56 protein-coding genes and 3 tRNA genes (2 of these 59 only partly in view) are annotated in these 55,737 nt (G+C 70.2%); 44 read left to right on the forward strand and 15 right to left on the reverse strand.

What is annotated here, in order from left to right:
- On the reverse strand, positions 1-83 hold the beginning of the coding sequence (ppa, locus tag ACP15J_RS06045; protein WP_424936116.1) for an inorganic diphosphatase. 409 nt of this gene lie to the left of the window's left edge; 83 of the gene's 492 nt are visible here — the first part of the coding sequence; the start codon lies at positions 81-83; its stop codon lies off the left edge, out of view.
- A gap of 119 nt (positions 84-202) precedes the next feature.
- On the opposite strand from ppa, the gene tilS reads away from it, so the two are divergent.
- Positions 203-1,273 (forward strand): tRNA lysidine(34) synthetase TilS, encoded by a 1,071-nt coding sequence (gene tilS, locus ACP15J_RS06050; protein WP_424936117.1) that lies wholly within the window; start codon positions 203-205, stop codon positions 1,271-1,273.
- A gap of 60 nt (positions 1,274-1,333) precedes the next feature.
- On the opposite strand, the gene ACP15J_RS06055 is transcribed toward tilS, so the two are convergent.
- Positions 1,334-1,957 (reverse strand): DUF937 domain-containing protein, encoded by a 624-nt coding sequence (locus ACP15J_RS06055; RefSeq protein ID WP_424936118.1) that lies wholly within the window; start codon positions 1,955-1,957, stop codon positions 1,334-1,336.
- A gap of 151 nt (positions 1,958-2,108) precedes the next feature.
- On the opposite strand from ACP15J_RS06055, the gene hpt reads away from it, so the two are divergent.
- The 11 genes from hpt (at position 2,109) to lysS (ending at position 12,411) form a co-directional block, all read left to right on the forward strand.
- Positions 2,109-2,660: a hypoxanthine phosphoribosyltransferase gene (gene hpt / locus ACP15J_RS06060; RefSeq protein WP_424936119.1), complete on the forward strand. Its 552-nt coding sequence runs from the start codon at positions 2,109-2,111 to the stop codon at positions 2,658-2,660.
- 88 nt (positions 2,661-2,748) lie between these two features.
- Complete coding sequence (ftsH, locus tag ACP15J_RS06065; RefSeq protein ID WP_424936120.1) at positions 2,749-4,764, forward strand: ATP-dependent zinc metalloprotease FtsH; 2,016 nt, start codon at positions 2,749-2,751, stop codon at positions 4,762-4,764.
- Between the two features lies 1 nt (position 4,765).
- Complete coding sequence (gene folE / locus ACP15J_RS06070) at positions 4,766-5,413, forward strand: GTP cyclohydrolase I (protein ID WP_424936121.1); 648 nt, start codon at positions 4,766-4,768, stop codon at positions 5,411-5,413.
- Positions 5,410-6,201: a dihydropteroate synthase gene (gene folP, locus ACP15J_RS06075; protein ID WP_424936122.1), complete on the forward strand. Its 792-nt coding sequence runs from the start codon at positions 5,410-5,412 to the stop codon at positions 6,199-6,201. The genes folE and folP overlap by 4 nt, the downstream gene beginning before the upstream one ends.
- 81 nt (positions 6,202-6,282) lie before the next feature.
- Positions 6,283-6,663: a dihydroneopterin aldolase gene (gene folB, locus ACP15J_RS06080; RefSeq protein WP_424936123.1), complete on the forward strand. Its 381-nt coding sequence runs from the start codon at positions 6,283-6,285 to the stop codon at positions 6,661-6,663.
- Complete coding sequence (gene folK / locus ACP15J_RS06085; protein WP_424936124.1) at positions 6,660-7,232, forward strand: 2-amino-4-hydroxy-6-hydroxymethyldihydropteridine diphosphokinase; 573 nt, start codon at positions 6,660-6,662, stop codon at positions 7,230-7,232. Before folB ends, folK begins: the two co-directional genes overlap by 4 nt.
- A 7-nt stretch (positions 7,233-7,239) precedes the next feature.
- Complete coding sequence (locus ACP15J_RS06090; RefSeq protein ID WP_424936125.1) at positions 7,240-7,770, forward strand: DUF3180 domain-containing protein; 531 nt, start codon at positions 7,240-7,242, stop codon at positions 7,768-7,770.
- On the forward strand, positions 7,736-8,341 hold the full coding sequence (locus ACP15J_RS06095; protein WP_424936126.1) for a PH domain-containing protein: 606 nt from the start codon (positions 7,736-7,738) through the stop codon (positions 8,339-8,341). Before ACP15J_RS06090 ends, ACP15J_RS06095 begins: the two co-directional genes overlap by 35 nt.
- Complete coding sequence (locus ACP15J_RS06100) at positions 8,338-10,158, forward strand: PH domain-containing protein (RefSeq protein ID WP_424936127.1); 1,821 nt, start codon at positions 8,338-8,340, stop codon at positions 10,156-10,158. Before ACP15J_RS06095 ends, ACP15J_RS06100 begins: the two co-directional genes overlap by 4 nt.
- Positions 10,155-10,835 (forward strand): DUF2520 domain-containing protein, encoded by a 681-nt coding sequence (locus ACP15J_RS06105; protein ID WP_424936128.1) that lies wholly within the window; start codon positions 10,155-10,157, stop codon positions 10,833-10,835. Before ACP15J_RS06100 ends, ACP15J_RS06105 begins: the two co-directional genes overlap by 4 nt.
- A 46-nt stretch (positions 10,836-10,881) precedes the next feature.
- Entirely contained in the window at positions 10,882-12,411 is a 1,530-nt protein-coding gene (gene lysS, locus ACP15J_RS06110) for a lysine--tRNA ligase (protein ID WP_424936129.1), read from the forward strand.
- On the opposite strand, the gene ACP15J_RS06115 is transcribed toward lysS, so the two are convergent.
- On the reverse strand, positions 12,404-13,564 hold the full coding sequence (locus ACP15J_RS06115) for a DUF4192 family protein (RefSeq protein ID WP_424936130.1): 1,161 nt from the start codon (positions 13,562-13,564) through the stop codon (positions 12,404-12,406). The genes lysS and ACP15J_RS06115 overlap by 8 nt on opposite strands.
- Before the next feature lie 189 nt (positions 13,565-13,753).
- On the opposite strand from ACP15J_RS06115, the gene ACP15J_RS06120 reads away from it, so the two are divergent.
- The 3 genes from ACP15J_RS06120 (at position 13,754) to ACP15J_RS06130 (ending at position 16,267) form a co-directional block, all read left to right on the forward strand.
- Complete coding sequence (locus tag ACP15J_RS06120; protein ID WP_424936131.1) at positions 13,754-13,930, forward strand: hypothetical protein; 177 nt, start codon at positions 13,754-13,756, stop codon at positions 13,928-13,930.
- Positions 13,931-14,026: 96 nt separating this feature from the next.
- The gene (gene cls, locus ACP15J_RS06125; protein WP_424936132.1) at positions 14,027-15,487 is read left to right on the forward strand and encodes a cardiolipin synthase; all 1,461 of its coding nucleotides are present in this window, start codon (positions 14,027-14,029) and stop codon (positions 15,485-15,487) included.
- A 60-nt stretch (positions 15,488-15,547) separates the two neighbouring features.
- Entirely contained in the window at positions 15,548-16,267 is a 720-nt protein-coding gene (locus tag ACP15J_RS06130; RefSeq protein ID WP_424936133.1) for a hypothetical protein, read from the forward strand.
- A 43-nt stretch (positions 16,268-16,310) separates the two neighbouring features.
- Here the strand turns inward: ACP15J_RS06130 and ACP15J_RS06135 are convergent, their stop codons facing one another.
- On the reverse strand, positions 16,311-17,309 hold the full coding sequence (locus tag ACP15J_RS06135) for a diacylglycerol/lipid kinase family protein (RefSeq protein ID WP_424936134.1): 999 nt from the start codon (positions 17,307-17,309) through the stop codon (positions 16,311-16,313).
- Positions 17,310-17,428: 119 nt separating this feature from the next.
- On the opposite strand from ACP15J_RS06135, the gene serS reads away from it, so the two are divergent.
- The 4 genes from serS (at position 17,429) to ACP15J_RS06155 (ending at position 21,037) form a co-directional block, all read left to right on the forward strand.
- Entirely contained in the window at positions 17,429-18,730 is a 1,302-nt protein-coding gene (serS, locus tag ACP15J_RS06140) for a serine--tRNA ligase (protein ID WP_424936135.1), read from the forward strand.
- Complete coding sequence (locus ACP15J_RS06145; protein ID WP_424936136.1) at positions 18,727-19,542, forward strand: HAD family hydrolase; 816 nt, start codon at positions 18,727-18,729, stop codon at positions 19,540-19,542. The genes serS and ACP15J_RS06145 overlap by 4 nt, the downstream gene beginning before the upstream one ends.
- Before the next feature lie 120 nt (positions 19,543-19,662).
- Positions 19,663-19,747 (forward strand) — tRNA-Ser (locus tag ACP15J_RS06150).
- Positions 19,748-19,846: 99 nt separating this feature from the next.
- Positions 19,847-21,037, forward strand: coding sequence for an LCP family protein (locus ACP15J_RS06155; RefSeq protein WP_424936137.1), 1,191 nt, complete (start codon positions 19,847-19,849; stop codon positions 21,035-21,037).
- A gap of 191 nt (positions 21,038-21,228) precedes the next feature.
- Here ACP15J_RS06155 and ACP15J_RS06160 read toward each other — a convergent pair whose 3' ends face one another.
- A complete protein-coding gene (locus tag ACP15J_RS06160) occupies positions 21,229-22,101 on the reverse strand; it encodes a hypothetical protein (protein WP_424936138.1) in 873 nt (290 codons plus the stop codon).
- A gap of 65 nt (positions 22,102-22,166) precedes the next feature.
- The gene (locus ACP15J_RS06165; protein WP_424936139.1) at positions 22,167-22,832 is read right to left on the reverse strand and encodes a hypothetical protein; all 666 of its coding nucleotides are present in this window, start codon (positions 22,830-22,832) and stop codon (positions 22,167-22,169) included.
- A gap of 240 nt (positions 22,833-23,072) precedes the next feature.
- On the opposite strand from ACP15J_RS06165, the gene ACP15J_RS06170 reads away from it, so the two are divergent.
- Positions 23,073-23,164: transfer RNA gene (locus ACP15J_RS06170), tRNA-Ser, on the forward strand.
- A gap of 74 nt (positions 23,165-23,238) precedes the next feature.
- Here ACP15J_RS06170 and ACP15J_RS06175 read toward each other — a convergent pair.
- Complete coding sequence (locus tag ACP15J_RS06175) at positions 23,239-23,364, reverse strand: hypothetical protein (RefSeq protein WP_424936140.1); 126 nt, start codon at positions 23,362-23,364, stop codon at positions 23,239-23,241.
- A gap of 163 nt (positions 23,365-23,527) precedes the next feature.
- Between ACP15J_RS06175 and ACP15J_RS06180 the strand changes: the two genes are divergently transcribed.
- Positions 23,528-24,421 carry a hypothetical protein gene (locus ACP15J_RS06180; RefSeq protein WP_424936141.1) on the forward strand — a complete coding sequence of 298 codons (894 nt, stop codon included), beginning with the start codon at positions 23,528-23,530 and terminating at the stop codon, positions 24,419-24,421.
- A gap of 671 nt (positions 24,422-25,092) precedes the next feature.
- Here the strand turns inward: ACP15J_RS06180 and ACP15J_RS06185 are convergent.
- The gene (locus tag ACP15J_RS06185; RefSeq protein ID WP_424936142.1) at positions 25,093-25,416 is read right to left on the reverse strand and encodes a hypothetical protein; all 324 of its coding nucleotides are present in this window, start codon (positions 25,414-25,416) and stop codon (positions 25,093-25,095) included.
- Between the two features lie 222 nt (positions 25,417-25,638).
- Here ACP15J_RS06185 and ACP15J_RS06190 point away from each other — a divergent pair, with 222 nt between their 5' ends.
- The 10 genes from ACP15J_RS06190 (at position 25,639) to ACP15J_RS06235 (ending at position 38,875) form a co-directional block, all read left to right on the forward strand.
- The gene (locus ACP15J_RS06190; RefSeq protein WP_424936143.1) at positions 25,639-26,073 is read left to right on the forward strand and encodes an SIP domain-containing protein; all 435 of its coding nucleotides are present in this window, start codon (positions 25,639-25,641) and stop codon (positions 26,071-26,073) included.
- Positions 26,074-26,172: 99 nt separating this feature from the next.
- Positions 26,173-28,587, forward strand: a complete 2,415-nt coding sequence (locus ACP15J_RS06195; protein ID WP_424936144.1) for an HAD-IC family P-type ATPase — start codon at positions 26,173-26,175, stop codon at positions 28,585-28,587.
- 123 nt (positions 28,588-28,710) lie between these two features.
- Positions 28,711-31,398, forward strand: coding sequence for an ABC transporter ATP-binding protein/permease (locus ACP15J_RS06200; protein WP_424936145.1), 2,688 nt, complete (start codon positions 28,711-28,713; stop codon positions 31,396-31,398).
- Complete coding sequence (locus ACP15J_RS06205; protein ID WP_424936146.1) at positions 31,395-33,143, forward strand: ABC transporter ATP-binding protein; 1,749 nt, start codon at positions 31,395-31,397, stop codon at positions 33,141-33,143. The genes ACP15J_RS06200 and ACP15J_RS06205 overlap by 4 nt, the downstream gene beginning before the upstream one ends.
- An 88-nt stretch (positions 33,144-33,231) precedes the next feature.
- Positions 33,232-33,888, forward strand: a complete 657-nt coding sequence (locus ACP15J_RS06210) for a GntR family transcriptional regulator (protein ID WP_424936147.1) — start codon at positions 33,232-33,234, stop codon at positions 33,886-33,888.
- A 72-nt stretch (positions 33,889-33,960) separates the two neighbouring features.
- Positions 33,961-34,578 carry a hypothetical protein gene (locus ACP15J_RS06215; RefSeq protein ID WP_424936148.1) on the forward strand — a complete coding sequence of 206 codons (618 nt, stop codon included), beginning with the start codon at positions 33,961-33,963 and terminating at the stop codon, positions 34,576-34,578.
- Between the two features lie 105 nt (positions 34,579-34,683).
- A tRNA-Arg gene (locus tag ACP15J_RS06220) sits at positions 34,684-34,756 on the forward strand.
- Between the two features lie 220 nt (positions 34,757-34,976).
- Positions 34,977-36,347 (forward strand): SpaA isopeptide-forming pilin-related protein, encoded by a 1,371-nt coding sequence (locus ACP15J_RS06225; protein ID WP_424936149.1) that lies wholly within the window; start codon positions 34,977-34,979, stop codon positions 36,345-36,347.
- A gap of 82 nt (positions 36,348-36,429) precedes the next feature.
- Positions 36,430-37,314: a L,D-transpeptidase gene (locus tag ACP15J_RS06230; protein WP_424936150.1), complete on the forward strand. Its 885-nt coding sequence runs from the start codon at positions 36,430-36,432 to the stop codon at positions 37,312-37,314.
- Between the two features lie 76 nt (positions 37,315-37,390).
- Positions 37,391-38,875: an L-serine ammonia-lyase, iron-sulfur-dependent, subunit alpha gene (locus ACP15J_RS06235; protein ID WP_424936151.1), complete on the forward strand. Its 1,485-nt coding sequence runs from the start codon at positions 37,391-37,393 to the stop codon at positions 38,873-38,875.
- Between the two features lie 30 nt (positions 38,876-38,905).
- Here the strand turns inward: ACP15J_RS06235 and ACP15J_RS06240 are convergent, their stop codons facing one another.
- Positions 38,906-39,334, reverse strand: a complete 429-nt coding sequence (locus ACP15J_RS06240; protein ID WP_424936152.1) for a MarR family winged helix-turn-helix transcriptional regulator — start codon at positions 39,332-39,334, stop codon at positions 38,906-38,908.
- A gap of 528 nt (positions 39,335-39,862) precedes the next feature.
- On the opposite strand from ACP15J_RS06240, the gene ACP15J_RS06245 reads away from it, so the two are divergent.
- Complete coding sequence (locus ACP15J_RS06245; protein ID WP_424936153.1) at positions 39,863-40,513, forward strand: hypothetical protein; 651 nt, start codon at positions 39,863-39,865, stop codon at positions 40,511-40,513.
- Complete coding sequence (locus ACP15J_RS06250; protein ID WP_424936154.1) at positions 40,510-41,364, forward strand: hypothetical protein; 855 nt, start codon at positions 40,510-40,512, stop codon at positions 41,362-41,364. Before ACP15J_RS06245 ends, ACP15J_RS06250 begins: the two co-directional genes overlap by 4 nt.
- A 185-nt stretch (positions 41,365-41,549) precedes the next feature.
- Here the strand turns inward: ACP15J_RS06250 and ACP15J_RS06255 are convergent, their stop codons facing one another.
- The gene (locus ACP15J_RS06255) at positions 41,550-42,092 is read right to left on the reverse strand and encodes a hypothetical protein (RefSeq protein WP_424936155.1); all 543 of its coding nucleotides are present in this window, start codon (positions 42,090-42,092) and stop codon (positions 41,550-41,552) included.
- A gap of 336 nt (positions 42,093-42,428) precedes the next feature.
- Between ACP15J_RS06255 and ACP15J_RS06260 the strand changes: the two genes are divergently transcribed.
- Complete coding sequence (locus tag ACP15J_RS06260) at positions 42,429-43,295, forward strand: hypothetical protein (RefSeq protein ID WP_424936156.1); 867 nt, start codon at positions 42,429-42,431, stop codon at positions 43,293-43,295.
- Between the two features lie 2 nt (positions 43,296-43,297).
- Entirely contained in the window at positions 43,298-44,020 is a 723-nt protein-coding gene (locus ACP15J_RS06265) for a DUF998 domain-containing protein (protein ID WP_424936157.1), read from the forward strand.
- Here ACP15J_RS06265 and ACP15J_RS06270 read toward each other — a convergent pair.
- Both ACP15J_RS06270 and ACP15J_RS06275 read right to left on the reverse strand, forming a co-directional pair.
- Positions 44,002-44,640 (reverse strand): GntR family transcriptional regulator, encoded by a 639-nt coding sequence (locus ACP15J_RS06270; protein ID WP_424936158.1) that lies wholly within the window; start codon positions 44,638-44,640, stop codon positions 44,002-44,004. The genes ACP15J_RS06265 and ACP15J_RS06270 overlap by 19 nt on opposite strands.
- Before the next feature lie 73 nt (positions 44,641-44,713).
- Complete coding sequence (locus ACP15J_RS06275; protein ID WP_424936159.1) at positions 44,714-45,790, reverse strand: hypothetical protein; 1,077 nt, start codon at positions 45,788-45,790, stop codon at positions 44,714-44,716.
- A gap of 413 nt (positions 45,791-46,203) precedes the next feature.
- Here ACP15J_RS06275 and ACP15J_RS06280 point away from each other — a divergent pair, with 413 nt between their 5' ends.
- From ACP15J_RS06280 to ACP15J_RS06300, 5 genes are all read left to right on the forward strand, one after another.
- On the forward strand, positions 46,204-47,196 hold the full coding sequence (locus tag ACP15J_RS06280; RefSeq protein ID WP_424936160.1) for a hypothetical protein: 993 nt from the start codon (positions 46,204-46,206) through the stop codon (positions 47,194-47,196).
- Positions 47,197-47,270: 74 nt separating this feature from the next.
- A complete protein-coding gene (locus ACP15J_RS06285; protein ID WP_424936161.1) occupies positions 47,271-47,879 on the forward strand; it encodes a hypothetical protein in 609 nt (202 codons plus the stop codon).
- Positions 47,880-47,893: 14 nt separating this feature from the next.
- The gene (locus tag ACP15J_RS06290; protein WP_424936162.1) at positions 47,894-48,688 is read left to right on the forward strand and encodes an enterotoxin A family protein; all 795 of its coding nucleotides are present in this window, start codon (positions 47,894-47,896) and stop codon (positions 48,686-48,688) included.
- A 38-nt stretch (positions 48,689-48,726) separates the two neighbouring features.
- Complete coding sequence (locus tag ACP15J_RS06295) at positions 48,727-49,545, forward strand: hypothetical protein (RefSeq protein WP_424936163.1); 819 nt, start codon at positions 48,727-48,729, stop codon at positions 49,543-49,545.
- 237 nt (positions 49,546-49,782) lie between these two features.
- Entirely contained in the window at positions 49,783-50,844 is a 1,062-nt protein-coding gene (locus ACP15J_RS06300; RefSeq protein WP_424936164.1) for a hypothetical protein, read from the forward strand.
- Positions 50,845-51,003: 159 nt separating this feature from the next.
- Here ACP15J_RS06300 and ACP15J_RS06305 read toward each other — a convergent pair whose 3' ends face one another.
- Together ACP15J_RS06305 and ACP15J_RS06310 are read right to left on the reverse strand one after the other, a co-directional pair.
- Positions 51,004-51,513: a hypothetical protein gene (locus ACP15J_RS06305; RefSeq protein WP_424936165.1), complete on the reverse strand. Its 510-nt coding sequence runs from the start codon at positions 51,511-51,513 to the stop codon at positions 51,004-51,006.
- 132 nt (positions 51,514-51,645) lie between these two features.
- Positions 51,646-52,191, reverse strand: a complete 546-nt coding sequence (locus ACP15J_RS06310; protein WP_424936166.1) for a sigma-70 family RNA polymerase sigma factor — start codon at positions 52,189-52,191, stop codon at positions 51,646-51,648.
- Between the two features lie 82 nt (positions 52,192-52,273).
- Here ACP15J_RS06310 and ACP15J_RS06315 point away from each other — a divergent pair, with 82 nt between their 5' ends.
- Complete coding sequence (locus ACP15J_RS06315; protein WP_424936167.1) at positions 52,274-52,774, forward strand: DUF2231 domain-containing protein; 501 nt, start codon at positions 52,274-52,276, stop codon at positions 52,772-52,774.
- A 93-nt stretch (positions 52,775-52,867) separates the two neighbouring features.
- Here the strand turns inward: ACP15J_RS06315 and ACP15J_RS06320 are convergent, their stop codons facing one another.
- Positions 52,868-53,467: a Dabb family protein gene (locus tag ACP15J_RS06320; protein WP_424936168.1), complete on the reverse strand. Its 600-nt coding sequence runs from the start codon at positions 53,465-53,467 to the stop codon at positions 52,868-52,870.
- 388 nt (positions 53,468-53,855) lie between these two features.
- Between ACP15J_RS06320 and ACP15J_RS06325 the strand changes: the two genes are divergently transcribed.
- The 3 genes from ACP15J_RS06325 to ACP15J_RS06335 form a co-directional block, all read left to right on the forward strand.
- Positions 53,856-54,746 (forward strand): helix-turn-helix domain-containing protein, encoded by an 891-nt coding sequence (locus ACP15J_RS06325; RefSeq protein WP_424936169.1) that lies wholly within the window; start codon positions 53,856-53,858, stop codon positions 54,744-54,746.
- A gap of 216 nt (positions 54,747-54,962) precedes the next feature.
- A complete protein-coding gene (locus ACP15J_RS06330) occupies positions 54,963-55,457 on the forward strand; it encodes a hypothetical protein (RefSeq protein ID WP_424936170.1) in 495 nt (164 codons plus the stop codon).
- Between the two features lie 122 nt (positions 55,458-55,579).
- Positions 55,580-55,737 carry the 5' portion of an HtaA domain-containing protein gene (locus ACP15J_RS06335; protein WP_424936171.1) on the forward strand. Its footprint extends 880 nt past the window's final position, so the window shows 158 of its 1,038 coding nt (coding positions 1-158); its start codon is at positions 55,580-55,582; its stop codon lies beyond the right edge, outside the window.

Here is a 55,737-nt window from a genome sequence, read left to right on the forward strand (position 1 = left end):
TGGACCCGGCCGGTCTCGTGATCGACCTCGTACTTGACCCGGCTGCCGCGCGGGATCTCGATGACGGCGTCGTGTGCGCCCATACGTGTGCTCCTTGGATGACGGGTTGGATGCCGCGGACCAGCCTACCGGCGCGACCCGTCGCTTCGAGGACCGCGATCCGTCGCTTCGGAGGATGCGGCGGGGCGGATAGCGTGGAGTCGTGCCCGATGCCCCGCTCGACCCCGCCGTCGCCGACGTCCGCGTCGCCGTGCGCGCGGCTCTCTCGTCCCTCGCCTCGGCTGACCCGTCGCCGGTCACCGGCTCCCCACGCGATGCCCATCCGGCTCCCGGCCCCGTCACGGTCGCGCCGCGTCGCGTGGTGGTGGCCCTCTCCGGCGGGGCGGACTCGCTCGCCCTCGCGGCGGCGACCGCCTTCGAGGCGCGCGCGGAGGGGATCGAGGTGGTGAGCGTCACGATCGACCACGGGCTGCAGCCGGGCTCCGCAGACGCCGCCGCCAGGGCTGCGGCGTCTGCGGAGCGTCTCGGCATCCGTGCCCACGTGGAGACCGTCGAGGTCGGCCGCGGGTCGACGGGGGGCGGTCCCGAGGCCGCCGCCCGCGACGCACGCTACGCGACGCTGCGGGCGGTGGCGCTGCGAGAGTCGGCGCCCCTGCTGCTCGGCCACACCCTCGACGACCAGGCGGAGACGGTGCTGCTCGGACTCGCCCGCGGCTCGGGGGCCGCCAGCATGCAGGGGATGGCGGCGCTCCGTGAGGACGACGACGGCGTGCGCTGGCTGCGCCCGCTGCTGTCGGTGCGGCGTGCGACCACCCGGGCCGCGTGCGAGGCCGAGGGGATGACATGGTGGGACGACCCGCACAACCAGGACCCGCGGTTCGCCCGCGTACGGGCGCGGAATCGCGTGCTGCCCGTGCTGGAGGAGGAGCTCGGCCCGGGGATCGCGGAGGCGCTCGCGCGAACGGCCGAGCAGCTGCGTGAGGACGCGGAGGCGTTTGACGAGATGATCCGCGAGACGATCGAGGACATCGTCGAGCCGGCGGAGGCGGGGATCGCGGTGAGCGTCGCCGCGCTGCAGGCCAATCCGGCGGCTCTGCGGAACAGGATCATCCGTCTCGTCGTCGCCAGCGAGTTCGGAGTCAGCCTCACCCGCCGGCAGACCGTCGAGGTGGCGCGGCTCGTGACCGACTGGTCAGGGCAGGGGCCGATCGACCTTCCCTCCTGCACGGCGCGACGCCAGGCGGGCCGAGTCGTCTTCGCCGCCCGGGGCTGACACGGCGCGGCCTCCGACCCTGCTGATGCAGGACCAGGGGCCGTTCCGAGGTGGACGCCGCTACTTCTTGCCGCCGAGGAGGCCGCCGAGCAGCCCGCCGATGTCGATGCCGCCGGAGTTCCCGCCGGAGCCGCCGTTGTTGCCGCCGCCGAAGAGGCCGCCGAGCCCGCCGAGGACGTCGCCCAGGCCCCCGCCGCCGGAGCCGCCGGCCGCTCCGCCGTTGTTGCCGCCGCCGAGCAGCCCGCCGATGAGGTCGCCGATGCCGCCGCCGGCCGATGCACCGCCCGCGGGAGCCGCACCCTTGCCGGCGTTCGCGATGATGCCCATCACGATCGGGGCGAGGATCGGGAGGAGCTTGCTGAAGTCGATCCCCGCGGTCTTGGGCTCCTTGGTGAGCGTCTCGGCCACCTCCTTGGAACTGTCGCCGAACACGTGCGTGACGATCTTCTCGCCATCGGCCTGGTCGACCTCGTCGACCTTCGCCGCGCCCGAGAAGGCGTCATGCTTGCCCAGCGCCTGCGCGATCGCGGCCGAGCCCTCCGGGGTCTCGGCGTTCTTGGCGAGGCCTCCGAGGAGAGCGGCGCCGCCCTCCTGGACCGCCTGCCGGGCGACGTCCTCGCTCACGCCGAACTTCTCGGCGATGTCGGAGATCGGCACCTGCTTGAGGATCTCGTCGATGTCCATGGGTCCTCCCCTTTCCCAGCGCGCCGCGGGCGCGGCCGCGCTGACGTCTCATGGCTCAGAGTAGCGCCAGGAGGGCGAATGGCGGCAGGCCCACCGTCCCCGGTCGGCCGCGGGTTCGGAGGGTCGCCCGTCCGCCGCATAAAATCGATCCATGCGCGCAGCGGACATCCGGGACGACCTCGCTCAGATCCTCGTCACCGAGGAGCAGATCCACGCGAAGCTGGACGAGCTGGCCGCGCAGGTCGCCGTCGACTACGCCGGGAAGGACCTGCTGCTCGTGGGCGTCCTGAAGGGCGCGGTCATGGTCATGGCCGATTTCGCGCGGGCGCTTCCCGTCCATGCCCCGATGGACTGGATGGCCGTGTCGAGCTATGGTGCGAGCACCAAGTCCAGCGGCGTGGTGCAGATCCGGAAGGACCTCGACACCGATCTGCACGGCAAACACGTGCTCATCGTCGAGGACGTGATCGACTCCGGCCTCACCCTCAGCTGGCTGTTGGAGAACTTCGCCTCGCGCGGCGCCGAGTCGATCGAGGTGCTCGCGCTCCTGCGCAAGCCTGAGGCTGCGAAAGTGCACGTGGACTGCCGTTACGTCGGCTTCGACATCCCGCCCGACTTCGTCGTGGGCTACGGCCTGGACTACGACGAGCGTTACCGCAACCTCCGTGACGTCGCGGTGCTCGCGCCGCACGTCTACAGCTGACGCGGCCGACGGGACGGAGGCGCTGGGGATACGCCGCGGGCGAATCCCCAGCGATGGCAAAGCCGCGCCGCGATACGCTGATCCGATCATGGATGTCAAGAAGGTCACCCGGAATCCGCTGATCTACGTGCTGCTGATCGGTCTGCTGCTGATCGGCGGGTTCATGCTGATCTCCAGCCTCGGCGCCACGAAACAGGTCTCCACCAAGGAGGGTCTCGACCTGCTCAAGGGCGGCACGGTCACCGAGGTCGTGACGACCGATGGCGACCAGCGCGTCGACATGAAGCTGAGCAAGGCATACGAGGGTGCCGACGCCGTCCAGTTCTATTACAACTCCGCTCGCGCGGGCGAGGTCGTCAAGGCGATCGACGCCGCCGCGCCCAAGGACGGCTTCAACGACTCGGTGCCCAAGCCCAGCTGGTTCGACGGCTTCCTCTCCCTGCTGCTGCCGATGGTCCTCCTCGGCCTGCTGTTCTGGTGGCTGCTCTCGTCGGCGCAGGGCGGCGGCGGCAAGATCATGCAGTTCGGCAAGTCGCGCGCCAAGCTCGTGAGCAAGGAGACTCCCACGGTCACCTTCGCCGACGTCGCCGGCGCGGACGAGGCGATCGAAGAGCTCCACGAGATCAAGGAGTTCCTGCAGGACCCGGCGAAGTTCCAGGCCATCGGCGCCCGCATCCCCAAGGGTGTGCTGCTGTACGGCCCTCCGGGAACGGGTAAGACGCTCCTCGCGCGCGCCGTCGCGGGCGAGGCCGGCGCCCCGTTCTACTCGATCTCCGGATCGGACTTCGTCGAGATGTTCGTCGGCGTCGGCGCCTCGCGCGTGCGCGATCTCTTCACGCAGGCGAAGGAGAACTCGCCCGCGATCATCTTCATCGACGAGATCGACGCGGTCGGCCGTCATCGTGGCGCCGGGCTCGGCGGCGGGAACGACGAGCGCGAGCAGACGCTCAACCAGATGCTCGTCGAGATGGACGGCTTCGACCCCAACGCCAACGTGATCGTCATCGCGGCCACCAACCGCCCCGACATCCTCGACCCCGCGCTGCTGCGCCCCGGCCGCTTCGATCGTCAGATCGGCGTCGACGCCCCCGACCTCAAGGGCCGTCAGCGCATCCTCGAGGTGCACGCCAAAGGCAAGCCGCTCGCGAACGGCGTCGACCTCGAGGTCGTCGCCCGCAAGACGCCGGGCTTCACCGGTGCGGACCTCGCGAACGTCCTCAACGAGGCGGCCCTCCTCACCGCGCGCTCGAACGCGCAGCTCATCGACAACCGCGCGCTCGACGAGGCGATCGACCGCGTGATCGCGGGCCCGCAGCGACGCACGCGTGTGATGAAGGACAAGGAGAAGCTCATCACGGCGTACCACGAGGGCGGTCACGCGCTCGCGGCGGCGGCGATGAACTACTCCGACCCCGTCACCAAGATCACGATCCTGCCCCGCGGCAAGGCCCTCGGCTACACCATGGTGCTGCCGGTGGACGACAAGTTCTCCGTGACGCGCAACGAGCTGCAGGACCAGCTGACCTACGCCATGGGCGGGCGCGTCGCGGAGGAGATCGTCTTCCACGATCCCACCACCGGTGCGTCGAACGACATCGAGAAGGCGACCGACATCGCCCGCAAGATGGTCACCGAATACGGCATGACCACACAGGTCGGCCCGGTCAAGCTCGGTTCCGGGTCGGGTGAGATGTTCGTGGCACGCGACATGAACCGCGGTCGCGACTACTCCGAGTCGATCGCCGAGACGGTGGACGCCCAGGTGCGCGCCCTCATCGAGCAGGCCCACAACGAGGCCTACGAGGTGCTGAGCGCCAACCGTGACATCCTCGACCGGCTGGCCCGCGAGCTCCTGGAGAAGGAGACGCTGGACCACCACCAGATCGCCGAGATCTTCACCGACGTGCGCAAGCTCCCCGAGCGCCCGCAGTGGCTGAGCAGCGAGGACCGCCCGGTGTCGTTGCTCCCTCCGATCGAGATGCCGGTGCGCGGGGCGGAGACGGGTGCGGCCGCCACGGTCGTGACCGACTCGCCCTCGCCCGCAGAGCGCAAGCCAGGGCAGGCCGGCGCCGGCGGCGGGCACCCGCGCCCGGCGACGGCCTGACGTGGCCGTCGACCGGGAGCGCATCGCCGCGCTCACGCGGGAGCTGTTGGAGGCGATCGGGGAGAATCCGGACCGTCCGGGGCTGACCCAGACACCGGCGCGGATGGCCGACCTCTATGCGGAGTTCTTCTCCGGCGTGGGGGAGGATCCCGCCGCGGCGCTCGCCCACACGATCAGCGTCTCGCACGGCCCCGCTCCCGAGACGGTGCCTTCCGGGGCGGTCCTGCTGCGCGACATCCGTTTCCGCTCGGTGTGCGAGCATCACCTCCTCCCGTTCGCCGGACACGCGCACATCGCGTATCTCCCCGGCGAGCAGGTGGTGGGCCTCGGCGCGCTCGTCCGCGTCGTGGAGACGCTGGCGTCGCGGCCGCAGGTGCAGGAGCGTCTGGGCGAGCAGGTGGCAGACACGATCGCGACGCATCTGGACGCGCGCGGCGTGCTCGTGGTGCTGGACGCCCGTCACGGCTGCGTCACGCTGCGCGGCGGACGCCAGCCCGAGGCCTCTACGCTGACGATCGCGGCGCGGGGCGTCTATCTCGATCCGGCGGCTCGCGCCGAGCTCATCGCGCTGATCGGCGCAGGGGCGGCAGCGAGCGGCTCTGCGCCTGCGCACGAGCCGGTCACGATGGTGGAGGAGCCGGGCGCATGACTGCGGTCTGGGGGATCGTCAACGCCACCCCCGACTCGTTCAGCGACGGCGGCCGCTACGCCGAGCCGGGTGCGGCCCTCTCCCACGCGCGGCTGCTGCGCGCTCAGGGTGCGGCGGTCCTCGACGTCGGCGGCGAGTCCACGCGGCCGGGCGCCGAACGGGTCGACCCTGAGGAGGAGCGCAGACGCGTCCTGCCGGTGATCGAGCGGCTCGCCGCCGACGGCCTTCCGCTCAGCATCGACACGATGAACGCCTCGACGGCGGTCGCCGCGGTGCATGCGGGCGCGCGCATCGTGAACGACGTGTCGGGAGGGCTCGCCGATCCCGACATGCTCTCCGCGGTCGCCGAGAGCGGCGCCGACGTCGTGCTGGGACATTGGCGCGGTCCCTCCGCCGACATGTACGCGCAGGCCGAGTACTCCCGGATCGGCAGAGAGGTCGCGACCGAGCTCGGCGGGCGGATCGCCGCCGCCGCCGCGGCGGGCATCGCGCCGTCGCGGGTGATCGTCGACCCGGGGATCGGCTTCGCCAAGACCGCCGCGCAGAACTGGGATCTGCTGCGTGACCTGGAGGACGTCGTTGCGCTGGGCGTACGCGTGCTCGTGGGCACCTCCCGCAAGAGGTTCCTGACGGACGCTCTCGGCGAGGACGCGGGCGAGGATCGCAGGGACGCCGCGACCGCCGTGACCAGCGTGCTGGCAGCACGGGCCGGCGCCTGGGCGGTGCGCGTGCACGACGTCGCCGCCACGCGGGACGCCCTCGCCGTGCTCGCCGCCTGGGACGGATGACACGCGGGCGATGGCCGTTGCCGAGGAGAGGGCCGCGGAACGCGCCGCGCGGAGTCCGCACCCCCGCCGTACGCTAGGGACATGGCTGAGCAGACGAGCGATGAGATCGTGCTGACCGGGCTCACCGTGTTCGGACGCCACGGCGTCTACGATCACGAGCGGGCCGACGGCCAGGACTTCACGATCGATGTGCGGCTGCGGATCCCCCTGGCTCCTGCGGCCGCCTCCGACGACGTCGCCGACACCGTGCACTACGGCGAGCTCGCCGAGCGCATCGCCGAGATCGTCGGCGGCGAGCCGGTCGCCCTCATCGAGACCCTGGCCGAGCGGATCGCCCAGGCGGCCCTGGAGGACCCGCGGGTCCTGGAGACCGCCGTCACGGTGCACAAGCCGCACGCGCCCATCCCGCTGAGCTTCTCCGACGTCTCGGTCACGGTGCGTCGGGATCGGAGCATCCGATGATCGTCAGACCGCCGCAGCCGGGTCGCACCCTGCCGCCCCTTGATCCGCGCCCTGGGCACGAGCCGGTCCGGGCGGTGGTCGCGCTCGGGTCCAACCTCGGTGACCGCGCGGTCACGCTGGAGGAGGCCGTCGCCGCGATCCGGCGCCTCCCCCTCGTCGACGACGTGCGGGTCTCCGCGCCGTTCGAGACCGTGGCCGTCCGGGAAGACGGGCCCGATCCGGATGCGCCCGTCTTCGTCAACGCCGTGGCCCTGGTGACCACACGCCTCGCCCCGCAGGTGCTGCTCGGCATGCTCCACGCGATCGAGGAGGAGCACGGGCGGGTGCGCGCCGAGCGCTGGGGCGATCGCACGCTCGACCTCGACCTCATCGCGTACGGCGATCTCCGCAGCGATGACGAGCGCATGCTCCTCCCGCATCCGCGCGCCGCCGAGCGCCTGTTCGTGCTGGAGCCCTGGCTCGACGTCGATCCGGACGCCGTGCTCGCAGGGCAGGGGAGCGTCGCGGCGCTCGTCGCCCGGATCCGGGGCGCCGCGGCCAGCGACGACACCGTGCGGGACGAGAGCTGAGGGCCGGATGAGACGTACCTCCGTCGTCGTGCTGCTGCTCGTGGCGCTCGCCGCCGGGGCGGCGGGATTCCTGGTGGATCACGCCCTCACGGTCGCCGGCCGGGCCACCTTCACGCCGGTGCCAGCGCTGCCGGCCCTGCTCGTGCTCCTGGGAGCGGGCGTGCTCGTCCTCGCGTGGCCGGTGCGGCGCAGCATGAGGCGTAGAGGAGAGGGACGAGGCAGGGTCGATCCGTTCCGGGCCTTCCGGATCGCGATGCTCGCGCGGGCGTCGAGCCTGCTGGGCGCGATGGTGGCCGGCTTCTCCGCAGGCCTCGCGGCCTACCTCCTCACGCGCCCCGTCGGTCCGCCGCTAGGCTCGATCACGGCTGTCATCGCCGCCGTGGGCGGAGCAATCGTCCTCGTCGTTGCCGCGTTGATCGCCGAACACTTCTGCACGCTGCCCGAGGACGGCGGACCGCACGACACCGACGGGCCACACGGGTCCCTCGGGATGGAGGACGACGATGACGAACACCCCGCAGCTGCCGCCGGACGGTGACGGCCAGGCCGTGCCGTCGGTCACGCCCCCCGCGCGGGCGGCCGGAGCCCTCGACGAGGGCGTCTACACCACGCTGCGGGAGCCGCAAGGCGCCGGGGCGCTGGCCCTGGACGGCGTCTGGCACCAGATCTCCCCGAAGTACGTGGTGTCGCAGGTGCTGCAGAACGTGCTCTTCCTCGTCGCCCTGGCCATCGTGGTCCCGGTCCTCGTCTACGTTCTCCGCCAGCAGTGGGCGTGGATCCCCGGCGGCGTGCTCGCGCTGTTCACCGTCGTCACGCTCGTGATCCTGCCGCGGCAGGCGCGCGCGATCGGCTACATGCTGCGCGCGGACGACATCGTCTTCCGCAAGGGGATCCTCTGGCAGCGCATGATCGCCGTCCCCTACGGCCGCATGCAGCTCGTCGACATCACGCACGGACCGCTCGACCGCGCGTTCGGCGTGGCGAAGCTGAAGATGGTCACGGCCGCCGCGACCACGGGCGTGGAGATCCCGGGGATGAACCAGGCCGCCGCCGAGGTCCTGCGGGACACGCTCATCGAGGTCGCCGAGACACGACGGACCGGACTGTGACGCTGCCGCTGCCTCCCGTGCCCGGCGGCGACAGCATGCCGTCGCCGACCGGCCTGCCCGTCGCCGAGGGTCTTCCCGAAGGCGGGTCCTCCTCGCTCGCCGACGGCGAGTGGCACCGGATGCATCCCCTCACCCCGCTCTTCAAGGGCGGGCTGGTGCTCGTGGTGCTCCTCGGCATCGTGGTCGCGAACCTCCGCGACAAGATCATCACCTGGGCGATCCACCTGTTCACGCCGCAGGCGCCGCGCCTCCCCGGCGCCGGCGATCCGGTGGACTGGGTGCTCTCGAACAACCTGATCCTCGTCGCGCTGCTCGTGATCCTCGGGGTGCTGCTCGTCCTGTGCCTTGCGTTCTGGCTGGTGTGGCGATTCCATCAGTTCCGCATCACGGGCGACCACGTCGAGGTGCGCAAGGGAATCGTGTTCCGCTCGCAGCGTCGTGCGCCGCTGGACCGTGTGCAGGGCGTGAACCTCACCCGGCCGTTCCCCGCTCGCCTCATCGGGATGGCGAAGCTCGAGGTCGTCGGCGCGGGGACCGACGCCAATGTGGCGCTCGAGTACCTCTCCACTCCCAAGGCCGAGGCCGTGCGCCTCGACATCCTCCGTCTCGCCTCTGGCGCGCGCCAGGTGCGCGAGGCGGCCAGAGCGGGGGGACCGGAGGCGTCCGCGGCCGCTCGGGCCTCGGCGCGTGCTCAGCTGGCGGACTCGATGAGCCGAGGCGTCACCGGCATGATCGCGGGCGTGGACCTCGAGGACGTCGCGCCGGAGAGCGTCGTCCGCATCCCGACCGGCCGGCTGGTCGGTGCGCAGTTGCTGTCGGGCCTGCTCTGGCTCGCCTTCTTCGCGGTGCTCTTCGGGATCGTGATGGCGTTCGTCGTGCCCACCGTGCTCGCCAACGAGGGACCGGATGCGCTGGTCGTCCTGCTCGGCATCGGGCTCGTGACCGGCGTGCCGCTGATCGGAGCCGCGGTCGCCATCACCTGGGCGCAGATCGCCCGTTCGCTGCGGTACTCGATCGCCCCGACCGCGGACGGCGTGCGCATCACGTTCGGCCTGCTCACCACGGTGACCGAGACCATCCCGCCCGGCCGGATCTTCGCGGTCGAGGTGGTGCAGTCCCTGCTCTGGCGTCCGTTCGGCTGGTGGACGATCCGGATCAACCGGATGTCGGGAAAGAGCGCCGCGCAGCAGCAGTCGAGCACGGCGCAGCAGTTCAACATCGTCCTCCCCGTCGGCGTGAAGGCGGACGTGGAGCGTGTGCTCGCGCTCATCCTCCCCGACCTTCCGCAGGAGATCATGCCGCTCGTCTGGGAGCACGGGATCCTCGGGCCGCAGGCCGAGGACCCCTACCGTACGATCCCCGCGCGGGCGTGGTGGCGCCGCCCGTTCTCGTGGCGACGGCATGGGGTCGCCCTCACCGACTTCGCGCTGCTGCTCCGCCGGGGCCGCATATGGCGCAAGCTCGCGCTGTTCCCGCTCGCGCGGCTGCAGGGATTCTCGCTCGAGCAGGGGCCGATCGATCGGCTGCAGCGGGTGAGCGGGGGCAGGGCGCACACGGTCACCGGCCCGGTGACCGGCGACATCGCCGGCATCGACCGCGACGCGATGGTGGCTCTGCTCGACGAGGTCACCGCCGTGGCGGCCCGGGCGGTCGCGACCGATCGCGGACACCGATGGGCGGAGAGGGCGGCGAACGCCTCAGACGCTCCGGCGGAGGCGTCCGGGACCGCCGTCGCACCGGCCGTCGTGCCGGACGCTCCGATGGCTCCTCCTCCTGCCCCTCCGGCGGCGCTGAACGAGAGATCGGAGGGCCCGTGACGCGTCCCGGTCGACTCGGCGTCGGCATCGTCGGCGCCGGGCGCGTCGGGCCGGTGGTGGGGGCCGCCCTGGCGGGCGCCGGCCACGCGCTGACCGGGATCACCGCCGGGTCGGATCCGGAGCGGGTCGCCGCGGTCCTGCCGGACGTGCCTGTTCGCGCCGCGGACGAGCTCGTCCGCGAGAGCCAGCTCGTCGTCCTCGCCGTGCCCCGCGGAGAGATCATCGGTCTGGTCTCGGGCCTTGCCGAGGTCGAGGCGTGGCAGCCGGGGCAGCTCGTCCTGCATACGGACCCGGGGCTCGGCGCCGCGGTGCTGGACCCCGCGGCCGGCCGTGGCGCGATCCCCTTGGCCGTCCATCCCGCGATCACCTTCACCGGGACGACCCTGGATCTGCGCCAGCTGCAGGGCTCTTATGCGGCGGTGACCGCGCCGCCCATGGTCCTGCCGATCGCGCAGGCGCTCGCGGTCGAGCTCGGCTGCGAGCCGGTGGTCATCGCGGAGGAGGACCGCGTCGCCTACGCGGAAGCGATCGCGACGGCATCGGAGTTCGCCCGGTCGATCGTCGGGCAGGCGACGGGGATCCTCCGCGGCATCGGGGTGGAGAACCCAGGCGGATATCTCTCGGCGCTCGTCTCCTCGACCTTCGAGCGAGCACTGCGCGAGGCCGGGGATGCCTGAGCCCGCGCCGATAGACTGGACAGCGACCTTCCGAGGAGCCCTACCGATGACCGACGCGCCTGACGCCGCGCCCGCCGACCAGACCGACACCACCGCAGAGGACACGTTCGAGCAGCGCGCTGTTCGTCTCGCCAAGCGGGAACGCCTCATTGCCGACCGGAAGGACGCTGCCGGGGGCGCCTTCCCGGTCGCCGTGCCGGTCACCCACACGATTCCGCAGCTCCGCGAGATGTTCCCCGAGCTGGAGCCCGACACCCAGACCGGCCTCGTGGCAGGCGTGGCCGGGCGCGTGGTGTTCAGCCGCAACACCGGAAAGCTCTGCTTCGCCACGCTGCAGGCCGGCGACGGATCGCGGATCCAGGCCATGGTCTCGCTCGCGAACGTCGGTGAGGACTCGCTGGCGGCCTGGAAGGAGCTCGTCGACCTGGGCGACCACGTCTTCGTGCACGGCGAGGTGATCTCCAGCCGCCGCGGCGAGCTGTCGGTCATGGCCGACGACTGGTCCATCGCCTCCAAGGCGATCCTCCCCCTCCCCAACGTCTACGGGGACCTGAACGAGGAGAGCCGCGTCCGCAGCCGCTTCCTCGATCTCATCGTGCGCGAGCAGGCCCGAACGACCGTGCGCGCCCGTGCCGCGGTGAACGCGAGCCTCCGCTCGACGTTCACAGCGCACGGCTTCCTCGAGGTGGAGACCCCGATGCTGCAGGTGCAGCACGGCGGTGCCTCCGCGCGCCCGTTCGTCACCCACTCGAACGCGTTCGACACGGAGCTCTATCTGCGCATCGCGCCGGAGCTCTACCTCAAGCGCGCAGTGGTCGGCGGCATCGACCGCGTGTTCGAGATCAACCGCAACTTCCGCAACGAGGGCGCGGACTCCACGCACAGCCCGGAGTTCGCGATGCTGGAGGCATATCAGGCATACAGCGACTACAACGGCATCGCGGATCTCACGCAGGAGCTGGTGCAGAACGCGGCTGTCGCCGTCGCAGGGTCGACGACGGTGACCTGGGCCGACGGCACCGAGTACGACCTCGGCGGCGAGTGGGCGCGCATCTCGATGTACGACTCCCTGTCGGCAGCGGCGGGACGGTCCTTCACCCCTGCCGATCCGATCGAGGAGCTCGTCGCGTTCGCCGAGGCGAACGGTGTCGAGGTCCCGCCGCAGGCGACGCACGGCAAGCTCATCGAGGAGCTCTGGGAGCACTTCGTCAAGGGCGGGCTCGAGCGTCCGACCTTCGTGATGGACTTCCCCGTCGACACCTCCCCGCTCGTGCGCGAGCATCGCTCGATCCCCGGCGTTGTCGAGAAGTGGGATCTGTACGTGCGCGGTTTCGAGCTCGCCACCGGGTACTCGGAGCTCGTCGACCCGGTGATCCAGCGGGAGCGCTTCGTGGAACAGGCGAAGCTCGCTGCTCGCGGTGACGTCGAGGCGATGTCGGTGGACGAGGAGTTCCTTCGTGCCCTCGAGCACGGCATGCCGCCGACGGGGGGCATGGGCATGGGCATCGACCGCCTGCTCATGGCCGTGACCGGTCTGGGCATCCGCGAGACGATCCTCTTCCCTCTGGTCAAGTAGGGCTCCCGGCTTCGTTCGTCCCCGCACGCTGAAACGCCCATTCCGGCAGGATCCCGGCGTCGATCGTTGCCCGGAGGATGCGGCAGAGGGAGTGCTCCGGATCGATCGCCGCCGCGAGATCCAGGTAGTGCGCCGTGTGCGTCGAACGCCCGAGCGCCCAGGCCAGCCAGGCCGCGGTCGCCAGGACGCCGGGGCGCGTCGCGCGCGGGGCCAGCGCCGCCAGGTTGCGTGTCAGCAGGAGAGCGATGCCCAGCCGATCGGGATCCGGCCGTGGCCCTCGGCCCAGGAAGACGTCTCCCAGGCTGGCGGAGATCGGTGCGCGGCCTGCGGACACGGCGAGCTGGGCGTCGAGGGCGACGGAGCCCGCTTCGCCGCCCCGCGTCCACTGGACGAGGGCGACGTCGCGGAAGACCGGGCGGGCGAGCACCCAGATCAACGTCGCAGAGACGAAGGGCGGGCGGCTTTCCGGCGTCTCCAGCGCATCGTCGAGGACCGCAGGAAGATCGTCGAGCGAGAGCATCGCCGCGAAGGCGCGAGGATCCACCTTCGCACCACGTCTGCCGCCCGCGCGAGGCGGGCCGGCGTCGACCGCCCTCTCGAGCTCGCGCAGCGCCTGGGCGACCTGGTGCCTCTCGGCCCGATCGGCGGAGGGGAGGTACGCCCCGCTGCGCTGATCGGCGCCGATCCCTGCGAGACCCGGCACCTCCGGCGTCGGCGGCAGAGCATCGTTCGCCCTCACGGCGGCGAGCGGGTCGAGATAGTCGGCCCAGCCCTCGGCGCCGACGCAGAGCGCCTCGACGATCCGCAGCCCACAGGCGCGCGCACGGCGGATGATCTGCTCCGCGATCGGAGTGCCGGGGAGAGCACCGTCGGGGACGGCGCCCGGTGTCAACGCGTCGTCGGTGAACACCGCGATCGCGATCGCATCGGTGTCCGGCACGCGGCAGGCGAGACCGACAGCGGTCGCGGCGACGGCCTCGACGTCCGCGGAGTCGAGCGACGGCGGCGACGGCGCGTCGAAACGGAGCGCGGAACCTGCCCTGCTCCCCGCGAAGGGCAAGAGCACGACGCTCCGTCGCGGAGCGAAGCCCGTGAGCACGGGGATGGCGGAGAGGAGCTCGGCGGCGCCGGACGCATGCAGGATCGTGGTCATGCAGAGCATCCTCCGCGGATCGTCGTCGGCGATTCCGAGGTTCTGCGTGATCGGTGGAGAACTGTTCGGATCTCGAGTCCGTGCAGGAACCACGGCGCCAGAGGAGCCACGAGGGCTGTGGATCGTGCCGCCGAGCATGCCTCCTCGGCGGCACGGGCGACCCGGGGGCGTGACGCGTACGATGGGAGGATGGATGACTTCTGGATGGCTGCGGCGTGGTCGATCCTGCCGACCATCGTCGTGAGCGCGATCTTCTTCTTCGTGCTTCGCGGGATCATCCGTTCCGATCGCACCGAGCGGCGCACGCACGCGCGCATCGAGGCCGAGGAGCGGGCGGCTCGCGGTCTGCCCCCGCGCGCTTCCTGAGCGGTCGCATCGCGCAATGGCCGACGGCGTCCGCCGTGGCCGCTACTGTGAGACGAAGCCGCCGAGGGGCGGAAGGAGTCCGGCAGCAGGAGTGGGATGTTTCTCGATGCGTGGCCCTGGTGGGTCGGGGCGTTGGTCCTGCTGATCGACATCTCGATCCGTGTCACCGCGATCATCGTCGTCCCGCGCAATCGGCGACCCACCGCGGCGATGGCCTGGCTCCTGGCGATCTACTTCATCCCGATCATCGGCGTCTTCCTGTTCCTGCTCATCGGCAACCCGCGTCTGCCCCGAGCTCGGCGGCGCAAGCAGGAGCGGATCAACGAGTACATCGCCGACACGAGCGCGTACCTCGAGCTCGGGACTCTGCGCCCCAACGCCCCGGAATGGTTCCAGGCGCTGGTCCGCATGAACCAGCGCCTGGGAGCTCTGCCGCTTTCCGGAGACAACAGCGCCCACCTGATCTCGCGGTACCAGGAATCGCTCGACGCGATGGCCGATGAGATCCGGCAGGCGAAGGACTACGTCCACGTCGAGTTCTACATCCTCCAGGCCGACGCCTCGACCGACAATTTCTTCCGCGCGCTGGAAGAGGTCACCGCCCGAGGCGTCCCGGTGAGGGTGCTGCTGGACCACTGGGCCAATCGCTGGAAGCCGAACTACCGCAGGACCATCGCTCGGCTGCAGGCGATGGGGGCGGACTGGCATCTCATGCTCCCCGTCCGTCCGCTCCGCGGAGACACCCAGCGGCCCGACCTCCGCAACCACCGCAAGCTCCTCGTCATCGACGACGAGGTCGCCTACGTCGGCTCGCAGAACGTCACCGACTCGAGCTACAACCTCCGCAAGAACATCAAGCGCGGCCTGCACTGGGTCGACCTGATGGTCCGCCTCGACGGCCCCGTCGTCGCGAGCGTCAACGCGGTGTTCCTCTCGGACTGGTACAGCGAGACCGATCAGGTGCTGCCCGAGACCGACTTCCTGCGGGCCAAGCGAGGGACCGGCGACCTGGACTGCCAGGTCGTGCCATCGGGCCCCGGGTTCGAGGTCGAGAACAACCTCCGTCTCTTTCTCGGGCTGCTCTACGCCGCGCAGCGGAAGATCATGATCGTGAGCCCGTACTTCGTTCCGGACGAGGCGCTGCTGCTGGCCGTGACCGCCGCGTGCGATCGCGGGATCGAGGTGGAGCTGTTCGTCTCCGAAGAGGGCGACCAGGCGATGGTCTACCACGCCCAGCGGAGCTACTACGAGGCGTTGCTGCGGGCCGGCGTCCGGATCTGGATGTACCGCAGGCCGTACATCCTGCACACCAAGAGCCTCACGATCGACGACGAGATCGCCGTCATCGGGTCCAGCAACATGGACATGCGATCGTTCGGTCTCAACCTCGAGATCTCGATCCTCGTGCGGGGCGAGGAGTTCGTGACGGAGATGCGCGCGGTCGAGGACGAGTACCGCTCGCTCAGCCGCGAGCTCACTCTTGAGGAGTGGCAGCAGCAGCCGCTGCGCTCCACCGTGCTCGACAACCTCGCCCGGCTCACCTCCGCACTCCAGTAGCGCGGTCCTTCCCGTCTCCCGGGGGCAGACGCGCGCCCGCCCGCCCTCTACGCTGAGAGCATGTCACGCCGCTGGGGAGCCCTTCTCGTCTCGTCCGCCGCCGTCGCGCTCACGCTGGCGGGGTGCGCCGGCGGGGCCGGATCGACGCCGGTCCCGTCGGTGCCGAGCGAGGTGCCCTCCGCGCCCTCGGATCCGTCCGGAGCGCCGTCCGCGGCGTGGCTGGATGACGGACGTGCCGTCGCGCTCGTGACCTGGGGGTCCTCGTCCTGTCCGCCGGTCATGGGCGACGCGATCGCCCGGGGGCAGGAGGTGACGGTGGTCATCGAGGAGCCGCCTGCGGAGACGGTGTGCACGGCAGACCTCGCACCCAGGGCGAGCCTGGTGACGCTTCCCGCCGGTGTGGATCCAGCCCAGGACCTGACGATCATCGCGAAGGGGGCGGACGTCGACGCCGAGGTGACCCTCGCCGGAGACGCGACGCTCACGGGGACGCCCGGCGAGAGCACCGAGTTCCGGTCGAGCGCGGGATGGTACGACAGCCTGGGGATCGTCCTGCTCACCTGGGGGTCGTCCTCCTGTCCACCGATCGTCGAGGGGATCGACGAGAAGGCGGACGGCGCCACGGTCACCTTCCGCGACGAGGACCGGGTCTGCACCAGGGACATGGCGCCGCGGACGACCGTCCTCGACCTCGGCCGCGTGCCGGCGGAGACCGCCGGGTACACGTTGACACTCACCGGCGGCGGTCTCGACGGCACCGTTCCCGTCGTCGGACGCTGAGCGTCCTGCACGGCGACTTGCTCTCGGCCGACCCGGACCCGATCTAGAGCATCGTGACGTCGTGACCCGCGGGAAGCACGACGTGCAGCGCCCCCGGATCGATCCGGCACCGGATGCGGACGCCCTCGCCGAACTCGTCGCCGTCGAGCTCGACCGGGCGCGGGGTGTCCACCGCGGCCTCGGCCGCCGCCCCGCGCGCGAATCGCACGGACTTGCTCTCGCTGCCGAGACCGATGATCCAGCGGCCGGTCCTCGTCCGCCGCAGCACCGAGTTCTGCCACCATACGGTGCGCCAGACAGCCAGCCAGCCGAACGGCCCGCGTGGTCTGATGACGGCGACGTCGAGCTGCTCGTCGGCGATCGAGGCATCGGGGATCAGCGAGATTCCCGCAGGGAGAGCACCACAGTTGGCGAAGAGAATGCTGTACGCCTTGGTGGGGTGCAGGCGGCCGTCGTCCACAGAGTAGATGACGCGGAACGGCTTCGCGTTGGCGAGCGATCTGGCCGCCCCGTCGAGATAGGCGACCCAGCCCACCGACCTCTTCCAGTCGGGCCGGGTATTCGCGATCATGTCGGCGTCGAGGCCGATCCCGGCGAGCACCACGAACGCGTGCTCGCTGCTCGTCCCGTCGGCGCGGGCGATCTCCGCCCAGCCGATGTCCACCGGCAGCAGATCGCCGGCGAAGACCGCGCGGACCATGGCGGCCGGGTCGTCCAGCGGCAGTGCGAGGTTGCGCGCCAGCAGGTTCCCGGTCCCGCTCGGGACGATGGCCAGGGGGACGCCGGTTCCGGCCATGGCCTCCGACACCGCGCGCACGGTCCCGTCCCCGCCGGCGACGAGCACGGCGTCCACGCCGTCGTCCAGCGCCCGGCGGGTCGCCTCCTGGCCTGGGTCCTCGATGCTCGTCTCCCAGACCGACGGGCGGAGCCATCCCGCCGCCGCGGAGAGCGAGTCGACGAGCGCCCGCAGCCGAGGGGCGTCGGCCTTGACCGGGTTGACGATGAGAGCGGCCCGACGGCGGGGACGGGCGGCGGCACTCATGGCGTAAGCCTAGGCCTCACAGCCCGTCGGTCTCTGCGTGAGGTGGTCTGCGTGCGGTCCCGGCGGCTCTGACGAAGGCCCGGGCGGGCAGGGGAACCCCGCGGACTAGACTCGGACGGGTGATCGATCTCGCCCTCCTGCGCGACGAGCCCGAGCTCGTCCGGAAGTCCCAGGCCGCGCGCGGAAACGCGCCGGAGACCGTCGACGCGGCGATCGAGGCCGACCGATCCCGACGCGCCGCGCTCGCCGCGTTCGAGGAGCTGCGGGCCGAGCAGAACGCGTTCGGGAAGAAGGTCGCCGCCGCTCCCAAGGACGACAAGCCCGCTCTCGTCGCCCAGGCGAAGGAGCTCGCCGAACGCGTCAAGCAGGCCCAGCACACGGCCAACGAGGCCGGGGAGGCCGCGGCAGCAGCGCTCGCCCGCATCGAGAACATCGTGATCGACGGCGTGCCCGCCGGCGGCGAGGCCGACTTCGTCGAGCTCCGTCGGGTGGGCGAGATCCCGACCTTCGACTTCGCGCCCCGCGATCACCTGGAGCTCGGTGAGCTCCTCGGCGCGATCGACATGGAGCGCGGCGCCAAGGTTTCGGGCGCCCGGTTCTACTTCCTCCGCGGCATCGGCGCCCGCCTGGAGATCGCGCTGATGAACATGGCGCTCGACACCGTGCTGCGGCACGGGTTCGTCCCGCTGATCACGCCTACGCTCGTCCGCCCGGAGATCATGCAGGGCACGGGCTTCCTCGGCGAGCATGCGGACGAGGTCTACCGGCTCGAGGCCGACGACCTCTACCTCGTCGGAACGAGCGAGGTCGCGCTCGCCGGCTACCACAAGGACGAGATCGTGGATCTCTCCCGCGGTCCGCTGCGCTATGCCGGCTGGTCCACCTGCTACCGCCGCGAGGCGGGGTCCCACGGCAAGGACACCCGTGGCATCATCCGCGTGCATCAGTTCAACAAGCTGGAGATGTTCGTCTACGTCGCGGCCGAGGACGCCGAGGCCGAGCACGAGAGGCTGCTCGCGCTGCAGGAGGAGATGCTCACCTCGCTCGGGCTGGCCTATCGCGTGATCGACACCGCGGCCGGCGACCTCGGCTCCTCCGCCGCCCGCAAGTACGACGTCGAGGCCTGGGTGCCCACCCAGGACGCGTTCCGCGAGCTCACCTCGACCTCGAACTGCACTACGTTCCAGGCGCGCCGCCTCGACGTGCGTCACCGTCCGGCGAGCGACGATGGCAAGCCGGCGAAGACGCAGTATGCGGCGACGCTCAACGGGACGATCGCGACCACCCGGTGGATCGTCGCCATCCTGGAGACGCATCAGCAGGCGGACGGCTCCGTGCGCGTCCCCGAGGTGCTGCGCCCGTACCTGGGCGGCCTCGAGGTGATCCGGCCCGAGGGCGCGGAGCCGGGACCGGCCGCATGACCCGCCCCTGGCTCATCGGCCTCGACATCGACGGCACGATCCTCCTCCAGGACGAGACGTTCAGTCCCGGGGTGATCGAGGCGGTCGCCCGGGTGCGCGACGCCGGCAACGAGGTCACGCTCGCCACCGGGCGCAGCTGGATGGCGACCTCGCCCTACCTCGACGAGCTGGGGCTCCGGCCGGAGTACGTGGTGTGCTCCAACGGAGCCGTGACGCTGCGCCGCACGGTCGACGGCTACGAGCGATGGCACGTCGAGACCTTCGACCCCTCCCTTGTGCTGGGGCTCCTCGGCGATCGGCTGCCGGAGGCCCGCTATATGGTCGAGCTCGGCTCCGGGCAGCGTCTCTTCACCGACGAGCTGGACGACTGGAGTCTCGACGGCGGACGCCAGGTTCCCTTCGACGAGCTCGGTCGTGAGGAGGTCTCGCGCGTCGTGGTGGTCTCGCCAGGACACGCTGAGGAGGACTTCCATCGCCTCGTCGAGGAGGTCGGGCTCAACGAGGTCTCCTACGCCATCGGCTGGACGGCGTGGCTCGACATCGCGCCGCAGGGCGTGGACAAGGGCACGGCCCTCGAACGGGTCCGTGCCGCGCGGGGGCACGACGGCGATCGCGTCCTCGTTGCCGGCGACGGGCGCAACGACCTCGGGATGTTCGCCTGGGCGCGGCGGCTCGGCGGGCGTGCGGTGGCGATGGGCCAGGCGCCGGCCGAGGTGCGCGCAGCGGCCGGGGAGGTGACCGGTGACGTGATCGAGGGCGGGCTGGCGCAGACGCTCGCCACGCTCCGGACGGTCGATGCTCCGGCGGGTTGACGGGGTCTTTACAGGCCCTCTCCAGGAGAGCAGGTCACAATGAGGTCACAGCGCTCACCCGGGCGCGCCAGTGTGTCGGCTAGACTCGACGCCTGATCGGAGTGCGTCGACGCGCTCCGAGGAGGGTTGTCCGAGCGGCCGATGGAGCTGGTCTTGAAAACCAGTGGGCAGAGATGTCTCGTGGGTTCGAATCCCACACCCTCCGCAGGATGCTGAAAGGGACCGAGTGAGCGCGAACCCCCGATCGCGGCGCCCCGTCGCACGACACGGGCAACTCCGGCGCTCCGGCGCGTGGAGCCAGCTGATGAAGATCGTCGGCGTCGTCATGGCCGTCGTGCTGGTGAGCGGTGTCGGCGTCGCCGCATACGTCGTCTACGACCTGAACTCGACCTTCGTCTCCAACGCCGTCGAGCTGGAGGGCCAGGACTCGGTGCCGCCCGACATCGGAGCGCTCAAGGGCGGCGTGAGCATGCTCCTGGTCGGCACGGACAAGTGCGAGCCGGAGTACTCCCAGTACTTCGGCCTCCGCTGTGAGGAGGACGATGGCGGGGAGCGCAACGATGTCAACATGCTCCTGCACATCTCGGACGAGCCTCGTCGCGTCACCGTGATCACGTTCCCCCGCGACTTGATGATCCCGCTCCCGGAGTGCACGGACGACAAGGGCAACACCTCTTCGGCGACCTACAAGTCGGCGTTGAACACGTCGTTCGAGAAAGGGGGGCTGAGCTGCGCCGTGAAGGCCATCAGCGAGATCTCCGGGCTCGACATCCCCTTCGCCGCGAAGGTGACCTGGGGTGGTGTGATCGAGATCACGAACGCGATCGGCGGCGTCCCCGTCTGCATCGCGAACGGTCTCACCGACGAGTACACGGCGCTCAACCTCGCGCCGGGGACCCACAATCTCCAGGGGTGGGAGGCGCTGCAGTTCCTTCGCACCCGGCACGGCGTGGGTGACGGCAGCGACCTGGGCCGGGTGAGCAACCAGCAGGTGTACATGGCGTCCCTCGCCCGCAAGATCGTGAGCGAGGAGGTGCTGTCGAACCCCGGCACGGTGCTGCGGCTCGCCCGTACCGCCGTCGCCAACATCACGCCGAGCGCGACCCTGACCAATCCGGTGCTCCTCGCTCAGATCGCACTCGCGGTCAAAGGCGTGCCCTTCGACGACATCAACTTCGTCCGTTACCCGATCCTGACCGATCCCGACGACCCGAACAAGGTCGTGCCGGACGAGGTCAGCGCCGCGCAGCTCTGGACCGCGCTCAAGGAGAACCAGCAGCTCAAGGTCACGGGCAAGGACCAGGAGGCCGTGGTCAACGCGGACGGGTCCACGCTTGTGCCTGAGACGCCGGCGGACACGACGCCGGGCGACGGTGAGCAGATCACCCCGACCTCGCCGCCGGCTACGCCGGGCGTGGCCGTGCTGCCGGACACCATCAAGGGACAGTCCGCGGCAGAGCAGACCTGTTCGAACGGCGTCGGCTTCGGTCAGTAGACACGAGCGGGGAGGCACTCGTTCGGCCCGCCTGTGCCCCGTTTCGTTCGGGGTCTCGGATCCCATTCAGAGGACGCTCCGTCCGGGAACGCCGACGCCGCCGCGACCAGTGGTCGCGGCGGCGTCGGGCCGGCAGGCGCGAGCTCGCCGGTGGAGGGGCGGTCGCCCTCGAGGCCGACCGCGGGGGCGGGTTATCGAGGTTGGCGGCTGTCGGGGCTGATGTGCGGGAGGACGATGCCTCCCCCGTTTCCTCTCCCGCCACTGGTCCCTGACGGCCCCGGTCCTGTGCCGTTGCCGGGGGTTCCCGGCCTGGTGCCGTTCCCCGGGTGGGGCACGGCGGGGAGGCCGGGCAGCATCCGCCGGAGCTCGGCGACGGAGGGGAGCTGACCGATGAGCTCCCGGCTCGGCCTGTCCGCGGCGAGCTCCGGGTTGTGTGCGATGTTGAAGATCCGGTCACCGGGTCCGGTCCTGCGCCCCCAGTCGGCCGCATCGGGGTGGGTGGGGTTCGGCGGCCGATAGCGGGTGGCGCCGAGGATCCTCTGGGTGCGGATGGTCCCGACCGCGACCCATTCGTTGGTCCACGATGCGGCCGTCGCCTCCCATCGAGCGTGTTCTGCCCATGCCTGCCAGAGCGGGCCGTTGGCCGGGTCCGTCTGCGCGCGCGCCTCCGCCTGGTCCGCGAGGGCGTCGAGGCTCTGCCCGAGATGGTGGAAGTCTCCGCCGGGGTGGATCCGGTAGATCCAGGCCTCTCTGCCCTCGGCGCGGAGGTGCTCGGCCAGCCATGCCGCGGACTCGGCGGAGTCGGTGGTCCGGAGATAGGCGGATCCGTGTGTGCCTCCACTGGGCCCGGGCTGGTCGTCCTCTGCGCTGCCGAGCGCCAGCCGGAGCAGATCGAGATCCGTCCCGGGTGGGGTGAGGGGTGCGAAGCCGTTCCCGAGTGGGTCCTGCGGCGCGCGCGTGTCGACGTAGTAGAGGACGTCGGGCAGCTCGCCGTGGTACTCGCCGATGTTCAGGGCGTGGGCCGCGGGTGCGGCGGCGAGCGCGGCGAGAGCCGTGGTGGCCACGACGAGAGCGGTCGCGAGGCCGCGGCTCCTGACGCCTCGTCGGTGTTGGGGGGAGGTCGCGAGCGTCATCGAGGCGCACCCACCGCGATCCGGATGCTCTTGTTCTGGGGGTAGAGGTCCGAGTCCTGGTGATCGGTCGCGGAGCCGCCCCAGTACATGCCGCGGACGAAGGGGGTGATATTGACCTCATACACCCCGGAGATGCCGCCAAGGGCGAACTCGCGCTCCACCGTCAGGGCGTCCTTCTCCCTCTCCTCGTGGGTGTAGATGCGCTCGGCGAACTGCATCGAGCTTTTCTGCTCGCCGTTCCGCAGCAGGACGATGTCTCCGCCGAGAGTCACGTCCAGGTCGTTGTCGTGCCAGTGCAGACCGTCCATCCCGAGCAGACGGAGCTCGGCGTCCATGACGAGAGCTGGCGGGACGAGCCCCCACCACTTCAGCTTGAAGTACTGCAGCTTCGTGGCGGTGACCTTGACCTTCAGCGTCACCGGCTTGCCGAGCTCGTCTCTCACGATCCGCGCCGACGCGGTGACCTCCCCTCGCTGGTATCCGTTCTTCGACCGGATGAGGGCGGAGCCTTGGGACTCCGTGTACTCGGCCCCTGCGCTCTCGAAGCTCGACGTAGGCGTCGATGCGGATGCCGGCGGGGCCACGACCGCCGATGCGCCGGTGGCGACGAGCACGGCGATCGCCACTCCGCACCAACTGCGGGACGTACCAGGAAAACTCACGATCTCTCTCCTCTGATCTAACAGGTCTAGCTGGACTAGTCATATTAGAGAGGAGGGAAGTCTCAGGGCAAGAGTGGGCTCTTCCCGGTGAGTGTGGGGGAGCGGAAGTGAGGGCCATCGGGCGCCGCCGGGCCGCATCCTGGAGACGGCGGGGCTGCAGCACGGGCTCCTGGCTGGTTCGCGTGGTGACCCTGGACCCGTTAGGATGGCATGACGCGTTCGGCCTTGGGCTGGACGCGGGGAGACGTCGCATAGTCAGGCCTAGTGCACCACCCTGCTAAGGTGGAGTCCCCTCACGGGGACCGAGGGTTCAAATCCCTCCGTCTCCGCCAGGAGAGAAGGCCCTCGATCCCTTACGAGAGTAAGTGTCGGGGGCCTTCTGGTGTTCTTGGGAAGCGGCCTCTGCTCACACTTTGCCCGCGTCCGCTGCGACGCCCCGTTCGCTGAGCCGCTCGGCAGCGTCATCGAGGTCTTCGTCGAATAAGTCGGCGTAGGTGTCGAGCGTCATGGCGGCGGACTTGTGGTCGAGCATCCGCTGCTTGACACCGCACGAGGGCCTTGCATCCTTCTTGCCGGAGGGTGCGGGGTCTCTTCCTCGTTCGCGCTTGTTCGCGTGTGTCCCCAAAAAGGGGGTACGCGTGTTTCGTGGTCACATGTAACATTCTGGATACTGTCCAACAAGTGGGATCGGGGAAGTGGTGGAGGTGATCGCGAGACCGGGCTCGGCTGTGGTGGCTGGTGTGGTGGTGTTGGTGGCGGCCAGTGTTCTGCATGCTGTTCCCGCGGCGGCGGATGGCGACGGGATTACCGTCGACCAGCACGCCCAGCGGGTGATGATCGATACCGTGGTGGGTGCGCAGGTGTCGATCGAGCTTCCCGGGGATGCCACGTCGGGGACCATTGATACCAGTTCGGTTCCCGCATCTCTGTTCCGCGGAGAAGGAGCCCCGCTGTTGTCCACTCGGGAGCAGGGTTCGACGGTGAGCAGTTTCGCGACCGGTGACGGAGTGCAGACTCTCATCCAGATTCCTGGTGCTTCCGCGCCGAAGGAGTACAGGTTTCCGCTGAACCTCCCCGAGGGTGGGCAGGCTGCGTTGTTCGGCGATGGGTCCGTGATCATCTCGGACGCCACCGGCCAAGCGGTCGGTGGGTTCCGTGCCCCGTGGGCGGTCGATGCGCAGGGCGCGTCGGTGCCAACGACCTTCCGCCTCGATGGAGACGATCTGGTCCAGACCGTCGAGTTCACGGCGGACACAGCCTTCCCCGTTACCGCCGACCCGGACTGGGGCAGTGAGTGGTGGGGGTGGTACAGCCAGTACACGCGCTCCGAGACGCAGTATCTCGCGAACTTGATCAATGGCAACGCTGGGATAACAGCCCTGGTCGGGGCGGCGTGCGGTTTTATTCCTGGTGGCATCCCCACCGCGGCATGTGGTCTCGCCGTCGCATCCTTCGCCTTCAAATTTCTCGACCCGGTGAATCAAGCTGCAAGCTCCGGTCGCTGCGTCGCGCTCAACCTCCCCTGGGCCGCGATCTCTCAGCCCGGTATCTTCCCGCCCAACGTCACCGTCGTCGGCTGCAGGAGGTAACAGATGAAATGGCTGCGACGATTCCTGGTAGGGCTCCCACTGTCACTGATCATTCTGCTCATTCCCGCCTTCAGTAGCCTGCCCTTCACCTACTGGAATGTCATCGGAGCGGTCCTCGCGATGGTGTTCTGGCTAGTCAGCCAGGAGGTGTACGAGCGGCGAGCTCGAAAGTCGGCAGACGGACCCCATCGGCCATAGCAAGCAGGACCCCGCACTCTCCTCTGGGTATCCCCGCGGGGCGGGGAGGGCTCGGTGGTGAAGAGCCGGTTGGGGTTGGCGAGGATCTCCGTCCGTGTCCTCTGCCTCGATCGCCTCCAGCCCGTCACGTCCTCAACGCCCTCTAGCCGCAGCCGTGAAGACGAGTTCGGGAGGCTCTTCGATAGAGGAACCGGTCGCCAAGTGCGCCGCGACCGGTCTCCGCAAGCCTGAGTAGCTGCCCACGTTCTGCCCACGGGGATCCTGGATTCGATCGGGGCTCGGTGGTCTTGAATGGGGGTCAATGGGTGCGAGATTCCGCTGATCCCGCACCGTCCTGCGGGTGCGGATAGGGTTCAAATCCCTCCGCCTCCGCCAGTGTGTTCATGGCGGGGATCGGTGTCCTCGTGTGGACGCAAACCCCCACTGGCTTCACCTGCGCGTTCGGAGGCAGACGATCCCAGGTGCGCAGGCGTTCACTTCCCGATGCGCACCCACGGTGCGCCGTTGTCGTCGCCGATCTCGACCTCGTGGTCTCCGATCGTCACTCGCTCGACGGGGCCGTGCAGCAGTCGCGTGACCTCTTCGCGGTCGGCTGTTTCGGGATAGACCTTGGAGAGGACGCACGCCAGGCCATCGGCGGAGACGCCGGCGTCGACAAGGAGCTCGTTCCGGGTGAAGGCGAACCCTGCTCCCTTGCCGCCGCAGTTCTTTGCGACGATGTCCAGATCCGGCTTCGTTCCGCACCCGACGAGAGCGAAGAGGGCAAGAGCGGTGACAGCGGCGGCCAGGAACCTCACGGGATTCGAGCCTAGCGAGGCATCGGCGGCGTTGTCTGTGAGGACGCTCCCCGGCGTCCGCGGAGACACGGGTGCCGCATTGATGCTGACCGGGCGTTACTGAGGCATCGAGGAGTCTGTAGGGGGCGAAGCCGTCACGCTTCGACAGGTTCCCCTTTGACTAAGGCAAGGCTAGCCTAATTCTTGACCCGTGACGGCGGGTCGGAAAGGATGGCTCATCTCATGGCCAGTGCACCCTCCGCCCTCCGAGATCATTTCCTCCTCGCGGGGGTGACCAGCGATGCCCCGTTCCTCGGGCGGCTGCTCGCGGCGCTCCCCGACGACGGCTTCGGGCAGGTCCTCATCGAGGGCACGGGGCCGTCCGCCCTCCGGGGCTGGCCGGGGCCGGCGGGGATCAGCGCGCACTGGGTCCGCCAGGACCTGGTGCCCGCTCGCGACGGCCGGCTGCCGGGGCCGGGCGCGGTGCTCGCGGACGCGGTCCGTGCCTGGGCGGCGGAGTGGCTCCCGGAGCCGGGAACTGCCCGGCCGCTGCCCTACACCGTCTGGATCGGCGGTGCGGGATGCCCGCCGATGGACGACCTCTGCCGTGAGCTTCTCCGCGACCATCCTTGGCTGCATCTGCACCATCCGGCCGGCCTCTCCGCCCCGGGGCGCTAGACGCCCTGCTCTCCTCGCCCGCGTCCTTCTGTGCGCGGCCGCCGTCTTCCCCCTGGGCGACCTCTGGGCGCGCGAAGGATGACCTGCGAGGATGTGCACATGCCTACCCCCGTCGAGACGACCCTCCCCGAGGACCCCGCGCCGCCGCAGGGCGTCCCGCTGACCGCGGCGCAGGTCGCCGAACGCGTGGCGCGAGGAGAGGCCAACGTCGTCGAGCAGCACACGAGCCGCAGCTTCGGCGAGATCTTCCGTGCCAACGCGTTCACTCGCGTGAATGCGATCTACTTCGTGCTCTTCCTGCTGATCCTCGGCACCGGCTACCTCATCGACGGGCTGTTCGCCCTGCTCATCGTGGTCAACAGCGTCGTCGGGATGGTGCAGGAGGTCCGCGCCAAGCGTACGCTCGATCGTCTTGCGCTGCTCAGCAAGGCCCCGGCGCGCGTGCAGCGTGCCGAAGGCGAGCGTGAGATCCCGGTCGAGGAGATCGTGCGAGACGACGTCGTCCTCGTCGCCTCGGGCGACCAGATCCCGGTCGACGGCGTGGTGATCGACGCGATCGGGCTCGAGGTGGACGAGTCGCTGCTGACCGGCGAGTCGGAGCCGGTGCTGGGGCGGCCGGGCTCGGCGGTCATGTCGGGCAGCTTCGTGGCCGCAGGGTCCGCCCGTTTCCAGGCGACAGCGGTCGGCGAGCACGCCTATGCCAGCAAGCTCGCGAAAGAGGCGGCGCAGTTCCGCAAGCCGCCTTCGCAACTGCGCGCGGGGATCGACACGATCCTCAAATACGTCACCTGGCTGATGATCCCGGTCGGGGTGCTCTCGATCGTGAACCAGATCTGGGGGAACCAGCAGGACTGGCGTGACGCGGTCCGCGGCCTCGTCGCCGCCCTCGTGCCGATGGTGCCCGAAGGGCTCGTGCTGATGACGAGCGTCGCGATGGCGGTCGGCGTCGTGCGGCTCGGCCGTCGCAACTGCCTCGTCCAGGACCTTCCCGCGATCGAGCAGCTCGCCCGGGTGGACGTGGTGTGCACGGACAAGACGGGGACGCTTACCGAGGACGGCATGCGGGTCGGCCGGATCGAGCCGTCGCCGGGGAGCGATCAGAGCGAGATCGATGCGGTCCTCGCCACGATCGGGCGGGCTGAGGGCAAGCCGAACAGCAGCATGGCGGCGATCCTCGAGCACGTGGGGGACATCTCGGCGTTGCCCCCGGCCCGGTCGATCGCGTTCTCCTCCGCCCGCAAATGGGCCGCGGTGCAGCTCGGCACCGGTGGCTCCTGGGTGCTCGGCGCCCCTGACATCCTTCTCGCAGAGGGGGACGCCGCCCGCGGGCGCGCGGACGACCTCGCCGTGGAGGGGCTCCGTGTGCTCGCGCTCGCCCGCACCGACGCGGCGCTCCCGGCCGACGGGCTCCCGGCCGACCTGACGCCCGCCGCGCTCGTCGTGCTCGACCAGCGCCTGCGGGAGGAGGCGCCCGGCGCGATCGCCTACTTCGCTGAGCAGGGCGTGGACATCAAGGTCATCTCGGGCGACAACTCGGCCGCCGTGGGAGCGATCGCCGCGTCCGTCGGAGTGCCCAACGGCCGCGCGGCGGTCGATGCGCGCACGCTCGACCCGGACCGCCCTGAGTTCGGCGACGAGGTGCGCGGCCACTCGTCGTTCGGGCGCGTGACGCCTTCGCAGAAGCGGGCGATGGTCCATTCCCTGCAGGGCGACGGCCGCGTCGTCGCGATGACGGGCGACGGCGTGAACGACGTGCTCGCGCTCAAGGACTCCGACGTCGGGGTCGCGATGGGCTCCGGATCGCCGGCCGCGCGCGCGGTGTCGCGGATCGTGCTCCTGGACAACTCCTTCGCCACCCTGCCCCATGTCGTGGCCGAGGGGCGACGGGTGATCGGCAACATCGAGCGCGTGGCGACGCTGTTCCTCACCAAGACCCTCTACTCGATCCTGCTCGCGTTCCTCGTCGCGGTGACGGCGGTGCCGTTCCCGTTCCTGCCGCGTCACGTGACCCTCATCGCCTGGTTCACGATCGGGATCCCCGCCTTCTTCCTCGCACTCGCCCCCAATGCGGCGCGAGCGGAGGACGGCTTCGTGCGGCGGGTGCTCGACGCGGCGGTGCCCGGAGGCATCGGGGCCGCCGTCGCCTCCTACGGCGCCTATCTCACCGCACGTGCGACCTTCGGCACCGAGCATGCGGAGCGCGTCCTCAATGCCTCGACGGCGTTCCTGGCGCTCGTGATCGTCGCGTTCTTCGTGTTGTTCACGGTCGCCCGTCCCTACCGTCCGTGGAAGGTCCTGCTCGTGGGTCTGATGCTCGGCGGCATGCTCACCGTGATCCTGACCCCCCTGGGTGGGCGTGTGTTCGACGTCGACCTGCACGACGGGCGTGCGGTGCTGATCGCCTGCGCGTTCGGTCTCGCCGGGATCGGCGTTCGCTTCCTCGTCCGTGCGCTCATGCACGCGGGGCGTCGGATGCTGGAGAGGCGCAGGTCCGTGTCTCGCGCCCGCGGCTGAGCCGACCGCATCCCGGACGGGCGGCGCGCGGACGGCGGCACCGCCCCGTCGGCATCGCCGCCATGACCGTTGCATCCGCGGGACCGACTTACGTTAGGCTACCCTTACTAGCAAGGGAGCCTGATGGCGAAGCGAGGATTCCAGGGAGCGGTGCTGCGCGGATTCGGCGCCCGCGATCATACGGTGACGGTGATCGGCTCCGAACTGCTGGCGCCACGGTTCCTCCGGGTCCGGTTCTCGACCAGGACGCTGTTCGAGGACGCGGTGGCGGGGCCGACCGCATGGCTGCGCTTCTGGTTCCCCGATCCCGAGGGCGGCGACGCCGAGCACCAGCGCGCCTACACGGTCACCGAGCTCGACGAGGAGGCCGGCACCTTCGCGGTCGACGTCGTCCTGCACGAACCCGCCGGACCCGCCTCCGCCTGGGCCGCCTCGGCGAAGCCGGGCGCGACGATCGCGGTCACCTCGCTCGGATCCACCCCGTTCGAGCTCCCGGACGAGCTTCCCGCCGGGTACCTGCTCATCGGCGACTCCGCATCGATCCCGGCCATCGGGGGGATCATCCGCACCGTGCCGGACGACGTCCCGATCGAGCTCTACCTCGAACAGCACGAGGCGGCCGATCTGCTGATCCCGCTTCCCCCGCATCCCCGGCTGCGCACGCACTGGATCCCGCGAAGGGGAGCCGTATCGCTCGCTGCTGCGCTGGAGGAACGGGACTGGTCGGACTGGTACGCGTGGGTGGCGCCGGAATCAGGGTCGCTGAAGCATCTCCGGGCACGGCTGCGCGACGATTTCGGTTTTCCCAAGTCCGAGCTGCATCTGCAGGCCTACTGGTACTACGGCCGCGCCATGGGCAAGCTCCGGGCGCGCCCCGAACCGGAGCCGTCGGAGCAGGACGAGCACTCCGCCGACACGTTCGGCGTCACCGGCGAGGCCGTGCCGGCGGTGACGCCGGCGCGCGTCCCCGCTGGCACGGGGGCCTCCGGCCCAGGGCGCGCCGGCACGCCAGGGCCGCCCGTCGTGCCGAGCACGGCGGGCACCTGGCGTGCCAGGGCGGCGGGCCGGCTCCTGGCCCCGCTGCGGCCGGCGCTGACCGTCGCCGGCGTCGTGCAGGCGATCGTCACGCTCGTCCAGCTCGCCCCCTTCCTCCTCCTGGCGGAGCTCGCCCGTCTGCTCCTCACAGGTGCGGAGCCGTCGAGGCTGTGGACCGTGGGCTTCTGGGCTCTCTGCCTCATGGGCGCCGGCGCACTGCTCTCCTCCCTCCTGCTCCTCTGGCTGCATGCGGTGGACGCGCGATTCGAGCGCGATGTGCGGCAGCGACTCCTCCGCAAGCTCGCGCGGCTTCCGCTCGGCTGGTTCGACGCCCGTTCCTCCGGACAGGTCAAACAGCTCGTGCAGGACGACACGCTCGCGCTGCACTACCTCGTGACCCACGCCGTGCCGGACGCGGTTGCCGCCGTCGTCGCCCCGACGGCGGTGCTCGTGTACCTCTTCGCGGTGGACGCGCGCATCGCCCTGCTGCTGTTGGTCCCGGTGCTCGTCTACGTGCTCACGATGGCGGTGATGGTCGTGCAGTCCGGTCCGCGCACCACGCAGGCGCAGCGCTGGGCGGAACGGATGAACGTCGAGGCGGGCGCGTACCTGGAAGGACAGCCGGTCATCCGCGTCTTCGGCGGCGCCGCGGCCTCGGGTTTCCATGCACGCCTGCGAGAGTACGTCGCGTTCCTCGACGACTGGCAGCGTCCCTTCACCCGGCAGAAGACCGTGATGGATCTCGTCACCCGCCCGGCCACCTTCCTGCTCCTGATCGTCGTCGCCGGCTCCGGACTGATCGCCGGAGGCGCGATGGACCCGGCCTCGCTCCTGCCCTTCCTCCTGCTCGGGACGACCTTCGGCGCACGGTTGCTCGGGGTGGGCTACGGGCTCTCCGGCCTCCGGGCGGGGCTCCTCGCCGCGCGCCGGGTCCAGGTGACGCTCGACGAGACGGAGCTCGACATCCTGGACGAGGCAGGGGCGACGTCGTCCCCGTCTCCGCCCGCCGTCGTCGAGTTCGACCATGTGACGTTCGCCTACCGCACGGGTGTTCCTGTGCTGCAGGACGTGTCGCTGCGGCTCGAGCCGGGGACGGTCACCGCGCTGGTCGGCTCCTCGGGGTCGGGCAAGTCCACGATGGCCGCGCTCCTCGCCCGGTTCCACGACGTCGGCGAGGGCGCGATCCGCGTAGGAGGGCGCGATCTGCGCACGCTCTCGGCCGACGAGCTCTACACCGCGGTGGGATTCGTCTTCCAGCAGACGCAGCTCGTACAGGGGACGGTGCACGACAACATCGCGCTCGCGGTCCCCGGCGCGCCGCGGGCGCGTGTAGAGCAGGCCGCGAAGGACGCGCAGATCCACGAGCGGGTCCTCCGCATGCCTGGGGGATACGACACGGTGCTCGGCCCCGACGCCGCCCTCTCCGGCGGCGAGCGGCAGCGCCTGACGATCGCGAGAGCGATCCTCGCCGACACCCCCGTCCTGGTCCTCGACGAGGCGACGGCCTTCGCCGATCCCGAGTCCGAGCATCTCGTGCAGCGGGCGCTGACGCGCCTGGCCGCCGGACGCACCGTGCTCGTGATCGCGCATCGGCTGCGGACCGTGACGGGCGCCGACCGGATCGTCGTCCTGGACGAGGGGAGGATCGCGGAGAGCGGCCGCCACGAGGAGCTGCTGGCCCTGGACGGGCGCTATCGCGCGCTCTGGGATGCGGGGGCCGCCGCGGAGACTCCCGCCGGGGCGGCCGCGGGCACGGCGAAGGAGGGCAGGCGATGATCCGCACGGTGCGCGCTCTGCTTCCCGCCGGGAGCCGCGGCCGGGTCGCCGTCCTGCTCGTCCTCGTCGTGACGGGGGTGGTGCTGCGAGCGGCGGGAGCCGTGGTCCTCGTTCCTCTGCTCGGCGCGCTCTTCGGCGACGCCCCCGCCACCGCCTGGCCTTGGGTCGGCGTCCTCGCCGCGCTCACCGCCGCAGGATGGGGCGTGGACGGGATCGCCGCCCGGGTCGGTTTCGACCTCGGCTTCGGCGTGCTCGACGCAGGACAGCGCGCCGTCGCCGATCGGGTCGCGCTGACGCGGCTCACCTGGTTCACCGCGGAGACGACCAGGACCACCCGGCAGGCGATCGCCGCGACAGGCCCCGACCTCGCCGGGCTGATCGTCTATCTCGTGACCCCTCTCCTGAGCGCCCTCCTGCTGCCGATCGCGATCGCGATCGCGCTGCTCCCGGTCTCCTGGCCGTTGGCGCTCGCCGCGTTGGCCGGGGTGCCGGTCCTCCTCGGCGCCTTCGCCGCGTCGGTGCGGATCGGTCGAGCAGCCGACCGCGAGGCGGCGGAGGCGAACGGCCTGCTCACCGAGCGGATCCTGGAGTTCGCCCGGACTCAGCATGCCCTGCGCGCCTCCCGGCGGGTGGAGCCTGAACGCAGCCACGTGGGCGAGGCCCTGGCGCGGCAGCACGGCGCCTCCGTTCGCCTGCTGCTCATGCAGGTGCCGGGGCAGCTCCTGTTCAGCGTGGCCAGTCAGCTCGCGCTGGTGCTACTGGCCGGGACGGTGGTCGCCCTCACCGTCGGCGGTCAGCTCACCGCCGCGCAGGCAGTGGCCCTGATCGTCGTGGTGGTCCGCTACCTCGAGCCGTTCACGGCGCTCGCCGAGCTCAGCGTCGGTGTGGAGGGGACGATGCAGACGCTGCAGCGGATCCGTGCCGTGCTCGCGGCCCCGGCGGTCGAGGAGGGGGCGTCCGCCCGCACGACGGCGGGACACGCCGGCCCTGGCCGCGTCGAGCTGCGCGGAGTGGGCTTCCGCTACCACGCGGACGAGGCCCCGGTGCTGGACGAGGTGGACCTCACGCTCGAACCGGGCACGACCACCGCCGTCGTAGGTCCGTCGGGGTCGGGGAAGTCGACCCTCCTCGCCCTTCTCGCCGGGCTGCATGCGCCGACCGCCGGCAGCGTCCTCGTCGACGGCCTCGACGTCGCCGCTCTCACGACCGATGCCCGGCGGGGGCTGGTGAGCATGGTCTTCCAGAGTCCGTATCTCTTCGATGGGACCGTGCTCGAGAACGTGCGAGCAGGCGACCCGACGGCCAGCCGGGACGCCGTCGATGCCGTGATGGTCCGTGCGCGGGCGAACGGGTTCGTCGATCGTCTTCCCGAGGGCGGGGAGACCCGGGTCGGCGAGGCCGGCTCGGCCCTGTCGGGAGGGGAACGGCAGCGGCTGTCGATCGCCAGGGCGCTGCTCAAACCCGCGCCTGTCCTGCTCGTGGACGAGGGGACCAGCGCGTTGGACACCGAGAACGAGGCGGCCGTGACCGCTGCGCTCGCGGACGGAGCCGGTTCGCGCACCCGGGTGATCGTCGCCCACCGTCTCGCGAGCATCCGTCTCGCCGACCGGGTCGTGTTCCTCGAGGAGGGGCGGATCGTCGAGGACGGCACGATCGCGGAACTGCGCGAGGCGGGCGGGCGCTTCGCGGCGTACTGGCGGGAGCAGCACGAGGCGGCGGGCTGGCGTCTGGGCGGGAAGGCCTGACGTCGTCGTTCGCCGATCCAGGCATCCCTTGGCGGAGAGCCGGGAGAAGGCGGGCGTCGGCGCGGGTCGGCGATGCCACAATGGGGTCATGGCGGGGGTGGCGAACGAGCTCGAGTCCGCGCGGGTGGCGCGAGTCCTTCGGACCGAGATCCTGCACGGGGACCGTGCGCCGGGATCGCGGCTCGTCGAACGGGACGTCGCCGCTGAGCTCGACGTGAGCCGGCTGCCGGTGCGCGAGGCGATCCGGATGCTCGCGGCCGAGGGGGTGGTGATCTCGCGGCCTCGGTCGGGGGCGGTCGTACGGGAGTTCACGGCGAAGGACGTCCAGGACTTCGGCGAGGTGCGCGAGGCCGTCGAGACGTTGGTGTTCGTGCTCGCCGCCGAGCGCCATGATGCCGCCGGGCTCGCCCGTCTCCGCTCGGCGCTCGACGACGAGTTCGCCGGCGCCGAGGCAGGGGACGCGGCGCGAGCGCACGACGCCGCAGGGGAGTTCCATGTCATCGTCGCGCGCCTGGCGCAGAACTCCATGCTGGACGAGATCCTCCACGGGCTCGTCACGCGGCTGCGCTGGCTGTTCGGCCAGCACGACGACCTCCTCGCGATGGCGCGGGAGCATGAACGGCTTTACCGGGCCATCGCGCGGCGCGACACGGCGAAGCTCCGGCGGATCGTGCCCGAGCATCTCGCCGCGGGGCACCAGGAGGCGCTGCGACGGCTGGCCCTGCGGGACAGAGCGGTCGGCTGACCGGGCGGCGACGCGAATTCGACCCGGCCGGGCGGGGAGAAGCGGGTACCCTCGTCTGAAGAGGAGGTTGCGGTGGGACGGACTGCGGACGCTGTCGCCGAAGGTGTCGCCATCGCGACGTCCGCTGCGCGCCTCGTGGTGAAGAACCGGATCCTCGTGGGCACCATCGCTCAGGGCGAGTCGTTCGACGCCGGACGCTATGTGCAGGACGCGCGTGAAGCGCTCCTCGTGCTGGCCGCCGAGTCCGAGGAGGCGGCGCAGATGGCCGCCCGCCTCCGCAAGCGTGCACACGGCCGGTACTCGGACCCGGCGGGGACGCACGACTATCGCGATCGCGACGTGCGCAACCTCAAGCGGAGGGCCAAGCAGGCGACCGGCGTCGCTCAGCGGCTGCAGGCCATGGCGGAGGACGGGACGGCCCTGCGCGACCTCGTCGAGGAGGCCCGCCATGCCGCGTGGGGAGACGTCGCGGGGAATCTCCAGCGGCGGCTCCAGGTCGAGGGCATGCGCGCCGATCAGGATCCGGCCTACGAGACCATGCGCGAGGCGCGAATGCAGGCCCTCCGACTCGTCGATCTCCAGGCGCTGGCCTCCGAGCAGCGTGCCCGGCGGAAGAGGGCCGAGAAGGCCGAGCGTGCGGTGGGGAAGGAGTCGGCCAGGGACGAGAGACGCGAACGGAAGACGAGGTAGCCCGCGATCGGGCGCTCTCCCCGACGGCGTCTGTGGCGGTCGCTGCGGATTCGCGTTGGACTCGGCTCTGGGGTATTGTTGACCAGGCCCGCGCGAGCGGGCAACGCGCCTCTAGCTCAATGGATAGAGCATCTGACTACGGATCAGAAGGTTGGGGGTTCGAGTCCCTCGAGGCGCGCACTGTGTTGAGACAGTAGACCGGCCCCCGTCGCATCAGCGGCGGGGGCTTCGTCGTCACCGGCGGCATCCCCCCGTTATGTGGATCCCCATACGCGCGTGTGCCGTCGTGGCGGGGCACGCGTGCGCCGCGCCGAGAGCGATCCCGAGGCTGTGCCAGAATCAACAGCCTTCGCGCCATCGATCGAGGCGCGAGAAGCTCAGATCTTGGGGGGGATCTTATGAAGGTTCATTCTGAGCGCCGGGGGTTCCGTGCGCTTGCCGGTGTCGTGACGGCACTCGTCCTGGGGACGGGTGCTGCCGTTGTCGGAGCGTCCGTCGCGCAGGCGTCGGAGGTCGACGCGGTGTCTGCGGTGACGTCGACGCCGCCGTCTGTGCTCGTCGGGCAGTCCATCTCGGTGGGTGTCGAGTTCGCAGTGCCTGACAGCGCCAAGGCCGGAGATGTCGTGACCATCGCACTCAGCGAGCACGTCGAGGGGCAGCGAGGCACGTTCCCGGTGAGCGACCGTGGCGGCCTCAAGATCGCCGACTGCACGGTGTCCGAGGCTGCCGTGAGCTGCGTCTTCACCCAATATGTGAGCGAACGGGGTGACGTGAAGGGCTCGTTCGCCTTCCCCGTCATCGCGCGGTCGCTCACCGCCGGCGCAGGCCTGGACTGGCGGACAGGATCGGGCAAGACACTGCACACCGACACGCAGATCGTCGATCGCGAGGGCGGCCTCCCCTCGGAGCTCTACAAGGGCTACTCCATCGCCACTGACGGGTCGATCGTCTACTACTACGGGATCCCGGGCGACCAGCTCATCGCCGCGGGGCTCAGCGCCACGGACACGTACGACCCGCGGCTGATCCTGCAGCGCGACAGCATCAACGTCGTCACCCGCGAGCGCGACCCCAACACCGGTCAGGTCTTCCCGCGCACGGTCGACCCTTCGCAGTACACCGCTGTGTTCGACGACGCGACTCGGTCCTTCACCGTGACGTTCGTCGCGGACGCGATCGCGAACAGGCCGGATCAGGCGTACTGGGTCAACTACACGATGGTCCCGGACGACTCGGTCGTGAGCGGCACGGTCTTGGAGAACAAGGTCGTCGCCGGCGACCAGGAGGCCAGCCTCACCGTCGTCTACAACGGCACGGGCGGCGGCGGCGCCGGGGTGCTCGGCGTGGCCTCGTGGAACAAGGAGGACGAGAAGGGCAAGTCCCTCGCCGGGGCGGAGTTCCGTCTCCAGGGTCCGCGAGGGTTCGACAAGACCATCGTCGACAACGGTCCTCTCGACCAGGATCCTGCGGCGGGGAGGCTCAGCGTCAAGGGCCTTCCGAAGGGGGAGTACACGCTGACGGAGACGAAGGCGCCCGCCGGGTACGACCGGACCAGGAAGTCCTTTACGGTGACCCTCGCCTCCGGCGGGATGACCCAGTCGTTCGGTGACGTGATCAACGTGAAGTCGACGCCGACGCCGACGCCCACTCCGACCCCGACGCCGACGCCGACGCCCACGCCGACTCCGACCCCGACGCCGGTCTCGACTCCGACGCCGACCCCCGCACAGATCCCGGTGCCGAAGTCGTTGCCGATCGTCGCCGGCTAGGTCGATTCGAGTCGATGACACGGTTGTGGCGCCTGTTCCCGGGCGCCACAACCGATGTCTGCACGTTTCTCAGGGGGGCAGGATGAAACGTCTGAGCAAGCGCGTCGCGCTGGTCCTTGGGGCCGGGGTGATCGCTGCGGGAACATTGGCGACGGTGCTGATCGTCGGGATGACATCTCGCCCCGACGAGGTCCAGCGGGACAGTCTGGCGGCCGCGACGCCCGACTCGTCGGCCCCGGAGCCCTCGGCCGACGCAGGCAGGCTCGCTTCTGCCGAGCTCGCGGAGGCACGGTATGACGCCGCGATCCCGGCGCTCCCCGCGGCCCCGGCGGACATCGACCCGATGGCGGCGCTGATCGGGACCCTGTCTGTCGACGCGGTCGTGTCGGCCGAGCCCGGAGGCGTGCCGGTGGCCTTCCTCGCGGCGAAGAACTTTCTCGACGAGCCGACGACCGTCCTGGTCGTCGCCCACCGCGACGACGGGTGGAGCCAGGTCCTGACGCCGGCCCGCTCCTCGCGTCCTTCAGAGGATCCCGCGGCGCCGGCCCAGACCGCCGGCTGGATCCGCACGGACACGCTCGGCACGACAGCGCCGGTCTCCGAGCGGATCGTGATCGCGGTCGGAAGCCAGACCCTCTCCATCGTGGGCCGTGACGGGACGACACGGACATACCCGGTCGGTGTGGGCGCAGAGGACACGCCGACCCCGGTCGGTGTCACCGGCTATCTCCAGGCTCGCTATCTCGACCCTGCACAGGGACAGACCGAGCACCGGATCCAGCTGGCCAGCCTCCATTCGACGGCGTCGGACGAGCCGTTCGGCGGTACCGACGGCGGTCTGATCGGGATCCACTACAACACGACGAACACCGGTGCGGTGAGCCACGGATGCCTCCGGCTCGACGCCGAGGGGATCTCAGCCGTCGATGCGCTGCCGCTGGGCACCCCGGTCACGATCATCGAGTGAGCCGACCGTCGAAGGCGTCTCACGGCGCGCCCCTCGTCGCGGCCGTCCTCCCCAGCAGACGGCGTAGCCTGGAGAGGTGACAGCGTACGTCTCGGCTTTCGACCTCTTCTCCATCGGCGTCGGGCCGTCGAGCTCCCATACCGTGGGGCCGATGAAGGCCGGTCTCGACTTCGTGTCGCGGCTGCGTGCGACCGGGTCGCTGGAGCGGACGTCGAAGGTCAGCTGCTCGCTCTACGGCTCGCTGGGCGCGACCGGGCTCGGCCATGGGACGCCGGATGCCGTCGTCGCGGGGCTGCGGGGTCTCTCGCCGGAGAGCTGCGACCCCGATGACGTGCGTCGCGCCTGGTCGGACTGGCCCGACGGCGCTCTTCTGGAGCTCGGCGGCACGCACCCCCTCGCGTTCTCGAAGGACGACATCTCCTTCGAGCCTCGGACCCGGCTCCCTGGGCACCCGAACGCCATGACGCTGCGTGCCTTCGGCGGCGACGGCGTCATCGCCGAAGAGACCTACTACTCGGTCGGCGGCGGTTTCATCCGCCGCGACGGAGAGGAGGCCCGGATCGGAGGGCAGGAGTTCCCCTTCGCCTACCGAGACGCGGCGACGCTCATCGGACTCTGCGACGAGCACGGGCTGACGATCGCCGAGCTGGCACGCCGCAACGAGATGTCGATCCGCTCCGAGGAGAAGATCGCAGCCGGACTCGACGCGATCTGGGACGCGATGTCGGGCTGTGTCGAGGCGGGCCTTCATGCCGAGGGGACGCTGCCCGGAATCCTCAAGGTCAAGCGCCGCGCCGCCGCGATCCGCGAACAGCTGGAGTCCTCCGAGGCGGACGGGCACCGCGAGCTCCCGGGGGAATGGCTCGGCGCCTTCGCGCTCGCCGTGAACGAGGAGAACGCGGCGGGCGGAAGGGTCGTGACGGCGCCCACGAACGGCGCAGCCGGGATCCTCCCCGCGGTCGCGATGTACTGGTGGCGTTTCCTCGCCGATTCGGGGCTCGGTGCCGGGAACGCCGTCACCCCGTATGGCGAGCTCGTCGGGAGCGCGCTGCTCGGGTTCGACGGGTCGCCGGTGGATGTCGCGCACATCGACGATGCGGACACCGCAGAGGCGAATCGTCGTCGAGGCATCCGACGCTTCCTCCTCACCGCCACGGCTCTCGGATCGCTCTTCAAGGCGAACGCGTCGATCTCCGGTGCCGAGGGCGGCTGCCAGGCGGAGGTGGGCTCGGCGTGCGCGATGGCCGCGGGCGGCCTCACCGCCGTCATGGGCGGCACCAACCGTCAGATCGAGAACGCCGCCGAGATCGCGATGGAGCACCACCTCGGCCTGACCTGCGATCCGATCGGCGGTCTCGTGCAGATCCCGTGCATCGAGCGGAACGCGATCGCGGCGTCGACCGCGGTGACGGCGGCCCGCCTCGCTCTGCGCGGCGATGGCTCACACTACGTCTCGCTCGACGCGGTCGTCGAGACCATGCGGCAGACCGGCCTCGACATGTCGACCAAGTACAAGGAGACGAGCGAGGGCGGTCTCGCAGTGAACGTCATCGAGTGCTGAGGGCGCTGTGGCGGAGGGGGCGTGTCCGGGCTAGCCCTCGCGGAGCTTGCGGGTGAGGTCGCGGAGCTGACGCTGCTCCTCCGGAGTGAGCGGCGCCATCTTCTCGGCGATCGTGCGGGCGTGCACGGTGGCGAGCTGGCGGAACATCCGCACGCCCTCGTCCGTGGCGTGGATCACCGCGCCGCGGCCGTCGCTGGGGTCGGCGCCCTTCGTCAGCAGCCCTCTCGCGACCATCCGGTCGACGAGGCGCGAGACGCTGGGCTGGCTGATGAGCATGTTCGCGGTGATCTCACGCAAGCGCACGGTGCGTTCACCGCAGCGGGTGACGGTGAGGAGCACGTCATACTCGGCCGTGCTGAGTCCGGCGCCGTCGAAGTCCGCGGACATGCCGGTGAAGATCTCATGCTGGGCGCGGAAGAGGCTCTCCCACGCCTCGACGGCCAGCTTGCGATCGTTCATCCCCTCAGCGTACCGGGCGGCGCCGACGGGGCGCTGGAGCTCTCCCGTACGCAGTAAGGGCCGGTCGGAGAGGCTTCCGGCCGGCCCTTGTCCCTTGCACCAAGAGTGTCCTGCAATCACATGCGATGGACGCCACAGCAAAACATCCACCGTTCCCCGACTATATAACGGCGAGGTAACGAAAGCAACGGTTTGGTCACGGCTCGGCGGGCGACGAGAACCTTCTGCCGATCGTCTGGGTGATTTTCGGGGTCTGACCGCGCGCTCATGGGGGCGGGCGGGGATGATCGTGGGTGGATGGTCGCGCGCCCCGGTGCCCCTTCACCATCGGGGACGTCTTTCGTCTCGGCGACTGTCCAGGGCCCTCACTCGCCGTCCGTGTGGGGGCCCTTCTTCTTTCGCCCTGACGCGCCCTTCTCCTGTGGTGTCGGGCAATCCGGTCCGGGTGCTGTCGTGTGGTGGCATCTCGGGGAGGGATTCGTTCTAATAATGCTAGTGTGATCAGATCACTATGAAAAGGAGACGAATGTGATCGAGAACCGGGGAAGGCGTGCTCGCGGAGGTCGCGTCATGGTGGGGTGCGGCCTGGCAGCGAGCCTCGTCCTTGGCGTCGCGGCCGTGCCCGCCCACGCCGCGGAGGCTGTGCCTGCGGAGGCGAGCGTCGTATCCGCAGACACGCCCTGTGGCTACCAGTACCGAACCTTCGAGGCGTACGGAGAGAACGAGTACCAGTTCGGAAGGTTTCGCGTCGACGTCGAAGCGCTCCGCGACGACTGCGACAAGCCGAGCAGGCTCCGGGTCACCGTGACCGCGAACGACCTGCAGTACTACTGGCGCAACCCGCTGATCGGCTACCTCCCCGTCATCAACAAGCTCAACTGGTGGCACAACAACAGCGACGTGACGCTGCAGGCGGACATCTCCGTGCTGCGAAACGGCGTCAACACGGTCGGGCATGTGACGAAGGTCGAGCGGCACGCGAGTGAGGCTGACGGCTCGCTCACCGACCTGCAGGTCAGCCACGAGTTCGAGCTGTACGGCGTGGCTGGTGACTACACGGTCGACGTGACGCCGCTGGTGCGCGGGATGTACTGGGGCGGAGATCCGGTCAAGGGCAGGAAGTCGGACCTGTACCCGGACACGAAGAGGCTGACCATCGCCGTGGGAAACATTTCGTGATCCTGGCGGGCGCCGGAGCCCGCGTGGCTTCGTCGGTGGTGGCGACGGCGGCAGGAGTTGCCGTCGCCGCCGGTCTCCTCGCGCCGCCCGCTTCCGCGTCGAGCGGAGAGCAGTCCCTGTCGTCTCCTCCGATCTCGGTGGGGGCGGAATATCAGGGGGCGCTGCCGGCCGAGTTCTACGTCGTGGACGAGCGGCCTCCGGAGGTGGTGTTCCGGGAGGGGATTGCGCCTCCCCGGATGGTCACGGGGGCGGCGCTCCCGCACGATCTCGTTCGGCATGCCTGGGCCCCCGACCAGGAGGTGGCCGGGTTCGTCCGCGCGGCGGGGAGCCCGACGGGGGCGCTGCGCCTCCTCCGCGGGCGGACCGTGCCGGTGTGGGTCTACCGTGTCGCGCCCGGACCCGACCTGCACCAGCTGCGGCAGAGCATGCGCGCCGTGGCGGATGCGGCGTGGGCGCGATCGGCCGCAGCGTTCTGCACCGACGCGGCGGCGCATCTCGACTGGACGCGGTATGCCGAGAGCGCAGAGGAATGGCTTCGGCGAGCGGAGCACATCGGCGGTCGCCGGGACGAATGGGTGGGCACGGACCTGATCTCGCCCGAGCGGATCCAGGGAGCGATGCCGGTGAGGTGGGAAGCGGGGAGAAGAGCGATCACCGGGGAGCCGCTGATCAACGTCCCCGCCCCGGGAAGGCCCGGGCGTGACCTTGGGCTGCTGAACACGCCTGCGACGCGGAGGCTCTTCGCCGGCCTTCCGCCGGCGTACGAGGCGCGTCTGACCGTGGAGTTCGTGGCCCAGTCGGGCGGAGGGCCCGGCGACATCGAGGCGCAGCCGGGGCCTCATCTCCCCTGATCGCGCAGGTGCGCGCCCGCCACAGAATCGGGCCATGGAGCGAGGGGGGCGAGCGGGAGAGGCGCTCGCCCCCCTCTGGCAGGAGGGTCGGGCATATGTCGTCCTGCCGTGAAGTCGAGTGGGGGTGCCTCGACTCCGTTCTGGGGGAGAAGCGCGCGGTATTCGCATCGCGGTTCTCCGGTGCGCTATTGGGGCTGCTGGAACTGCCGAAGCCAGGTCGTGTCGGTGATGGCTCGATGGAAGGGGAGAACGGCGCCGACGCCGGCGACCGTGGGATGCAGGATGCGCCCCTCCCGCCATATGAAACGCATCGCGAGGAGACGATCGATCCGGCGCTTGTTCACAATCGTCCGAAACGGCACCCAGGATGGGCGGATACGCACCGCGCCTTCTTCGGTCATCGTCCCGGACGTGACGATCTGCTCGAGCATCCGCCGCGTCGCTTCGGCCATCGAGAGACCGAAGACCGCGCCGAGGCGCAATTGCGCGATGAGGTCTGCGTCAACGGTGTCATCCGCCGTCGGAGGCGTTTTGGTGCTCGTCCTTTCTCCGAGCATTGCCGATTCTCTCCTCCGCTGTCGGCGCGGAATGTCGAGAGGGGGCACGCGACGTGTCGATGCATCATCGGAGATCGCCCGATCGAACGGTCCCCGATGCTCGACGGCGGCGACGCGACGACCGGCGTCGTCCATGGTCCAGCGATCAGATCGCGTCGCGGCAACCGACATGGCTCGCACCGAGTGAGCATCGGATGGTATAAGCCTGGCGCAGGATGCGTTTGAACATCGAATCTTTCCCCGCTCTCGTCGAGTCCTCTCCGGACCGCCACGTGGCACATGGAGTGCACCACACGGCTATTGACTCTCAGGAAGGGCTCTCCGGTGGGCGGGGAAGCCGGTTTCGGTGACATTTCGAACGCCATCCAGGGACTTTTTGCGACCTTTGGCAATAGATACGGCGCCTTCTCGTCCCTCTGGCACAAGACTCATGCGACGCTGCGTCCCCTCCGCGGAGGAGGCCGACCCCCCAGGTCGCTTCACCCCTACCACCCGAATTTTGAGATGATGCCCACCCCTTCAGAGCAGAAGCAGCCCACCTTCGACGTCCTCGGCTGGCGCCCCCGGGCCCTGGCCCCGGCGCGTTCCTCCATCGACTACGCTCAGACCGCGACGTGGACCGTCGCGCGCCTCTGGTCCACCGCCGGCAGCCTAGAGACCTCGGGAGGTGATCGCGGATCCAGCCGGATCATCCTCAGTGTCGACGGCAGCGCATCGATCCTCTATGCGGAGACCCGGATAACACTCGAGCCACGGCAGATGATCATCCTTGACGATGCCCTTCCGGTCGTCACGGAGAACGACGCCCTCTGGGCGCGCTGCGAGTGGCTCCTGCGATCTCCGACCCTTCAGCACCAGCGTCTCTCTCCGTATTTCCATCGTCCGATCGATATTCCGCAGGAGTATCGCCACCTCTTCACCGGCGTCACCAACAGCATCAGCACCAGCCCCGATATCGCCTCCGGCCTCGGGTCCAGTGCGCTCCTGGAGACATTGGCCTCGACGGTCACCGCGGCGATCATGGACGCGGTCGGCGCCCCGGTTGCGTTGACCCCGGCTGCATCGTCGCTTTTCCATGATGCGATGCGTCGTATCGACGCACAGTTCCATGACGTTTCCTTCAGCGTCTCTCACCTGGCCGAGCAGATGTCCATCTCGACGACACATCTGCATCGTGTGTTCGCCGCTGCGGGAACGACGCCGAGACAGGAGCTGGAGATCAGGCGTGTTGTCGCGGCCAGGACGATTCTGGGCGCCGCGCCCACGCGAGGGAAGGTCGCGCTCGACGATCTCGCGCGCCGGGCGGGCTTCTCCTCCTCGAAGCACATGCAGGTGGCGCTCCGGCGTCAGCGCACACGCAGCGAATCGGAGTGACGGTGTCGACGATCCTCCTCCCGGAACGCCCGCCGGCTGCCGGGAGGAGGGAGACCGTCGCGGTCGGCGGGAGCCGGGTCGCCGCCTTCCTCTCGTTCCTGGGGAGTCTCTCGGCTGCGATCGCGATCGTGCTCATCTGGGCGGCGCGGTCGACCGTGGACCGTGCTGTCTACGTGAGCGAGATGGGGGCTCCGGGGCAGCCGACGGAGGCGGCGTTCCGTGTGGCGTTGACCATGGTGGCGCTCGCGGGGGTGCTCATCGGCGTCTTCGGCCCTCGCGCACGGAGCGACCGCCGTCTCCCCGGCCTCAGCGGGGTCCTCGGCGGCGGAGGGGTCTGCTTCGCCGTCGCGGCGTTCGTCCCCTGCACCTCCGGGTGCCCGGCCCCAGGCAGTCCCGCCTTCACCCTGCAGGACCTGGTCCACATCTCCGCGGCGATCGTCGGCTTCGTCCTCGCCTGCGTCGCGATGGTCCTGGTGACGGCGTTCGACGTCTCCCGCTTCGGGCTCTTCTCCCTGGCGGCGGGCGGGACGATCGCGGTCGTCGCCGGATCGGGAGGGCTCCTGTCCCTGACCCGTACGGCGACGACGTTCGGCGCCCTCTGCGAGTTCGCGGCGACGACGCTCGGACTGCTCTGGCTCCTGACGCTGGGGCTGCGGCTCGGCGCCTCCGTGCTCCTCTCAGGCGCCGACGGATCCTCCCGGAGGCGTCAGACCGGGAGGCGGTAGAGCTCCTCGATGGCCAGCTCGGCGCCGATCGCGTCGCGCTCCGCCACACAGCTCTGCAGTCGCTTGTGCAGGTCGATGGCCCTGTCCCAGTTGATCTGATCGGCGACGTTGGAGATCTTCAGAAGGAACGTGGTGGCGTCGATGATGTCCCGGGCGAAGTTTGCGATGACCGGATTCGGACACCGCTCCACGAGCAACCGGGTCAGGGCCGTCCCCGCCTCGTAGAGCGCCGAGATGTCACGAGCGATCGACGCGCTGAGCACGTCCTCCACGCGGGCGACGGCCTCGTCGCGCCCCGCGTCGTCAAGCGAGGGCACCGTGATCCGGACGATCCCGCCGAGGAGGGTGCCCAGCACCTGGATGTGATCGTCGATGTGCGTGCTGTTGGGAGTGGCCACGCGGGTGTAGCGCTGAGGCTCCGTCTCGATGAGCCCGACACGCGTGAGCTCGCCGAGTGCTTCACGGAGAGGTGTCCGTGAGATTCCGAGCCAGGTCTGCAGCTTCGCATCGTTGAGACGTTCACCGGGCTGGAACTCCCCGGTGAGGATCGCGTGCTTGATCCGCGCGACCGCCATCTCCTTGAGCTGCAGACGACCTGAGCCAAAAGATCGATCCACCATGACGCAACCTCCACATCCTGCCGTCCCTAGACATACTAGGTGAAGCAGGAGGAGGCTCGGCGCGCTCCCGGCCTCAGCTCCAGCTCACGGTGACCATGCCGGGTGCGCCGTCGGTCCTCTCCGGCGTCTGCGTTCCCGCGCTGAAGGCGCCGGTGGCGCTGCCGGCGGCGAGGAAGCTGCTGCCGGCACCGCCGCTCCCGCCGAGGTTCACGTAGTTGCGATCGGGAGAGTAGGAGCTGCCGCCGCCACCGCCGCCCGCGTAGCCGCCGCCCCCGCCGCCGCCGGTCGCGCCGGCGATCTCGTCCCGGGGGAGCGAGGCCCCGTCGCCGCCGTTCCCTCCGCCGGTCGCGCCGCTGCCGAAGGCGCCGCCGGAGAGGCCCGCCTTGGTGGTCTGGCCCGTGTTGTCCGTGCCGCCGGCGCCGCCCACGCCCCCGACCGCGGCGAAGCCTCCCGCCGCTCGACGATCGGGGTTGGGCGGGTCGGAGTAGTTCTTGTCGGTGCCGTGCTGGGCGGTCTGCCCTGCGCTCCCGCCATGGGCGTTGTTGGCGAGCCACCCTCCGAAGCCGGTCAGCCACGCCGCCCCGGCGCCGCCGCCACCGCCCGCCACGACGAGCGGGACGTCGGTGAGGATCGCGGATCCGCCGCCGCCTCCGGCGCCGTTCCAGCGGACCCCGGAGCCGGGGGATCCGGGGAAGTCGGCGCCGAAGGCGTTCCCGCCGTTCCCGTATCCGGTGCCGCCGCGCCCGGTCGTGCCGTAGCCCTGCCCGCCGCCGCCTCCGGCGACGAGAGTGAGCTGCCGGCCGGCGACGCCCTGCAGGGTGCCGCTGATCACCGCACCGGCGCCACCGAGGTCTTCGCCGCCGTTCCCGGAGTTGTTGCCGCCGCCCCCGCCCCCGCCGATCACGGTGAAGGTCACGGTGGTCGCGCAGGCAGGGATGTCGATCACGGTGGTCTGCCCGGTCGACCCGTTGGCGGTGAGCGTCCGAGAGCCCGTGCAGGCCGTGGAGGCGGTGGCGGCCGGGACCGCCACCGCTGTCGCGATGATCGGCACCGACCAGGCTGCGCCCTTCACGATCGTGCGCCGCGGGACGGATGCCACGTCGGGGAGGGGGGCGTCGGGGGCGGTGTCTGGGATCTCGATGTCGTTCATCGTTCGTTCCTTGGGGAGGAGAGAGGGGGCCTCCTCGGGAGAGAGGCCGCGCTGTCCATTGATGACAGAAGTCGGGCGCTGTGCGCCGGGTCGGCGGACAGGAGGGGACGTTCTGGGGCGATGGAAGGGAGAATCTCGGGACACCGGGGGGCGCCGGTGTCCCGAGATCGCGAGGCGTCCTCTCCGCCGGCGGCCCGTGCGCCCGAGGGGGAGGGTGCACGGGCCGGCGCCGACGGCGTCCAGACGTTCCCGCATCGCGGCCGCTCGGAGGGGATCGAGGGCCGCGCCCTCCTTCCTGCTGGGACCAGTCTCAGCAGATCTGAAGGAGGGCGTATAGATAATACTAGTCTAATCAGATGAGAGAACCCTGAGCGTGGCCCTGATCACGGACGAAGGGAGACGGAAGGAGCGTCATGAAGCAGTTCAACGGTGTCCGAGATCGTGGAGGTCTGCGAGGGGTGCGACGGGGAGGGGCGGCCGCTCGGCGCCGGCGCTGCCGTCCTGCGGCACCCCTGGCGCTTCTTGTCGCGCTGTCGATGGCCGCCCCTGTGGTCGCTCCCATCGCGCTCGCGGACGAGCATTCTGCGATGCGATCGCCGGCGGGCTCTGCAGACCCCAGTCGTCTTCCCGAGGCGCATTATGAAGGGGAGCTGCCGACGGTGCTCTACCGCGTGGACACGCGGCCGCCGGAGGAGGTCTTCCGGGACGGGTTCTCGGCGTGGGGGAGTGATCTCGATCTCGTGCGGCACACCATCAACACGCAGGACCGCTCGTCGGGCTTCGTGGCGACCACGTCGGATCTCGCGGCGGCGAACAGGATCGCCAACGACTACCTCGCGCAGACCGACGCCAGCGGCGGACGCAGGTATCGCACCGTGTGGGTGTACCGGATCGCTCCCGACGCCGACATGCACAACGTCGCGCAGAGCCTGCGGCAGATCGTCGCGCGGGTGCAAGGTCGCGTCGATGCGCGAAAGCGGCAGCTGGCCGCGGTCGCATGCGGGAGCGATGCATGGCACGCCCTGCAGCGCGAGGTGCTGACCTGGGAGATGTACCTCGAGTACGCCGTGTTCGCGCAGCGGCAGTTCGAAGGGCAGGGCGAGTGGGTGAGCACGGCGGTCATCCTCGGCGAGCGTGTCGAGGCGGCCGTCCCCGTCGTCCGTGCCGACGGGATCCTGAGCGCCGGGGAGCGGCTGTGGCAGGGGGCACAGCGCCCGGAAGGCTTCGACCGGGCGTTGATGAGCATCCCGCCGAGCCGTGACCTGCTGACGGCCATCCCGGAGGACGAGGCCCGGCTGAAGGAGCTGGAGAGGGCCATTCGTCCCATCGTGCAGGCCTTCCTCCGCGGTGGCGGGGCGGGGTCGGGCCGGGACGCTCCGGAGGAAGGCGTCGGCGCCGGCGCCTAAGGGTCCGACAGCGCTCCTGGTAGTATAATCAGACTAGTCTGATTAGGCTGGAACAGCAGTATGGAGGAAAAGCAGTGAACATTCGTCGTAGTACTTGTCGTCGTGGTCTCGCCCTGGTGAGCGGCCTGTCCCTGGCGTCGCTCGCCCTCGCGGCCTCGGTCGTGACGGCCGTGCCGGCCGCCGCGGAGGAGGGCAAGCCGGCGGTAGCGGTCGCCGCTCCGCAGAGCGACGCCGCGATCCTCCCCTACTCGAAGATCGTCCATGCGGTCTCGGAGGACGAATGGCAGCGCGGCGACTTCGAGATCCGTGCCGGGAAGGAGATCACCGACGGTCGGACGAGCGGCATCACCGTGAACGTCAAGGTCTCGAACCTGGAGCACCGTCGGGGCCTGGGAGGCTGGTTCTCGATCTGGAAGCACGGCACGGACAACGTCAGCCTGGACGCCGACGTCGTGGTGCTGCGGGACGGGCAGCTGGTGGGAAGCCATCGCCTGTCGAGCTTCGGCAGCAACGTGGAGGACCTCTCGGCCAGCTACACGTTCTCCACCGGGGGCATCCCCGGCCACTTCGAGGTGGCGGTCCAGCCGGTCGTGAAGGGGATCTACTGGGGCGGCACGAACGAGACGTTCAAGTCCGACCTCTACCTCAAGACGGAGAAGATCGAGCTGACGGTGGCCGAGTGAGGGTGAGGGTGCCGGTGCCGCGCCCACAGCGGCGCATCGCCTGCAGCTGCCTGACGGCGGTGACCCTCGTGGTCGGGGGGATCGCGCTGCCGCTGGCCGGAGCGATCGCTGCGCCGTCGCCCGCGCACGCGGTCGGCGACTGCCTCTCCTGCGGGGAGGAGCGTTACGACGGCGAGCCGCCCTCGATCCTCTACCGGGTCTCGCGGCTGTCCCCGTCGGAGGTCTTCTCGCGCGGATTCACCCCGTCCGGGAGAGACATGGACCTCCTGAGGCACACCATCGGAGGCAGCTACAACGCCGCCTCCGGATACATCGCGACGACCTCGAGCATCGCGTCCGCGGCCAGGATCGCGAACACGATGCTCCAGGGGCGCGAGCGGGTCTGGATCTACGAGATCCGGGCGGAGAGCTACATGTACAACGTGGAGCAGAGCCTGGACCGTCTGGAGCGTCTGGCGCGGAACAGGGCGGGAGGCTCCCGCGACCCCCGCGATCGCTGCGCGTGGACCCAACATGCGGAACGGATCCAGGCCGTCATCGCCCGCTATGCGCACCAGGAGGAGTGGGTGGCGACGGCGGCCATCAGGTCGGCCAACATCCATTTCGCCTGGGAGGTGGACCATGCGCTGCCCCCCACCATGCAGGCTCTCGACACGCTCGCGACGATCCCCCAGGAGCCGAGGGTCTATCGCCACGGCACGACGAGAGCGAGCGACCGGCTCATCGGGACGCTCCCGAAGGAGCTGGATCTGGGTCCGATCGACGGTGCGCCCCGGGTGCAGGGGCCGAGCGGATCGAACGGCGGATGAGCCCGTGTGATCGGGGCTCTCGAGAAAGGAAGAGACCAATGACAACGAAGAGATGGATGCGGACCGGCGGGGCATGGGCGGCGGCCCTCGCCGTCGTGGCCGTGTGTGCGCCGATCGCGCACGCGTCGTCCGCGGAGGGCGTGACGATGGCCGCGGCCGCCGGTGCCGCCGCGGCGCCGGGCGGTCCCGCGGACGACGAGTCCCGCGACAGGCGGAGCGCGCGCGACCCCTGGATGCTGGTGTCGCGGAACATCCCCGTGGTGAAGACGGGAGACCCGAAGAACCCGCTCTGGGTCGACGAGCGATGCTCGATGCCGATGCGGCTCAGCCTGGGTGGGAAGACCATCGGGGAGACTCTGTCGATGAGCTTGACGCACAACGACCGGGGGAAGGCGTTCTCCGGCCACATCGACTCGAGCAAGCCCGGGAGCGTCCCGATGTGGATCGAGCGGACGGCTCCGATGGTGACCAACGTGACCGACGTCGAGCGATTCGTGGTCGACCCGAAGGTCGGTCCGATCATGGCGGAGAACATGCTCGGCGGCGAACGGCGAGCGGTGTATGCGAAGGGCACGCTGACGCTGCGGGAGACCTTCGTGGACATCGACAGCCGAAGCGACTCCTCCAGGACGGCCCACTCGCTCGACATCTCGATCAACGCGGAGACCCCGTTCAAGACCGTCTTCAGCCTGCTCAAGCTCGAGGGCGGCTACACGGGGACGTGGGAGAAGTCGGACACGCAGGTCGCGACGCATCACGCCAACCTGAATGCGGAGACCACCCTGGAGATCGAGTGGCTGATCGTGCCGGCGCCCGTCTCGCAGAACTACGGGGATCTCTACATGAAGATCCTCTGAGCCCGGTGGTGGAGGAGGAGGCTCCGGATCGCGCAGGCGGCCCGGAGCCTCCTGTTTCGCTGCGGGTGTGAGGCGCCGGTTCGATGCCGTTCGAAAGATCACCTCTTCGGTCTCAAGATCTCCCCTGTCGAAGGTCTACGGGCGGACGGGCTTCCGCGCAGTTGGTACGAAAGTGGCGGAGGCGACGAAGTTCGATGCGAGAGTGTCGCCGGAGACGAGAGGGAGAGGCTTCCTGCGATGGAGAACGCAGAGCGCGGAACGGACGGCAGGGACGACCGGAGACCGGGCGTCCCTCGGCGGACTCTGGTGAAGGGTGCGGCGTGGACCGTTCCGGTGATCGCGGCCACGGTGGTGGTTCCCGCCACCTCGGCGTCTGTGGTCCCGGCGCCGTGCGTGCCGGGCGGAGCCTCCGTCCAGGCCGTCGACGGCTGGGCGGGGGCGGGGATCCGGCGGCAGACCGTGACCATCCCGGCCGGTGCGACGAACATCCGCTTCACCGTTCGCGGCGGCGACGGGTGGTACTCGCTGGGTGCGCTCGTGACCGGGATGCTCACCCCGACAGGCTCTGCGCCGCTGGAGGTCGAGATCATCGCGGGTCAGCACGGGGTGTCCGGCGGTCCGCACCTCCCTTACCCGCTCGAGGCCTATCGGACGTACGGCTATGGTCGGGGAGGGGTGGCCGTCCCTGACCATCTGACCTATCAATCGGCCGGCGCCGGATCGGCGATCGCCCGCACCGACACCGGCGAACCCCTGGTCGTCGCCGGCGGAGCAGGAAGCAGCTCAAACGGGTTTGGCGGTGCGCAGATCGGCACCGGGAACGGCAACGCCGGTCTGACGGCGGAGAGCGGCCACGGTCAGTATTCGGTCCATGGCCAGCTCTGGGCTGGGGCGAGCGGCGGCGCGGTCGGCGCGCTCCCCGGTCTCGGCGGACAGGGTGGGGTGACCGCAGGCCGGGAGAGCGAGGTCGCCGGCGTCATCGTCGACCCGGGAGGCAGCGGAACTGCCCCCTCGGTGGACGGAGGACATGGCGGTGACGGCGGATTCGCCGCATGGACCGACGGCGTCGGCTGGGGTGGTGGGGCCGGCGGCGGAGGCTATGCCGGCGGTGGAGGGGGCGGGGTCGTGATCGCTACGCATAACGGTCACAGGGATGGCACTGCTGCCTTCGGTGGTGCCGGCTCGAGCTATGTGTCCACCGGCGGTGAGGTGCTCAGCTCTCGCATCGTAACCGCGACGCCGCCGGCGAACGAGAGCCTCGTGCACGGGATGGTGCAGGTGTTCTGGGACTGCGTCTAGACGGATCGTCGGAGAAGTGGGGGGGGGGGGGGGGGGGGGGGGGGCCCGCGCCGCCCGCCACGCGCGCGGAGCGCCACGGGTCGGGTGGTTGGGGCGCGGGGCCCCCGGGGGGGGGGGGGGGGGGGGGGGGGGGCCCCCCCCCCCCCCCCCCCACTTCGCTCACTTGCGGATCGGCTCGCCGCTGGGGGTGAGCACGAACCAGACGCCCGCGACGTCCTGGCCCTTCGTATCGCCGGCGGCCTTGTCGCCGGCGAAGTAGTAGAGCGGCCAGCCGTTGAGGGTCAGCTGCGGCTTGCCGTCGGTGCCCTGCGTGGTGCCGACCTTGCCGGTGATCCCCTCGAGCGCGACCTTGGCGTCACCCGGCACGGCCGGCCAGTTCGCGGCGCACTCGCCGCTGCAGGTCGACGGTCCGCCCTGGGTGTCCTTGTCGTACTGGTAGACGACGCGGCCGCCGTTGTCGGTGACGATCGTGCCCAGCGAGCTGCTCTTGGTGACGAGCCCGAATCCCGATGCCGACGGCGAGGACGTGCTCATCGTCGACGACGACGAGCTCTGCGACGCGGCCGGCGAGGGAGAGCCCGTCGTGCTGCTGGTGCCCGGTGTGCACGCAGTCAGCGCGAGCGCGGTGATCGAAGCGACCACGAGGCCGGTGAGGACCTTCCTCTTCATGGGTGTTTCCTTTCGTTGGCGGACCGTCGGTATGCGGCCGTCTGGAGGTGATACGAGAGGTGGCCGTCCGCGGTTCACCTCGGTGGCGAGATCGGTGAGGATCTCGTGCCCGCCGCGGCGTGGCGGAGTCGGTCAGCGCGAGATCCCGTGCCGGAGCGCGGTGGCCCGAAGCGCTCTAATGCCGTAGTGCACCCGCGACTTCGCCGTCCCCTCCGCGATCCCCAGCTCCCTGGCCAGCTCGGTGGTGCTCCGTTCGGCGAAGAAGGAGTGGACGACCGCCTCGCGCTGTCGGTCGCCGAGGGTGCGGAGCAGGTCGCGGACCAGGATTCTCGTGTGCACCTTCTCGACGTCGTCGGGGGCCAGCCGTTCCGGTGCCGGCTCGTTCTTGACCTCGTGCCGGTTGCGCGCGCTGCGCGCCTGGTCGATGACGAGATTGCGCGCGACGGTGAACATCCAGGCGCGCACCATGCTCGGGTCGTCGTTCAGGATGTGCTTGTGCTGCCAGGCGCGGAGGAAGACCTCTTGGGCGATGTCGTCCGCGTCATCGCGGTTCCTGGTGCGAGCGATGACATGACGCAGGACCGCCGCGTAGTGGCGGGTGAACAGCTCGCGGAGGGCCTCGGCCTCCCGCGCCGCGTCCTCGTCCAGCGGTGCACGGAATACTGATCGCTCGTTCATAAATTCTGACGATAGGCGTGACGATCCGGCCCCGAGGGGTTCCTTCGCAAATATCCCATTGAACGTCGCCAACCCTCCCCTCGTGTCCGTGGGTATGATCAACGACCTGCAACAGCTCATCGGGCTTCCGATCCACCCTCTGCTCGTCCACGGCGTCGTGGTGCTCGCGCCCCTCAGCGCGCTCGCGCAGATCCTCACGGTGTTCTCGTCGCGGCTCCGGCGCCGCCTGGGCGTCATCACGCCGTTGAGCGCGCTGCTCGTGGCGGTGCTCATGCCGATCACCATGCTGGCCGGCGAGGAGCTCGCGAAGCTCACCGGTCCGCTCCCTGCCGTGGAGAAGCACGCGGGGTTCGCCACCGTGCTGCTCCCGTGGACGGTGGCGCTCTTCATCGCCTCCGCGGCGTGGTGGAGCTGGTTCCGGTGGGGCGAGGAGAAGGTCCGCCACGACCGGCCGGGGGCGGCCACGACGGTGTCCGTGGTGATCGCCGTCGTGCTGTGCGTCGCCGCGGTGGGCACCGTGCTCTTCACCGTGCTGACCGGCGACGCGGGGGCGAGGGCGGTCTGGGGAGGCCTGCTGGGCTGACGGCGGGCAGGTATCCAAGGAAAAGAGCCGGGCCCCGCGAGGCGGGACCCGGCTCTTTGACGTCGGGCGCCGCGATGCGGGGCCCGACGTCTGTCACTTCGCCACGAAGTCGTACACGACCACGTCTGCGAGGTAGGGGCCGACGAAGTCCTTGAACTCGGCGTGCGCCGGCTCGAAGTACTTCGGGTCGGTCACGACCGGCGTGCCGACGTAGTAGTTCCGGTCCCCCTCGGACTTGAACTCGACGATGAAGCCGGCCTCCATGTTCTTGCCGGCCTTCTCGCCACTGATCTGCGGACCGCTGACGAGCGAGACGATGTACGGCTTGCCGTCCCTGACCGCTTCGGTGGACAGGGCCCGGAAGCGGTTGGCGATCTGGTCGATGGTCTCCTGCGACGTCCCTGGCTTGTACGAGAAGAGGACGACGTGCTCGACCTTGCCCGGCTTGTAGTCCGGCGCGGTGAAGGCCGCCGGGCCGACCTCGTCCAGCTCCTTCTGCAGCTGCGCCGCCGCGGCCGCGTCGGTCGGCGCGACCGTCGGCGTCGGCGAAGGCGTCGTCGCGCCCGAGGCCGCCGCCGAGGCGGACGGCGTCGCCGACGACGTGCTCGCCGGGCTCGTGCAGCCGGCCAGGGCGGCGCCGCCCACGAGCAGCACCCCCGCGACCGTGAGCTTCATCCATGTGCGTACGATCATGTTGCGTTTACCCCCGAATGATGTCGTCCCGACTGCGAGGTTCGCCGTCGGGCTGGGGGGAATCTATCTCCGCGATCCCCGGAGGAACCGAGCCCCGCCTCGACAGCGGTGGAACCTCACCTGAATCGCCTCGAATGCTCCCATGGCCGGTTTCGCGGGGAGATACGACCGTACACTCGACCGCGACTTGTCAGCGTCGTCCGTTTCTCGCCCCGATCATTCGGAGGGGAAAGCGCCCGGCTCTCCCTCTCGTTCAGGGAAAGCGCTCGTGGAGAGACGACCCGAATGAAGGATGGACAACCGGTGAAGACTCACGACGATGCGAGGGGCACCGCTGCCTCCGCCCGGGAGCATGCCCGTTCGGCCGCTCATCGCGGGGTGGCCTGAGATGCGTGCCCCTGTCATGCGGAACATCGTCGTGGCCGGTTCGGCCCGCCCCTCGGTGACCGTTCTGCTCCGTTCGGGGGAGATCCTCGTCTCGCACTGGACGTGGGCGGGAAACCTCGAGCTGGAGTGGGCGGAGACACCGGCGGCCAGCGCGCCCGAAGGGCCGTGGGCTCTCCTGGCGCTGCCCGCTCGCAACACCGCACTGCAGCGCGCCGGAGCCGCAGGCAACGCCCGCGCCCGCTGTCTTCTCCTCTTTCGGGGAGGGTCGGAGCATCTCGCGTTCCCCGCCGCCGGATCCTGCTACATGATCCATTTCCTCCCACGGGTGTCGCCGCTGCCGGACGCAGGCGGTGCCGAGCGCTCCCCGTTCATCGACGGCACGGTCCTCACCGATGTGGTGCGCGCACTGATCGACGGCTTCGCCTCCGCGGTCGACGCCGAGAGCCCGGTGCCGCCGCTGACCGTGCACACCGTGCGCAGGATGGTGCTCGAGGGCGCGCGCACCGTTCTGCTCGAGGCCTATGAGAGCCAGTGGTCCCGGTCGGGGGCGAGCCTCTACGACCGTGCGCTGTTCGTGCTCCGCATCCGGGCGGCGGACCCGCGGTATTCGGTCGCACGACTTGCGCAGGAGCTCGTCGTCCCCGAGCGCCGTCTGCAGCGGGCGTTCGCGAAGCGGGGGACGACGGCGAGGCGCGCGCTCCGGCAGGTGCGGATCGAGCTGGCCATGGAGGTGCTGACGAATCCGGAGGACGACTTCCTCGGTCTGGAGCAGGTGGCCGGAGACGTAGGGTTCGCGAGCCACGGGGCCATGCGCGATGCCTTCGTCCGGGAGGGCCTGCCGACTCCGCGACGCGTGCGCCTGCGGACCGAGAGGCGCCTCGTCGCGGTCTGACGAGGGTCCTTCTCGCGTCTCGGACGGCGCCGCGCTCCGGCAGGGTGCCTCTCGGCGCCGCAATGTCCCGGGACGGCGTGGTATCGCGGCGCGGGCTGAGTGTCCTGTCGCGAACGATGCCTGTGTGTGTCGCGAAGAATACCTCTTCTCGTGAGCTTACTTGAATGCTAGTGTGATCAGCCTAGCAGGCGAGATGCGGCGGAGATGGGAGAGACGATGGGTTCTCGAGGCTTGCATAGATATCACTACCGGCGGCTCAAGCTCTTCTCGACTCGCAAAGACCAGTACGCCGTGCTCGACGTCGAGGCTGCCGCACAAGAAGACGGCGGGAATCCGCGGGAGTTGAAGGTCAAGGTCGCGGTCGTCGAGGTGCAGGTCAAACAGGGGGGAACGTATCTGATCCCTTGGCGTCCTCGACAGTGGGATATGACGCTGGCCGTCGAGATCACCACCATCTGCCGGCGCACGGCGGCCGTCCAGGGCTCCGTGCTCCTGGAGGAGCGGCGGGCCTCCGTCGCCGGCGCGCCGCTGCGAAGCCTCGCGGTGGAAGGAGACATCCCGCTCGCCGGAGTGCCGGGCGAGAACGCGGTCGACATAAGGATGGCCGTGCGCGGTACATACGGCTCCGTCCTCGGTGGGGAGCGCCTCCTCGGCTCCGTCTGTCCTGACGCTCGGAAGATGACCGTCCTCGACGGCGCCGGGCGATGGTGAGGGTGCCGCGGTTCGCATGGCCGTGCTCCCGGGCGGCGGAAGCTCTCATTCTGAGGTAGCTTAGGTAAGGCATACCTTATGAATCGTGCGGGCTGCCCCCTGCCCGCGCGGGAGAGGACCCCATGCTCCGACGCCCCCGCCTCCGCGGCGTTCTTCCCGTCATGCTCGCCTCGGCTCTGGTCGTCCCGGTGCTCGCGGCGGTGGCCCCGTCGGCGACCGCGACGGCCGCGCCTGTCGCGGGCCGCGCCGCTCCCGTCCCTGTCGCGGCCCCGGCGGGAGG

The organism is Microbacterium sp. S308A+, assembly GCF_049800815.1.
Classification (GTDB): Bacteria; Actinomycetota; Actinomycetes; order Actinomycetales; family Microbacteriaceae; genus Microbacterium.

Excerpts from the sequence above, each read along its gene's own strand:
- ACP15J_RS06055 (WP_424936118.1), bottom strand. The coding sequence starts at position 1,957 with ATGGACATCGACGAGATCCTCAAGCAGGTGCCGATCTCCGACATCGCC.
- hpt (WP_424936119.1), top strand. The coding sequence starts at position 2,109 with ATGCGCGCAGCGGACATCCGGGACGACCTCGCTCAGATCCTCGTCACC.
- ftsH (WP_424936120.1), top strand. The coding sequence starts at position 2,749 with ATGGATGTCAAGAAGGTCACCCGGAATCCGCTGATCTACGTGCTGCTG.
- folP (WP_424936122.1), top strand. The coding sequence starts at position 5,410 with ATGACTGCGGTCTGGGGGATCGTCAACGCCACCCCCGACTCGTTCAGC.
- folB (WP_424936123.1), top strand. The coding sequence starts at position 6,283 with ATGGCTGAGCAGACGAGCGATGAGATCGTGCTGACCGGGCTCACCGTG.
- folK (WP_424936124.1), top strand. The coding sequence starts at position 6,660 with ATGATCGTCAGACCGCCGCAGCCGGGTCGCACCCTGCCGCCCCTTGAT.
- ACP15J_RS06090 (WP_424936125.1), top strand. The coding sequence starts at position 7,240 with ATGAGACGTACCTCCGTCGTCGTGCTGCTGCTCGTGGCGCTCGCCGCC.
- ACP15J_RS06095 (WP_424936126.1), top strand. The coding sequence starts at position 7,736 with ATGACGAACACCCCGCAGCTGCCGCCGGACGGTGACGGCCAGGCCGTG.
- lysS (WP_424936129.1), top strand. The coding sequence starts at position 10,882 with ATGACCGACGCGCCTGACGCCGCGCCCGCCGACCAGACCGACACCACC.
- ACP15J_RS06115 (WP_424936130.1), bottom strand. The coding sequence starts at position 13,564 with ATGACCACGATCCTGCATGCGTCCGGCGCCGCCGAGCTCCTCTCCGCC.
- ACP15J_RS06120 (WP_424936131.1), top strand. The coding sequence starts at position 13,754 with ATGGATGACTTCTGGATGGCTGCGGCGTGGTCGATCCTGCCGACCATC.
- cls (WP_424936132.1), top strand. The coding sequence starts at position 14,027 with ATGTTTCTCGATGCGTGGCCCTGGTGGGTCGGGGCGTTGGTCCTGCTG.
- ACP15J_RS06130 (WP_424936133.1), top strand. The coding sequence starts at position 15,548 with ATGTCACGCCGCTGGGGAGCCCTTCTCGTCTCGTCCGCCGCCGTCGCG.
- ACP15J_RS06135 (WP_424936134.1), bottom strand. The coding sequence starts at position 17,309 with ATGAGTGCCGCCGCCCGTCCCCGCCGTCGGGCCGCTCTCATCGTCAAC.
- ACP15J_RS06145 (WP_424936136.1), top strand. The coding sequence starts at position 18,727 with ATGACCCGCCCCTGGCTCATCGGCCTCGACATCGACGGCACGATCCTC.
- ACP15J_RS06155 (WP_424936137.1), top strand. The coding sequence starts at position 19,847 with ATGAAGATCGTCGGCGTCGTCATGGCCGTCGTGCTGGTGAGCGGTGTC.
- ACP15J_RS06175 (WP_424936140.1), bottom strand. The coding sequence starts at position 23,364 with ATGCTCGACCACAAGTCCGCCGCCATGACGCTCGACACCTACGCCGAC.
- ACP15J_RS06190 (WP_424936143.1), top strand. The coding sequence starts at position 25,639 with ATGGCCAGTGCACCCTCCGCCCTCCGAGATCATTTCCTCCTCGCGGGG.
- ACP15J_RS06195 (WP_424936144.1), top strand. The coding sequence starts at position 26,173 with ATGCCTACCCCCGTCGAGACGACCCTCCCCGAGGACCCCGCGCCGCCG.
- ACP15J_RS06200 (WP_424936145.1), top strand. The coding sequence starts at position 28,711 with ATGGCGAAGCGAGGATTCCAGGGAGCGGTGCTGCGCGGATTCGGCGCC.
- ACP15J_RS06205 (WP_424936146.1), top strand. The coding sequence starts at position 31,395 with ATGATCCGCACGGTGCGCGCTCTGCTTCCCGCCGGGAGCCGCGGCCGG.
- ACP15J_RS06210 (WP_424936147.1), top strand. The coding sequence starts at position 33,232 with ATGGCGGGGGTGGCGAACGAGCTCGAGTCCGCGCGGGTGGCGCGAGTC.
- ACP15J_RS06225 (WP_424936149.1), top strand. The coding sequence starts at position 34,977 with ATGAAGGTTCATTCTGAGCGCCGGGGGTTCCGTGCGCTTGCCGGTGTC.
- ACP15J_RS06230 (WP_424936150.1), top strand. The coding sequence starts at position 36,430 with ATGAAACGTCTGAGCAAGCGCGTCGCGCTGGTCCTTGGGGCCGGGGTG.
- ACP15J_RS06240 (WP_424936152.1), bottom strand. The coding sequence starts at position 39,334 with ATGAACGATCGCAAGCTGGCCGTCGAGGCGTGGGAGAGCCTCTTCCGC.
- ACP15J_RS06255 (WP_424936155.1), bottom strand. The coding sequence starts at position 42,092 with ATGTCGGTTGCCGCGACGCGATCTGATCGCTGGACCATGGACGACGCC.
- ACP15J_RS06260 (WP_424936156.1), top strand. The coding sequence starts at position 42,429 with ATGCCCACCCCTTCAGAGCAGAAGCAGCCCACCTTCGACGTCCTCGGC.
- ACP15J_RS06270 (WP_424936158.1), bottom strand. The coding sequence starts at position 44,640 with ATGGTGGATCGATCTTTTGGCTCAGGTCGTCTGCAGCTCAAGGAGATG.
- ACP15J_RS06275 (WP_424936159.1), bottom strand. The coding sequence starts at position 45,790 with ATGAACGACATCGAGATCCCAGACACCGCCCCCGACGCCCCCCTCCCC.
- ACP15J_RS06280 (WP_424936160.1), top strand. The coding sequence starts at position 46,204 with ATGAAGCAGTTCAACGGTGTCCGAGATCGTGGAGGTCTGCGAGGGGTG.
- ACP15J_RS06295 (WP_424936163.1), top strand. The coding sequence starts at position 48,727 with ATGACAACGAAGAGATGGATGCGGACCGGCGGGGCATGGGCGGCGGCC.
- ACP15J_RS06300 (WP_424936164.1), top strand. The coding sequence starts at position 49,783 with ATGGAGAACGCAGAGCGCGGAACGGACGGCAGGGACGACCGGAGACCG.
- ACP15J_RS06305 (WP_424936165.1), bottom strand. The coding sequence starts at position 51,513 with ATGAAGAGGAAGGTCCTCACCGGCCTCGTGGTCGCTTCGATCACCGCG.
- ACP15J_RS06310 (WP_424936166.1), bottom strand. The coding sequence starts at position 52,191 with ATGAACGAGCGATCAGTATTCCGTGCACCGCTGGACGAGGACGCGGCG.
- ACP15J_RS06320 (WP_424936168.1), bottom strand. The coding sequence starts at position 53,467 with ATGATCGTACGCACATGGATGAAGCTCACGGTCGCGGGGGTGCTGCTC.
- ACP15J_RS06325 (WP_424936169.1), top strand. The coding sequence starts at position 53,856 with ATGCGTGCCCCTGTCATGCGGAACATCGTCGTGGCCGGTTCGGCCCGC.
- ACP15J_RS06330 (WP_424936170.1), top strand. The coding sequence starts at position 54,963 with ATGGGTTCTCGAGGCTTGCATAGATATCACTACCGGCGGCTCAAGCTC.